Source organism: Acinetobacter sp. V91_7, assembly GCF_031799075.1.
GTDB lineage: Bacteria > Pseudomonadota > Gammaproteobacteria > Pseudomonadales > Moraxellaceae > Acinetobacter > Acinetobacter calcoaceticus.
In genome coordinates, this window is the sequence record NZ_JAVQNT010000031.1 from 115,344 (window position 1) to 173,014 (window position 57,671).

The 57,671-nt window shown below is 37.1% G+C and carries 46 protein-coding genes (2 of these 46 cut by a window edge); 10 read left to right on the forward strand and 36 right to left on the reverse strand.

Annotated elements, in window-relative coordinates:
* The 4 genes from RMB03_RS07055 to RMB03_RS07070 form a co-directional block, all read left to right on the forward strand.
* A protein-coding gene (locus tag RMB03_RS07055) for a baseplate J/gp47 family protein (protein WP_311074955.1) crosses the window boundary here: on the forward strand, nt 1-582 show its 3' portion. Its footprint begins 465 nt before the window's first position; 582 of the gene's 1,047 nt are visible here — the last part of the coding sequence; its start codon lies off the left edge, out of view; it ends in the stop codon at nt 580-582.
* Nucleotides 579-1,118 (forward strand): putative phage tail protein, encoded by a 540-nt coding sequence (locus RMB03_RS07060; RefSeq protein ID WP_311074956.1) that lies wholly within the window; start codon nt 579-581, stop codon nt 1,116-1,118. The genes RMB03_RS07055 and RMB03_RS07060 overlap by 4 nt, the downstream gene beginning before the upstream one ends.
* On the forward strand, nt 1,115-2,656 hold the full coding sequence (locus tag RMB03_RS07065; RefSeq protein ID WP_311074957.1) for a phage tail protein: 1,542 nt from the start codon (nt 1,115-1,117) through the stop codon (nt 2,654-2,656). The genes RMB03_RS07060 and RMB03_RS07065 overlap by 4 nt, the downstream gene beginning before the upstream one ends.
* 216 nt (nt 2,657-2,872) lie before the next feature.
* On the forward strand, nt 2,873-3,778 hold the full coding sequence (locus RMB03_RS07070) for an EamA family transporter (RefSeq protein ID WP_311074958.1): 906 nt from the start codon (nt 2,873-2,875) through the stop codon (nt 3,776-3,778).
* Between the two features lie 58 nt (nt 3,779-3,836).
* Here the strand turns inward: RMB03_RS07070 and RMB03_RS07075 are convergent, their stop codons facing one another.
* Nucleotides 3,837-4,772 (reverse strand): dihydrodipicolinate synthase family protein, encoded by a 936-nt coding sequence (locus RMB03_RS07075; RefSeq protein ID WP_004793151.1) that lies wholly within the window; start codon nt 4,770-4,772, stop codon nt 3,837-3,839.
* 542 nt (nt 4,773-5,314) lie between these two features.
* On the opposite strand from RMB03_RS07075, the gene RMB03_RS07080 reads away from it, so the two are divergent.
* Nucleotides 5,315-5,938, forward strand: coding sequence for a hypothetical protein (locus tag RMB03_RS07080; RefSeq protein ID WP_281832060.1), 624 nt, complete (start codon nt 5,315-5,317; stop codon nt 5,936-5,938).
* Nucleotides 5,939-6,010: 72 nt separating this feature from the next.
* Here RMB03_RS07080 and RMB03_RS07085 read toward each other — a convergent pair whose 3' ends face one another.
* The 3 genes from RMB03_RS07085 to RMB03_RS07095 form a co-directional block, all read right to left on the reverse strand.
* A complete protein-coding gene (locus RMB03_RS07085; protein ID WP_003651098.1) occupies nt 6,011-6,445 on the reverse strand; it encodes an I78 family peptidase inhibitor in 435 nt (144 codons plus the stop codon).
* Nucleotides 6,446-6,603: 158 nt separating this feature from the next.
* A complete protein-coding gene (gene soxR / locus RMB03_RS07090) occupies nt 6,604-7,071 on the reverse strand; it encodes a redox-sensitive transcriptional activator SoxR (protein ID WP_080592416.1) in 468 nt (155 codons plus the stop codon).
* Nucleotides 7,072-7,264: 193 nt separating this feature from the next.
* Nucleotides 7,265-7,558, reverse strand: coding sequence for a hypothetical protein (locus RMB03_RS07095; protein WP_005041621.1), 294 nt, complete (start codon nt 7,556-7,558; stop codon nt 7,265-7,267).
* Between the two features lie 458 nt (nt 7,559-8,016).
* Here RMB03_RS07095 and RMB03_RS07100 point away from each other — a divergent pair, with 458 nt between their 5' ends.
* Nucleotides 8,017-8,676 (forward strand): epoxyqueuosine reductase QueH, encoded by a 660-nt coding sequence (locus RMB03_RS07100; protein WP_003651086.1) that lies wholly within the window; start codon nt 8,017-8,019, stop codon nt 8,674-8,676.
* Between the two features lie 312 nt (nt 8,677-8,988).
* On the opposite strand, the gene RMB03_RS07105 is transcribed toward RMB03_RS07100, so the two are convergent.
* The 4 genes from RMB03_RS07105 to RMB03_RS07120 all read right to left on the reverse strand — a co-directional run bounded on the left by RMB03_RS07105 (nt 8,989) and on the right by RMB03_RS07120 (nt 12,608).
* Nucleotides 8,989-10,137 (reverse strand): DNA glycosylase AlkZ-like family protein, encoded by a 1,149-nt coding sequence (locus tag RMB03_RS07105; protein ID WP_311074965.1) that lies wholly within the window; start codon nt 10,135-10,137, stop codon nt 8,989-8,991.
* Nucleotides 10,138-10,259: 122 nt separating this feature from the next.
* The gene (locus RMB03_RS07110; protein ID WP_311074967.1) at nt 10,260-11,441 is read right to left on the reverse strand and encodes a cyanate transporter; all 1,182 of its coding nucleotides are present in this window, start codon (nt 11,439-11,441) and stop codon (nt 10,260-10,262) included.
* The gene (locus RMB03_RS07115) at nt 11,441-11,923 is read right to left on the reverse strand and encodes a nucleoside deaminase (protein WP_311074969.1); all 483 of its coding nucleotides are present in this window, start codon (nt 11,921-11,923) and stop codon (nt 11,441-11,443) included. The genes RMB03_RS07110 and RMB03_RS07115 overlap by 1 nt, the downstream gene beginning before the upstream one ends.
* Nucleotides 11,924-11,939: 16 nt before the next feature.
* Nucleotides 11,940-12,608 carry an ankyrin repeat domain-containing protein gene (locus RMB03_RS07120; RefSeq protein ID WP_311074971.1) on the reverse strand — a complete coding sequence of 223 codons (669 nt, stop codon included), beginning with the start codon at nt 12,606-12,608 and terminating at the stop codon, nt 11,940-11,942.
* Between the two features lie 147 nt (nt 12,609-12,755).
* Between RMB03_RS07120 and RMB03_RS07125 the strand changes: the two genes are divergently transcribed.
* Entirely contained in the window at nt 12,756-13,613 is an 858-nt protein-coding gene (locus tag RMB03_RS07125; protein WP_311074973.1) for a LysR family transcriptional regulator, read from the forward strand.
* Here the strand turns inward: RMB03_RS07125 and RMB03_RS07130 are convergent.
* The 28 genes from RMB03_RS07130 to RMB03_RS07265 all read right to left on the reverse strand — a co-directional run bounded on the left by RMB03_RS07130 (nt 13,610) and on the right by RMB03_RS07265 (nt 54,951).
* The gene (locus RMB03_RS07130) at nt 13,610-14,563 is read right to left on the reverse strand and encodes a M15 family metallopeptidase (protein WP_311074975.1); all 954 of its coding nucleotides are present in this window, start codon (nt 14,561-14,563) and stop codon (nt 13,610-13,612) included. The genes RMB03_RS07125 and RMB03_RS07130 overlap by 4 nt on opposite strands.
* Nucleotides 14,564-14,570: 7 nt before the next feature.
* Nucleotides 14,571-15,191, reverse strand: coding sequence for a hypothetical protein (locus RMB03_RS07135; protein ID WP_281832044.1), 621 nt, complete (start codon nt 15,189-15,191; stop codon nt 14,571-14,573).
* 12 nt (nt 15,192-15,203) lie between these two features.
* Nucleotides 15,204-16,010: a type IVB secretion system protein IcmH/DotU gene (gene icmH / locus RMB03_RS07140; protein WP_281832042.1), complete on the reverse strand. Its 807-nt coding sequence runs from the start codon at nt 16,008-16,010 to the stop codon at nt 15,204-15,206.
* Nucleotides 16,011-16,027: 17 nt separating this feature from the next.
* A complete protein-coding gene (gene tssK / locus RMB03_RS07145) occupies nt 16,028-17,392 on the reverse strand; it encodes a type VI secretion system baseplate subunit TssK (RefSeq protein WP_005041639.1) in 1,365 nt (454 codons plus the stop codon).
* A gap of 16 nt (nt 17,393-17,408) precedes the next feature.
* Nucleotides 17,409-18,503, reverse strand: a complete 1,095-nt coding sequence (gene tssA, locus RMB03_RS07150; RefSeq protein WP_311074981.1) for a type VI secretion system protein TssA — start codon at nt 18,501-18,503, stop codon at nt 17,409-17,411.
* A 21-nt stretch (nt 18,504-18,524) separates the two neighbouring features.
* Nucleotides 18,525-21,206, reverse strand: a complete 2,682-nt coding sequence (tssH, locus tag RMB03_RS07155; protein WP_311074982.1) for a type VI secretion system ATPase TssH — start codon at nt 21,204-21,206, stop codon at nt 18,525-18,527.
* Between the two features lie 148 nt (nt 21,207-21,354).
* Nucleotides 21,355-21,618 (reverse strand): PAAR domain-containing protein, encoded by a 264-nt coding sequence (locus RMB03_RS07160; protein WP_003651066.1) that lies wholly within the window; start codon nt 21,616-21,618, stop codon nt 21,355-21,357.
* Between the two features lie 16 nt (nt 21,619-21,634).
* Entirely contained in the window at nt 21,635-22,402 is a 768-nt protein-coding gene (locus RMB03_RS07165; RefSeq protein WP_005041646.1) for an OmpA family protein, read from the reverse strand.
* 2 nt (nt 22,403-22,404) lie between these two features.
* Nucleotides 22,405-23,364, reverse strand: coding sequence for a type VI secretion system-associated protein TagF (gene tagF / locus RMB03_RS07170; RefSeq protein ID WP_005047747.1), 960 nt, complete (start codon nt 23,362-23,364; stop codon nt 22,405-22,407).
* A gap of 37 nt (nt 23,365-23,401) precedes the next feature.
* Nucleotides 23,402-27,223 (reverse strand): type VI secretion system membrane subunit TssM, encoded by a 3,822-nt coding sequence (gene tssM / locus RMB03_RS07175; protein WP_311074986.1) that lies wholly within the window; start codon nt 27,221-27,223, stop codon nt 23,402-23,404.
* Nucleotides 27,224-27,253: 30 nt separating this feature from the next.
* Complete coding sequence (locus RMB03_RS07180; protein WP_311074989.1) at nt 27,254-28,663, reverse strand: hypothetical protein; 1,410 nt, start codon at nt 28,661-28,663, stop codon at nt 27,254-27,256.
* Nucleotides 28,660-29,658, reverse strand: a complete 999-nt coding sequence (gene tssG / locus RMB03_RS07185) for a type VI secretion system baseplate subunit TssG (RefSeq protein ID WP_311074991.1) — start codon at nt 29,656-29,658, stop codon at nt 28,660-28,662. The genes RMB03_RS07180 and tssG overlap by 4 nt, the downstream gene beginning before the upstream one ends.
* A complete protein-coding gene (tssF, locus tag RMB03_RS07190) occupies nt 29,622-31,433 on the reverse strand; it encodes a type VI secretion system baseplate subunit TssF (RefSeq protein ID WP_311074993.1) in 1,812 nt (603 codons plus the stop codon). Before tssF ends, tssG begins: the two co-directional genes overlap by 37 nt.
* A 16-nt stretch (nt 31,434-31,449) precedes the next feature.
* Nucleotides 31,450-31,926 (reverse strand): type VI secretion system baseplate subunit TssE, encoded by a 477-nt coding sequence (tssE, locus tag RMB03_RS07195; RefSeq protein WP_002048404.1) that lies wholly within the window; start codon nt 31,924-31,926, stop codon nt 31,450-31,452.
* 78 nt (nt 31,927-32,004) lie between these two features.
* Entirely contained in the window at nt 32,005-32,508 is a 504-nt protein-coding gene (locus RMB03_RS07200) for a type VI secretion system tube protein Hcp (RefSeq protein ID WP_003651052.1), read from the reverse strand.
* Nucleotides 32,509-32,557: 49 nt separating this feature from the next.
* A complete protein-coding gene (gene tssC / locus RMB03_RS07205) occupies nt 32,558-34,039 on the reverse strand; it encodes a type VI secretion system contractile sheath large subunit (protein WP_017389328.1) in 1,482 nt (493 codons plus the stop codon).
* Nucleotides 34,032-34,535, reverse strand: coding sequence for a type VI secretion system contractile sheath small subunit (tssB, locus tag RMB03_RS07210; RefSeq protein WP_003651049.1), 504 nt, complete (start codon nt 34,533-34,535; stop codon nt 34,032-34,034). The genes tssC and tssB overlap by 8 nt, the downstream gene beginning before the upstream one ends.
* Before the next feature lie 16 nt (nt 34,536-34,551).
* On the reverse strand, nt 34,552-35,241 hold the full coding sequence (locus RMB03_RS07215) for a hypothetical protein (protein WP_003651048.1): 690 nt from the start codon (nt 35,239-35,241) through the stop codon (nt 34,552-34,554).
* A gap of 691 nt (nt 35,242-35,932) precedes the next feature.
* On the reverse strand, nt 35,933-36,838 hold the full coding sequence (locus RMB03_RS07220) for a tetratricopeptide repeat protein (protein WP_311074999.1): 906 nt from the start codon (nt 36,836-36,838) through the stop codon (nt 35,933-35,935).
* Between the two features lie 16 nt (nt 36,839-36,854).
* Nucleotides 36,855-37,631 carry a putative type VI secretion system effector gene (locus RMB03_RS07225; RefSeq protein ID WP_311075001.1) on the reverse strand — a complete coding sequence of 259 codons (777 nt, stop codon included), beginning with the start codon at nt 37,629-37,631 and terminating at the stop codon, nt 36,855-36,857.
* Between the two features lie 51 nt (nt 37,632-37,682).
* Nucleotides 37,683-38,417, reverse strand: coding sequence for a putative type VI secretion system effector (locus RMB03_RS07230; protein WP_081407618.1), 735 nt, complete (start codon nt 38,415-38,417; stop codon nt 37,683-37,685).
* Nucleotides 38,418-38,427: 10 nt separating this feature from the next.
* Nucleotides 38,428-41,181: a T6SS effector BTH_I2691 family protein gene (locus RMB03_RS07235; RefSeq protein ID WP_311075003.1), complete on the reverse strand. Its 2,754-nt coding sequence runs from the start codon at nt 41,179-41,181 to the stop codon at nt 38,428-38,430.
* Nucleotides 41,174-42,094 carry a hypothetical protein gene (locus RMB03_RS07240; protein ID WP_311075005.1) on the reverse strand — a complete coding sequence of 307 codons (921 nt, stop codon included), beginning with the start codon at nt 42,092-42,094 and terminating at the stop codon, nt 41,174-41,176. Before RMB03_RS07240 ends, RMB03_RS07235 begins: the two co-directional genes overlap by 8 nt.
* Before the next feature lies 1 nt (nt 42,095).
* Nucleotides 42,096-44,723, reverse strand: coding sequence for a type VI secretion system Vgr family protein (locus RMB03_RS07245; RefSeq protein WP_311075007.1), 2,628 nt, complete (start codon nt 44,721-44,723; stop codon nt 42,096-42,098).
* Between the two features lie 345 nt (nt 44,724-45,068).
* Entirely contained in the window at nt 45,069-45,857 is a 789-nt protein-coding gene (locus RMB03_RS07250; RefSeq protein WP_132071257.1) for a hypothetical protein, read from the reverse strand.
* Entirely contained in the window at nt 45,858-50,771 is a 4,914-nt protein-coding gene (locus RMB03_RS07255) for an RHS repeat-associated core domain-containing protein (protein ID WP_311075010.1), read from the reverse strand. It lies immediately after the preceding gene.
* 12 nt (nt 50,772-50,783) lie between these two features.
* The gene (locus RMB03_RS07260) at nt 50,784-53,951 is read right to left on the reverse strand and encodes a type VI secretion system Vgr family protein (RefSeq protein WP_311075012.1); all 3,168 of its coding nucleotides are present in this window, start codon (nt 53,949-53,951) and stop codon (nt 50,784-50,786) included.
* 103 nt (nt 53,952-54,054) lie between these two features.
* Nucleotides 54,055-54,951 (reverse strand): LysR family transcriptional regulator, encoded by an 897-nt coding sequence (locus tag RMB03_RS07265; protein WP_311075014.1) that lies wholly within the window; start codon nt 54,949-54,951, stop codon nt 54,055-54,057.
* A 98-nt stretch (nt 54,952-55,049) separates the two neighbouring features.
* Here RMB03_RS07265 and RMB03_RS07270 point away from each other — a divergent pair, with 98 nt between their 5' ends.
* The 3 genes from RMB03_RS07270 to RMB03_RS07280 all read left to right on the forward strand — a co-directional run.
* On the forward strand, nt 55,050-56,390 hold the full coding sequence (locus RMB03_RS07270; protein WP_311075016.1) for an MFS transporter: 1,341 nt from the start codon (nt 55,050-55,052) through the stop codon (nt 56,388-56,390).
* Nucleotides 56,383-56,784, forward strand: coding sequence for a hypothetical protein (locus RMB03_RS07275; protein WP_311075018.1), 402 nt, complete (start codon nt 56,383-56,385; stop codon nt 56,782-56,784). Before RMB03_RS07270 ends, RMB03_RS07275 begins: the two co-directional genes overlap by 8 nt.
* A 95-nt stretch (nt 56,785-56,879) precedes the next feature.
* A protein-coding gene (locus RMB03_RS07280) for an ABC transporter permease (protein ID WP_056479072.1) crosses the window boundary here: on the forward strand, nt 56,880-57,671 show its 5' portion. 153 nt of this gene lie beyond the right edge of the window; only the first 792 of its 945 coding nucleotides appear in the window; it begins with the start codon at nt 56,880-56,882; its stop codon lies off the right edge, out of view.

The following is a 57,671-nucleotide window of genomic DNA, read 5'->3' on the forward strand; positions in this document are numbered from 1 at the left end:
GTGGCTGCACAAGTGGATGTTATTGAAATATCTGCTGGTGTTGATGTTGAAGACGTTGAAGCTTGGCGTCAGCGGATGATGGAGAAAGAAGCTTTAGGACTTATTCGAGATCGTGAAGCTGATCTTCGACGCATCGTAAAAGATGTGCCGGGTGTTGCCGATGTTTTTATTTTTCCTAAACGTCGTGGCCTTGGCTCTTTAGATGTCGCAATCACAGCAGCTGGTAATCCTCCGAACTCCCCAAGTACTGCACTGTTGGCTTTAGTTCAAACGACACTAGATGACTATTCAGGTTTCTGGGGTGATGTAAGAGCCTATGCACCAACCAAGGAATATTTGAATATCACTGCTGTATTTACTGGCTCTGTAAGCGAAACAGAAGTTGAAAAAGTCATTCGTGACTATGTTGGTTTACTAAAGCCGGGTGAAACTTATGTTGCTTCAACACTAGTTAGTCGAATCAAAGATTTGCAAGGTCTAACAGACATTCAGCTTACACCCGGAGTAAATCAAACACCTACTTTAAGTGTATTTACTACTGGTTGGCTCCGGATCGGCCTACTCACGGTGAACCCATCATGACTTTTGATCAAACAGTAGAGCTTTATGCTTCAGTACTTCGCCAATTACTGCCAGCTGGCGGTTATGACACATCACCTAAAGGCGTTATCGCAAAAGATATATACGCTCATGCAAAAGTACTTGCACAAGCTGATGTTGACGCAAAACGTATTTTAACTGCTTTGGAAGGTATTCCTGAAGAATTGCTAAATGAATATGAAGCAGCTCTAGGACTCCCGCTGAAATGTTCGGTCAATGCCACTAAAACAATTGAAGAGCGTCTTCAGATCATTAAGTGGGTTCAAGAGACAAAGAATGTTTTAAACCGTACCTATCTGGAGCAGGTTTTAGCGATGTTTGGTGTTGAGTTAATTGATCTAGTGCGCTACACGCCAATCCAATGTACAGCTCCGTGTACTTCGCCAGTTAATACAGAAAGCCTTCGCTATAAAGTCAAATTAATTCTAAAAGCCCCAGTGCAAGCAGATATGGCTTGCATCATTAATAACTATTTACCTGCTTACGTGCGTTATGACATTGTTGAGGAACAAGTATGAAACGAATTGATAGTGCAAATGCACGCCCAGACATGTTTGGTATCGGAAAAAGTGGCTTTCATGCCAATGATGATGTTCCCGGACAAGATGCAACTTATCTCACTCCAGAATTTCTCAATATGATTCAAGAAGAAATTGCAAATTTACTGGAACTTAGAGGTATTACTTTAGATCCAGAAAAACGTCGTCAACTCTTTGATGCTTTGGCAGGTAAAGATGATCTAGATGCTGCATTGGATTTTGTTCAGTCAATCATTGATAACGAGCGTAATGCTCGTATTAAAGCCGACCAAGATCACTTAGATGCGTTAAATCCACATCCGCAATATGTAATGAGAAAGGATTTTCGACTTCTATATAGAACGCTAACACCTGAAACAACCGTAAATCCAAAGATTTATACAGACGATCCTCAGAACTGGCAGGTTAAGCATACAGTTGAGAATATCAGCGCTCATATCATGCCGAATGGTGTGGTAAAGCAGACTGTGAAGGTGCGGACTGTTTACGGTGACTATAACGCACAAGTTTATTTGCCAATCGGCTTATCTAATATTTTAAATGTCTCTGCACTGTACCAAGGCCAAAGAGATAATAATGACGCTGAAGATGACTCAGCCATTCGCTTACTAGACATTTATAATGAGATAGTTCCATTAGAAGATGGACTTCAGGAATGCAGGACAGTCATTAGTTTTCGTTTTGACTATGTAAGTGCTAACACACCGGGACAAAGGGAACGTTTTGCATATTTAGAAATTACGGGTTTTGGAGCCTCAAACACTGATCTTGAGAACTTAAATAGCTATCCTTATCCTTATTATGCAAACCAAGACGATCTAGATGGTCAGGTTGTTTACATCGATCAGAACTTATCTAATGTAAGCTTACTTGATTTATTCATTCAGACCTACGGTGCTCCAACAGCAGCTACACGCGCCATTTTCGTTATTGCTTCAGGTGTCACACTTGTTGCGGTGACTTCTGGCAATTGGTTAGCTGGTTCAAGCCGTCAAATCATTAACTATGGTCATATATATGGTACTGGTGGTTCAGGTGGTTCAGGTGGTTACTATGATGCTGATGTAGCTATGGTTGGTGATGGTGGTACAGCTATCATTGCACAGAATGCAAGTAGCTTTATTGATGTACGTAACTATGGTTTGATTGCAGGCGGTGGTGGTGGCGGCGCAGCTGGTAAATCTGAGTATTCAATTGGTGCACAAGAATACTATGCTGTTGGTGCAGGTGGTGGCGGTATTCCATCAGGCACTGGTGGTAGCAACATCAACCAGACAGCACCTGCTGGCAAAACCCTTGTAAATCTTGCTGGAACAGCGGCAACCTTATCAGTTGTGGGCAATGGTGCTGACGGAACAGGTTTAGCAGCTGGTGACGGTGGTAATGTTAGTGAGAATGGTAAAGCTAGTGAATCAACCCTTGTAAATGGTGTTGCTGGTTTAGCTGGATTCATTTATCAAGGTAATGTCACAATCACGAATATTGGCGGTGGGCAGCTGAAAGGTAGAACACCTTAAAAGTGAAATTGTTTTGCATGATGTGCAACGAAATGATTAGGCAATTATCTCAAAAAAATGCTGAAATTATCTCGTCGCGCATCAACTACCCTGTTCTCTTGATGGGCAACTGTCAAAAAATTCCTATCCTCTGAGCTGAGTTATTGCCTGCAAGATAAAATTTTTATCTTGTAAAAATCATGCTGCATAAAACTTTTAAAGTTTGAGTCACTTCATATGAGTACGCCAACAGAAGCAAAATTTTCCCTGAATTATTATACGGGTTTCTTATCTGTACTATTTGCTGCTTTTCTATGGGGTACAGCAGGTACAGCGGCATCTTTTGCAAAAGGCATTAGTCCACTTGTAATTGCTACCATTTCTGTTGGCTTCGGTGGATTAATTCATACGTTTTTAAGCTTAAAAGCCATTAAAAAAAATTACCAAAAACTATTTAACTATAAATCCCAAGTTTTTATTGCAGTCATTGTCTCAATTCTTTGTCCATTTGCATTTTATTCATCTATCTCTTTGGCTGGTGTTTCTATTGGCACCGTGATTTCTATTGGTTGTGCGCCTTTGTTTTCAGTGCTTTTGGAATGGATTTTAGATAAACGAAAACTTTCTTTAAAATGGCTCATCAGTTTTATTCTCGGTTTTTTAGGAATTATTTTACTCTCTTATGCCGATGATCATGCGCAGCATCAAGTCGTACAATCTGATCGCATTTTAGGGGTATTTTTTGGCTTACTCTCTAGCCTGAGCTATGCAACATATTCTTGGATAATGAGAAACCTAATTCGCCAAGATGTCGACTCAAGAGCTGCCATGGGAGTGATTTTTGGTATCTCTGCAATGCTGTTACTACCTACATTATTCTTTACGGCACAAAACCTTTTTGAGTACCCAACTAACATCTGGGTTGCGATTTATATTCCGATTGTTCCTATGTTTTTAGGCTATTTATTTTTTAGCTTTGGTCTTAAACGAATTCCAGCAAGTCAGGCTATGACACTAGCTTTAGTTGAAATTCCAGTTGCAGCATTATTAGCAGTTGTTGTAGTGGGTGAAAGTTTAACAATGCATAGTTATTTAGGTTTAATTCTCATTTTCCTATGCGTTATTGTTCTGACCAAAAAGTAATTCATAGAAATAAAAAAAAGAGGCTCAATTGTTAGCCTCTTTTTTTATGGATACTTACTTAGATTTCAGCTGACCAATTACGGTACCACGTACGGAATAACTCATACTGAGTTTCAACATATTTACGTTGCGATTCGCTCAATGCATCAGTCTCATTAAAGTGTAAGGTATATTCTTTATCACCGTTAAGTACCATTAAGTATTTATAGTAAAGAACAAGATCCGTTCCTTCGTCAAAAGAAGATAAAACTTCTAATGCACTTGATAACTCTTGTGCTAAACGACGGGCTTTTGCATCACCTGCTGCAGCTTTCTTACTAAGGTCAACCAACAGTAAAACTTCTTTAGGTAAAGCATTACCAATCCCTGTAATCGCACCGGTTGCATTACAGTTGACGAAGCCATGGAAAACTTGAGTATCTACGCCAGCCATTAAGGTGACTGAATCATCTTGTGAAGTAATGAACTCAGCCGCGTAACGCATATCGGCAGCACCACCAAACTCTTTGAAGCCAATTAAATTTGGAAACTCACGGCGTAATTCAAAAAATAAATCTGCACGAGTTGCAAATCCATAATATGGGCTATTGTAAATCACCGAAGGTAAGCTTGGAGCTGCTTTTAAAATTGCAGAAAAGTGAGCTTTTTGTGCAGTTGGTGATGCACCGCGTGATAGTACACGTGGAATAACCATAAGCCCTTGTGCACCTACTTTTTCTGCATGAGCTGCATGAGAAACTGCTTCTTTTGAATTAACTGCACCCGTCCCAACAATTGTTGGAATGCCTGCAGCAACAAGTCGTGCTACCCCTTCTTGACGTTGAGCTTCGGTCAATAAAGGCCAATCCCCCATAGAACCACAATACACTACCGCACTCATGCCCGCTTCAATCAGCTCATGCCCTTTTTTCACAAGCGCGTCAAAATCTGGCTCACGGTTAGGAGTACATGGGGTCATTAGCGCCGGGATACATCCTGTGAAGATATTACTCATAATTATTCCTCAGTAATACAAATAAAACTTTAGGTAGTCGTACTTTCGAGTTAATCCATCTCAAAAGTTATGGAATGGGATTAATAGCTGTTTAATCATTCTTCATATATCGTATACGATATACAACAAAAAGAATAGTCTTTCCCTTCAAATTCTTTAACTGAGTAAAAATTCATATAAATCAGTTATTAATTTTATTAATAGAATTAAAAAATAAAATTTGGCTTATATTTTTAAAAAAATTGAACCTAAAAAATTTATGAAATTTAAAAATGAGCGCTGAGAATAGAAATTAAATCCGAGCTTACAAGCGCTCAATAAACAACCGCAGAACATTAGCCATTAGTCGCACCTCCCTATTTTTATTCATTTTTACTGGTAAAGTGCATTACATGGTTTGATACAACCTACTTAACTCAGATGCATAATTCACCTGTTCTTGCATCTGATGTTTTTCAGCCTCTAGTCCGCTAGAGGCTTTTTTTATTATTGATATAAAGCCTGATATATTAAATTGATAGAAATAATGAAAGAGAAGAAAAATGAATCACATATTAAAATTAAGCGTTTTAAGTTTTCCAGTTCTATTTTTGAGTGGCTGTATTGGCTGTTATAACCCAACAGGTTGTAACCGTGATGATTCACCTTATTTCTATACAACTCAAATAACTCAAGCCAAAGGCGTAACTGTTCCGGTTGGAACAAAACTGGTTTATAAATCTCAAAAGTCAAAACAGAAAAATGAACAAACTGCCCCACTTAAAGAAGAAAATATAACCTCGATAAAACTACCAAAAGATACTGCTATTCTTTGGGGTGGAATGCCCACAAATCATCTGCTTCAATTTGCTAATTCCGAAATGCAGGGATTTACCGCCTACCGAGCCCAAGAAGTTCCCGCCGTATATTCCAATCAATTTTTAAAGCTCTGGAAAGAGTGTGATAGTGATTTAGATATCTCGATTAAAAATAAAAATGACTGGAGTTTTAACCCTGCAAATATGAAAATTATTGGATGCGGAATTAATTATCAAGAAAGAGCTTCGTACAACACCAACAATTCAAGCCAAGATAAAGTTGATATTTTTCTAATCAACATTAACAAGGCTTTACAACAACTACCTCAACAAAAAGAATATCCCGTAATTCACTATTCCCAAAATTAAAGTCGCAAAAAAGCCCGCATTTCAGCAGGCTTTTTTATTTCAAAATTCAGTCTATTAGCTTTTAATTAAAAGTTAGCCACATGTTGCGTTCGTAATTTTTTTAGAAGCTGGATCAATGGTGACTGTAACTCGGTTTGTACGATAATCCATGGTCATAGGTTGACCTGGAGCAACTTTACGCACAATTTCTGATTGAGTCTTTTGTTTAATTTGATCATCAGTCAGGCCAGATTGCCCCACTAATTTTTGAGCTTCTTCTGCTACACAGTTGGCTTGATTGTCACGGAATAATTTCCATTCTTCTACGACTTGGCCATTTGGTAAATGACAATAGCCGACCTGACCATTTGCTTCATTTCTAATTTCTAATTTTCCACCTTGTTCAACACAATATTGGCTAGCTGGATTTGGTGAACCAATTTTTGGTGGAGTCGGATCTTTATGTTGTACAGACGAGCAAGCCGTTAATGAAACAAGTGCTAAGCCAAGAAAGAGAATTTTTTTCATAATTTTTTGCTTCTTACTAAAAAAACTAAAGATATCAAAAAATTTCATATTTCATGTCACTTCTTTACAATAAAAAACTCACTTGAATGTTCTAGCAAAATAAATTTAATTTATTGGAAATTAAGATATTCCCAATTAAAAGCTATTGTTGAAATATTCTATTCAGGTCTTTCTAAAATTCGTGGCCCCGATCCTTCTAGCCCTAAAATATCTTCAGGATTTCTTAATGGGCATTGCTCTAATGATAAACAGCCGCAGCCAATGCACCAGTCCATTTCATCTCTTAAGCGAGTTAATTTTTGAATTCGATCATCCAGATTTTCTCGCCAATGACTTGAGAGATCTTTCCATTGCTTAGCTGTTAATTTACTGCCTACAGGATATTGACTTAAAGCTTCTTTAATTTCATTTAAAGGGATACCCACCCTTTGAGCGACTTTAATAATCGCAATATATCTTAAAATAATTAAGGGATACCGACGTTGATTACCATTTGTTCTTATACTTTTTATAAGCCCTTTCGCTTCATAAAAATGTAGGGTCGAAACAGGAACACCACTCCTTTTTGCAACTTCACCCACAGTCAAAACTCGACTAGAGTCAGCTTTTTTATTTTCACTCATCATGATTGACCTTAACTTTACTTGAGGTTTATAAGAGTGCGCTTTTATTTTGTCAAATAAATAACAGAGATTTTCTTATACGCTATGAACCACTCTCCCCAAGGTATAGGTCTTATCTGTAAAAGTTGATGATAAAAATAGATGTGATTATTAATTCAATCTATAAAATAACTTGCTGTCATTTAAATGTAAGAAATTAGTTTTGTAGAGTACACGGACATCCACAAATCCAAAACATGTTGTAAACAAAAGGCATGGGTGCACCTAATGGATAGACTTTTATCTGCTCGATCTTATAAGTTTTTTTACGTGACTCAATGTGTAATATATTATCGTAACGGGCAACCACAACTCCCTTTTTATATAATTTTTTCCTTTCATTCTTTGCGTCAAATTTATATACCAAAAAGTAAACTTTTTCTCCTACACCGATCTTTGAATGATTAACCATAATGTAACCATTACAATACTTACATTGCCAATCTTCCATATCTAAAATTATCACACGCTTAAATTTAAAAAACACACTGAATTTTATAGTATAAATTTATTAGAGATATAAATGTAAAGAAATATTTTAATTGAAAAAATAAGTTTTATTTGTGACCTATATCACAGTAAAAAACAAAAAACTTCAAACTATATCTAATTACATCAAATACTTACAAACAGAAACCTAATATTTATTATTTTTAAATATATAAAATTCATCCATAATTTATTTAAATATATAGTATATTTATCAATAACTTTAAATATAACCACAAATCTTACCTTAATATAAAACCCACATTTATTTAACTATCAAAATTTAACTCAACCTAAAATATAACAATAGATTTTTTTAAAATATTAAATTAATTTCACAGTAAAATTGAAAATAATTCATTTCACATTATATAAAAAATAAATATATAATTAATAGCATTACAATTTAATTTTTTTATTATGTCAACTCAACGTTTAAAATTAGAACTCCCTTCTGGACACGATCAATTATTACTTCACTCTTGTTGCGCTCCTTGTTCAGGAGAAGTTATGGAAGCATTAATCGACTCAGAAATTAAATTTTCAATATTTTTTTATAATCCTAATATTCATCCAGTAAAAGAATATCTCATCCGTAAAGAAGAAAATATTCGTTTTGCAGAAAAGCATAATATTCCATTTATCGATGCAGACTATGACACTGACAATTGGTTTGCCCGAGCAAAAGGGATGGAAGATGAACCTGAACGTGGCATTCGTTGTACCATGTGTTTTGATATGAGATTTGAACGAACTGCCCTTTACGCACATGAACACGGCTTTAGTCTCATCAGTAGTTCGCTAGGAATTTCTCGTTGGAAAAATATGGCACAAATCAATGACTGCGGAATTCGCGCTGCTGCTCACTATCCTGAAATTCAGTACTGGGACTATAACTGGCGTAAAAATGGTGGCTCAAGCCGTATGATTGAAATCAGTAAACGAGAAGAATTTTATCAGCAAGAATATTGTGGCTGTGTATATTCTTTACGAGATACTAACCGCTGGCGTATGGGTAATGGGCGTGACCGTATTAAACTAGGCGTTAAGTTTTACAGTAATGCCATGGAAGAAGATTAATTTTTACTTCTCTTAAAAAATTAATTAATTTGTTCTTAGCTACATTTATTTTTTATAAAAAAAGTGCCACATCTGGAGAATGTGGCTAAAAGGTGTACTAAATAAGCTTTGATGTAGTTAGATTAATTGTGCTAGCTTAAAATAATATTAATTAAAATTAATTTTTAAAAATTTTAATAACATTTCTAGTTTCATATAACCAATTGATCATCATAAAAATTTGCATTTAAGTATTTGAATAATGATTAAATTTATGTAAATAACATAACTTAGGCTATTATTTAGCTTTAAATATAGTTCCCTGCTTACACCTTAGCGAATGAGCTTGATGACTTTGTCATTAATGATGGTGCATTGATTAAACTCTGCAAAGCGCTTGATCTCTTGCTCTAATTCGAAAAAGAAAACCTCTTTATCTTTGATTGTTTTTTCGAGATGTATACTAATGACTTCTAACTCTTTTACTGTCCGATGTGCTTTGCAATCTATGCGGCCCACTAGCTCATCTTGATAAAGGATAGGTAAGCAAAAATAACCAAATACCCGTTTGGCCGCTGGCACATAGCATTCGATCCGATAATCAAATTCAAATAAAGAGGTTAAGCGGTCACGATGAATCAGCGAGTTATCAAAAGGCGAAAGTATTTTTAATCCAAAATCAGTATTCACGTTTTGTTCTAATGCAGCTACATCGACATATAGAGTTTGCCCATCAACAAGTTTAATTGCTGACACTACACCTGCATCAATCTGCTCCTTCAGCACGACACGCATAGTTTCTTTTAAGTCTTTTCCCTTTAAATGAACCAATTGCTTCCAAGTGAATGCTCCATGTGCTCGAAGCGTTGTATTAAATAAATACTGCGCATATTCATGAAGCGTGGGCATACTTAAATCAATATTTTCAGGTAGGCAGCGTTCGGACAAATCATAGACTTTTTCCATTCCGTTACGCTCACAGATCATCAGGTCACCCTGCATATATAACTGCTCAAAAGCGCGGCGACCTGGACCTGTATTCCACCAATTTCCCAAACTCTTTTTATTATTCTTATCAATATCTCGTAGTCGAATTCTACCTTCTGCACGAACGCGGGCTAAGATTTCATTCATGAGATGTTGATCACCTCTATTGAAATAACGACTTTCCCCCTTCCTGACCGACATCATGGCAGGCAGTGCATAGCGATAATCTTTCATAGGAAGATAAGACGCCGCGTGATACCAGTATTCAAAAATCTGACGCTCTCGAACCAAATTATTTAAATGACTTAAATCATAATCAGGCACTCGACTCCACAATATATGGTGGTGAGCACGTTCAACAACCGATATAGTATCAATCTGCACATATCCCAAATGCTCAATAGCCTGTAAAGTGCCGTCCATGCCTTTTGCAAATCGGCTGGTTTTTCCTAAGCCTTGATTAAATAAAGTGAGCTGTTTTAAAGAAGAAGTCATAGAAATCAAATATTGTTGTATTCATTTAGAAGCAGAAAAATTTTCAGTTCTATCCTATCACTATTTGCTTGTGATTTAGAATCAGCAATTCTTGATAAAAGAATCTCAGTCAACTCAACATTTTACAGACTCACCTTAAAATAACTTTTAGGAGCTAATCTAATCACTAAAATAACAACCAATATCACATTGGCTAAATGAAAAAGCCATCCTGCTTTGTAAGCCCCCGTAAGATCATGCAAAATTGCAATAATCCATGGCGGGATTGCAGCAAGTAAAAAACCACCGCCTTGCATCAGTGCAGATAAAGCACCTGCATGAATGGGTTCATCAAAATGGTCTAATGCAACTATAAGCGTTAATGCAAAGCATCCTCCTAAGCCAACGCCTAAACAAATTGCCCAAAGCATAGCGGCGAACTCAGGCATAAAAGCTATTCCTGAAAAACCAACCATTTGCATTGCTAACGTAAACCATAGCCATGGACGTCGGTCTTTATATTTCCTAGCTAAAACAGGCAAAATGAGTGCTGAAGCTGCTTGGTTCAAGGCCAGAAAAGCAAGTAATTTCCCACTTTGCGCTGCGCTCCAACCCTGATCTTGAAAAGAAGGCGCTAACCAAGCTACGACTGATGAGTAGCCACCATTTACAAGCCCAAAGCAAGCCATTAATAACCAAGTTCGAGGTTGCTTTAATAACTTTCTTACAGGTGCGCGATGAATGGATGAGCTAGCTTTTGTAGGTAAAAAAGCTAGCGCCAATATAAATGCAAACAAAGCTGAAACTGCAAAAAAAGCCAGTCCAATAGACCATAAACCCGTTATATTTGAAACTACAGGCGCTAACCATGCTCCTAAGGCACCACCGCCCATAAGCATGGCTGAGTAAAGCCCCATCATCGGACCAATATGTTGGCTAAATTCTCGTTTAATCATGCCGGGAAATGCCGCTTGTATCATCGCGACTCCGAATCCAATCACTATGGCGCTAAGAATTAATCCTTCGGCAGTAGGAAAGAAAAATCGGACAGCGCATCCCGCACAAATGGTCAGCAATGCACCAAGAATAGCGCTTCGTTCGCCGACAAAGTTTTGCAATATTGGCCCAACAAATGCAAAGATTCCCATCAGCATCATCGGTAGCAAAGTGAGCAGTGCTACGCCTTGTAGGCTTAAGCCAGTGGCTGTTCGAATATTGACAATCAATGGTCCAATACTTGTGATAAATGGTCTTAAATTAAGGCCCACCCAAGCCACTGTCACGATGAGTATGGGACGAGTCAAAACAACGCCAGACTGCTTCATTATTCTGAGCCTGAATGATTGGCTTGATAATTCTTCCAATACGCATAAAGATCAGTGCGGTTTTCAACTCTGATCGGTATATATTGAATTTCCATTGATTGCTCAGCAAACGGCTTGGCAAGCTCAATATATATTTCGGCTGTAGACAGAACAAATGGTGTTCCATCTTCATTAGAATATGCATAGCTCACCGACTTTATACCGGCTAAACGCATTGCTGCCATACACATTGGGCATGGGTGTCCACTTGCATACACAGAGCAGCCTTCTAGGTTGGCAGATCCTAAAACTTGACTGGCTGCACGAATCGCCAGTAATTCAGCATGTGCGGTTGGGTCATTCGTTGTCAGAATCTGATTTACGCCTGAAGCAATAACTTCTCCATTCTTTACAACCACAGCGCCAAATGGTCTGCCACCTTTTTCAATATTGTTATAGGCAAGCTCAATCGCTTCACGTAAAAACTCTTCACCTTTTTCCATCACATACTCTCACTTTCTATTTTGCACCAGCTGCAAGAAGTCTTTTTTCAATTTCGCGGTATCCTCGTGAACGCGCATGTTGTAAAGGTGTAATACTGTCTTTATCTGCCAAGTTCGGATCAGCACCTGCTTTTAATAAAAGCTCTACAATGTGTTGATATTTGGGTTCTCCATTTCCCAAAATGATGGCCTCAAGCAATGCCGTCCACCCCAAATTATTGACATGATTAACATCTACACCGGCCGCAATTAATGTACGAACTGTTTCGACATGGCCTCGTTCCGCTGCTGGAATGAGCGCAGTTCCACCGTAACGGTTAATACTTTTTAAATCGGCACCATGGATAAGTGTCGTTCTTAGAATTTTTAAATATCCCTGTGCACCAGCGTATAAATACGGACTGTCTTGAATATTGTCTTTTGCATTTACATCAGCGCCAGCATCTATCAGCATATGAGCAGCATGTACATTATTTGCTCTTGTTGCGACCATCAAAGCAGTTGAACCTGTTTCATCTCGCTCATCAATTAAGGTCTTTTGAGATAAAATCTGTTTGATAGATTGAGTATCATTATTTATCACTGCCTGATGTAAAGGATAATCACCCATTGCATTCGTCATATTTGTAAAACCCAAAGCCCCTAATGCGACAATCAGCTTCATCCATAACAGTGACTTACGCATGGTGACCTCCCAATAGAAATTTATGGCAAAACATTTTGCAATTAGAATAAGCTTCACCAAAAGTATTTGGAAATTAAATTATTTAATCGATAGTATTAAGATTATGAATACTTATTTCATCGGCTTTTAAGCGGGCAGTACCTAATAATGTTTGATCCTCGCCTTTTACGTGCTTTCGTCACTATTTTTGAAACTGGCAGTTTTACCGCAGCTGCCGATCGATTACACCTAACTCAATCAACAATTAGTCAGCAGTTAGCACGACTTGAAGAATCCGTCGGTCATGCGCTGATAGATCGAACAGCACGACCTTTCAAATTGACGGTGTCTGGAGAATATCTGATTGGTTATGCGCAAAGGATTTTGACCCTTCAACAAGAAGCTGAGGCACTACTTAAAGATCCGGCAGGAAGTATTCCTATCCGTATTGGTTTACCAGAAGATATGATGAGTCCAGCAATGGCTGAAGTTTTTGGTATATTTGCCAAAAAGCATCGTTCCATTCGTTTAGACGTAACCTCTGGCTTGAGTCGCAACTTAACAGAACGTTATCGGAATGGTGAATTCGATATTATTATTGTCAAAGAACCTGCAGCCAGTGCTGATCACCACGCTACATTCCCAGAAGAAATGGCATGGTTTGAAAGTGAGAATTCAACAACTATATGGCCGGATCCCATTAGTTTGGTGACCTTTCCTCAAGGCGGACTTTATCGGGATGAGATGTTCGCAACCTTAGAGCGTGAACGGCGACGTTGGTATATTGCCTTTACGGGTAGTAGCCTAGAAAGCGTGTTAGTCAGTGTTGAAACCGGCTTAGGATTATCTTTATTGCCTGTGGCTACCACCCATGGACGCCGAGTATGTCGATATGATTCATTAGGGGCAGTTCCCCCTATGGTCGTTTCAATTTATACATGGGAAAAAGCTGGGATAATTTCCCAGCTTGTAGACAAGATGACAACTGTTTTACAAGAACGTTTTCAATCATCAATAAGTGTTTAACTTATATCATTCAAACTTTCAGCAATCAGTTTTTCAGCCATTTCCGGTGTTTTTCTTAAGCCCGGCATACGGAATTCAGTATGTCCATAATCTTGGATAGATTTCCAACGTCCGCCCCACGTGAGACCAACCGATTCAGCAACTTGTCCATATAAACGATAACCTTGCATAGCCCACGGGTCTCTTTCAGAAATAACCACTTTTCCATTTCGTTTAAAGGCTACATCTGCCGCCAAACCAAATTGATGGTAACTCTGATACCCTTTTGCTCTGGTCGTATTCGGATTACCTGCCAGCATATTCTGACGAGTAGGACTACGATAACCTTCTAATAAAACCAACTCATAACCATACTGTTCTTTCATGATTTTAAAAACCATGAGTAAACGCTGCTTATAACGTGGGTTCATTTTGCTCCACTTACGATCTACTAAACTGGTATCTAAAATAGCTCGTCCATCGAAACTCGTATTATCAATAGGTGAAGAATTAATAGCGCCACTACTTTGAGAGGAATATTGTTGCTCTAATTGGGTGGCCTCTACAATCGCAGCTTCAATTAGGCTTTCATCCACTTCTGGTGGTGGTGATAGGATTTCACCATTCAAAAGTGCATAAATTTGAGGATCTGTTTTTTTCAGATATTCAGCCTCAATTCGAGTTGAACTAATAGGTCGAGTAAAAGCAAACACTAAAATACTGGCAAACAAGAAAAAGCCTGCAATGACAATCCACCACTGCTGTAAATGCCAATGGGATTGTAGCTTTTCAGGCGCAGCTGCCTGATTCATTGTTTGAGCAAATTGTCTAACTTGATTAAGCTGCTTACGGCCTTGTGGCAGTAATGACAAAACAAAATCTTTGCTTCTACTCCTTAGCTCATAGGACATTAAAAACGCTAAACCAATTGCCAAGCATGTAAAGCAAAAGAAAATGAGAAAAATCATCATCAGTTCATTAATTCACGGCAAATGGACTTCGTGTAATTTTAATATCTACCGATGCTTTAGGTGGTTCAACCTCAGCTTCTGGTTCGGCTGGAGCTTTATTCTCAACAACAGGTTTAGTCTGCGCTACTTGTTGCGGCTTACTCACTGGCTTTTGTTGAGCAGGCTGAACTTTCGGTTGGGTCGCTTTAGGTATCGCCCCTGTTTGTAGTTGAGGCACAACCTGAACTTTCTTTTCACCAGTGAGCTGTTCATCAAATGGAGAAACTCGCTGTTCATTAGTAGTAGCGGACTTATGCGGAACAGGTTTAAAGATACTACTTAATTCATTATCTTTAGGTTGTTCAAAGCCATCACGGCTCATTGAATCTGTTTCATTGTCTTGACTTACAGCAACCTGATTTTGTTCATCAGAAGAATGAACCGTTTCTTGATTTAAAGTCTGTTCTTCTGTTGATTTACTCTCAATTGCTGCTGATTCTGACGAATGCGGTTGAGACAAGAACAGGAATAGCGAGATGCTTACAAACACCCCGGCAATAACACCAATGACAATATAAAGTATTGGTGATTTCGGCTTTTTTTTATTCGACTGTAAAACTCGAATAGAAGTTGGTTTTTCCTGAGCCATTTCGTACCATCATCAAGGTAAATAAATTGTAATATGTGCTTGCTCTTGAGGAGCAGAAATCACATTTTGATAATTAGATAATGCTTTATCATTTTGATTGTTCAGCATAAATCTTAGTCCAGCAAAGGTAAGTAATGCAAAAATCAATAAAAAGATCAAAATCCAGAAGAACGGTACTTCACGATGAATAATATTTCGGATCTGATCGGGAATTGCCGAGAACGGCGAAAATGCGAGCTTTTTCCCTTTCAAATAATCAATTTCGTCACCCACTCGTGATACTAAATGGTTGAGACTTTCCGTTGACTCAATTCGGTACTTGCCCTGAAAACCTAACAAAAGGCAGTAATGAAATACTTCTAAAGCAGCTAGACGTTCTTTTCCACGGCTACGTAATTGCTCCAATATTTCAAAGAAGCGATAACCAGCTAATTGAGAACCAAACAAGCTCAATTGCAATGGACTAATTAACCAAGCATTTTGCAAATTAAAATAATTCGCGTCTTGTTGCGTTACAATCGTTTCATCAATCAAAGCACAAAATGCATATTTAGCATCATGAATATCATCAGCTGAAAATTGCAACTTTTTGGCTTGTTGCTCAAATTGATTAAGTAAATTTAAGATTTTTTCACGAAACCGCTGTGCATCTGCCGGCACATACTGATTTCGAATCAAAAAAACCAAATAAAACCCATCATGCAATAAATCAATAAGATTGATTGCCTGTAGTTTTGCTTGAGACTGGCTATTATTGCTCCCGCCTGTTCCAATTTGCCCATCATCAAATAAAGAAGGAGCACCTGTGGATTGTGACATTTTTCTCTCCTTTATCGTTAAGCGTTCATGACCGCAATCAGTTCAATACTGATATCTTGGAAACCAGCCGGAACATAAATACAAATCGTCTCTGAATCTAACATGCGTTGATATAGCTCATGATGCGGTTCAATTTCAAAATAGCTCACACCAGAGCGTACAGGGATAGCAGTTGGAACTTGAATTAAGTGATGCAATGGAATTGCAGGCAATGCAGCGACCACACGTTGCTCTACATCTAAAGTGCTACCGATTTTGAATCGTAAAGGTACGATCTGAATCAACTCATGTGTCTGCATTGCACTACTTGATACTGCAATATAAAGTCGAGTGTCTCGAGTAATCTTATCGGTCTCAAGGCTTCCCACCCAATATGAAGGGCGGATTTCTTTAAGTGCAATACTGATGTAACGACTCGAAATAATCGTATCGAGTAAATCACGCAAAATCGTATCTAACTGCGAAAAACTTTCTTGTAAATTATGGTGTTTATAGGCAGGTAATTGATCGACATCATAGGCCGTCGAGAAAGTTAATAATGAACCTGCTAAACGCAATAATTCAAAGAACAAACGCTCTGGATGGATTTGTGGATATTGCACAAAATGATTAAGACCAGCATGAGCTGTATTTAATGCATTCACTAACCAGAATGAAACAATATCACCTGAACGAAATTCAATTAACTTCTGTTCATTTTCTCGGTTATTGGTTTGAATCGTCTTAATTTTTGCCTTAATAACGTTCAGTGTTCTTTTTAAATTTGAAATGAGTGTTTCAGAGGCATCCACATGCAAAATTGGTGGAATAAATTTTCGATCAATTTCAAAAGCACCTGAGCTTTGACGCTTAATTTTTCCAATAGGCAGATATAAGAAACCATCTAAATTATGGTCAGGATTACTATGTACATCTAATAGTTTAAAAACAGCGCGACGGCGTAACAAACTAATATCTGCTTCGGTTGCATTAGTAAATAGGTCATGCGTCTCGACAAGATGAGATTGATATCTACCCTTTTGCGCTTGGTTCTGATCAATGAGATTTTGCTTATTTGCTTGTAAGAGTGGCAATGCTAAATAGATTAGCATCTCACCACGTAAATTAAGATCATCCAATAAAATTGGCTCAGGCAATAAATCATATGCAGGTGCCTGATAAATTTCTCCGTCTTGCCAGATCATCTCTACAGACTCTAGAGCAAGAATATGTGTGCTCAATTGAGCCTCATCAAAATTTAATTTCTGAATACCATATGAAAAAGGTACAACCGCTCGAACCGTATGATTCAACCGTTGTTCATGGTAGGTATCTTGAATTTGGAAATGTTGAGGTCTTAAAAATAAACCTTCGCCCCACAGGACTTTTTCAGCTTTAAACATATGTCTTTACCAATCTTTATTCGTATTCATTTTTAGGCTGCACACCTAACATTTCCTGAACCATTTGCAATGGATGCTCATCTTTAATAACTTGTGCTAGCCATTCATGTAACGGCATTTGACTCCATTTAATGGTTTTTTGAAGCATATAACTCACAGGACTATGAGGCTCGTTTGCCTGAAAGTAATCCGCAATTTCTTGCAGCACTTTCATTGCTTGTTCACGATTAGCCAAGTGTGTTTGAGCTTGAGGCTGAAAAGCAGGCTGATCTGAAACAACTTGTACAGGCACTTGATTTTCCATAGATGAACTCGTGATAACAGCAGCCTGTTCTTGGATTGGCGCAAGCCCAGTACCAAAAGCTTCTGCTTTATAAATCTTGCGTAATGTGCTGTGAATGGTTTCAAATGCTGAATCGATTGCACCAAAACTCGGCGAGTCTAGTCCCATTAAATGGTCAAGGGTTTGCTTTAAAACATCCCATTCAGTTAAGACTGAACTAAAATCTTGATAATTAGAATATTGAAAAGTTTTAGACGTATTAAAAATAGCTTGATCGAATTGTTCTAACTCTGATGGCCCCGACTGACTATCGTAATCTTCAGTTTGTTTACGGCGAATATTCTCGTGATAAAGAAAATTATCATAATCAAGCAAATTATAATAAGGAGCCGTGTTGGTTAAAGAGACTTTCTTTAACAACATCGGAAGTTGATTAATTAAACCCTGTAATAAACCAATACGTTGATCTAAGTCATCATCTTCAATAACAGGGTGAATTTCCTGCCAGTATTGATTCAACATGGTATGACTTAAAGTTAAACCTTTAGCCATACCATCAAAACCATAAAGATGACTCCAAGCTTCTAAGAGCCAAGTTAATAGACGAATATCTTTTGTATTCTCTTTTAGCAAAACACTCGTTTTATTTGATACAAAATCCCAGTCGGCTTGTTTTCGCTCAGCAACCCAATCGCCTTGATCTAGCAATAGATCATCTTGTGTTTTCGCCTTTTTGATTTCATGAAATTCATTAGAAAATGAAAAGTCATCACCACAAGGTAAGCTATCGCTAATGGGTTCAAGGAGTTCAGAAATATCAATATTCATCTAATTTTAGCTCTATTCAATTTAAACTTCTGACTTCAACTTTTTACTGGTCCTTTTTTTAGCAGCTTTTGCAACAGGATCTAGTAAATATTGAATTTCGTCATCTTTAGCATCAATCATGATAATTTTTGGCAACTTTTGCTCTGCTAAAGCCACTAAAATTTCTGTAGCCAATGCAGGTAACACCGTAGAATTTAAAATATTATCAACATTACGTGCACCACTATCAACTTCTGTACAGCGACTTAAAAGCAGCTCTACCAAATCTTCAGAATACTGGACTTGTGTACCGTATTGTTTTTCAATTCTTGCTGTAATCTTGCCTAACTTATGTTTAATAATTCGTACGAGTAGATCGTCATGCAATGGGAAATATGGCACAACTCTCATTCGACCTAAAAATGCAGGCTTGAATTGCTTATATAAACTTGGTTTTAAATGGTCAATCAACTCTTCAGCTGTAGGCCATTCTTCTACAGGTGTATTTAAGCAAGCTTGCATAATGGCACTTGAGCCAGCATTTGAAGTCAACAAAATAGTGGTGTTTTTAAAATCAATAACTCGTCCTTCACCATCTTCTAAAGTACCTTTATCAAATACTTGATAGAACAGTTCCTGAACATCACTGTGTGCTTTTTCAATTTCATCAAGCAACACAACACTGTAAGGGTTACGGCGAACAGCTTCTGTTAAAACACCGCCTTGACCATATCCCACATATCCAGGAGGTGCACCTTTAAGCGAAGATACAGTATGGGCTTCCTGATATTCAGACATATTAATGGTGATTAAATGCTGCTCACCACCATATAATTCATTTGCCAAAGTTAGTGCAGTTTCAGTTTTACCTACACCACTTGGGCCCACCAAAAGAAATACACCTTGTGGCTTATTCGGATCTTCAAGTCTTGCTTTTGATGTTTTAATGCCTTGAACTAATTGTGTGAGTGCATAATCTTGACCCATTACACGCTCGCCCAATTTATCTTCAAGCGTTAATATCTGTTTAATTTCATCATTAACCATTTTTCCAACAGGAATTCCGGTCCAATCAGAAATAATTTCATTAATGATTTGAGAGTTTACTCTTTCAAATACTAATGGTTGCTGACCTTGAATATCAGCAAGATCCTTACGCAGTAGATTAATCTGATCATAAGCTTCAGATTCATTCGTATGATTCTGTGCTTCTAATTCCTGAATTTTATGAACAAGTTCTAATTCTTTTTTCCACTGCTCTTCGGTTTCATGAATCTCTTTTTGCAAAGATTCTAAATTAGCTTTTAAAGTTTCCAATCGTTCATGATGAATTGGAATCTGACGATGCTCATTTTCTAAAATTTGCTGTTCAAGCTTTAAGTTATGCTCTTGAGCCTTTAACTGATCAAGCTTTACAGGTTGGGCATTTTGGGTCAACGCAACTCGTGCTGCTGCCGTATCAAGCACACTCACTGCTTTATCCGGAAGTTGACGACCACTAATATATCGATGTGAAGAGTGAACCGCTGTAACGATCGCCTCATCATCAATTTGTAATTTAAAATGCTGCTGCATCACAGGAATCATTGCTCGTAACATATCGACCGCAACTTCTTCGGTTGGTTCTTCTACTTTTACCACCTGAAAACGTCGGCTCAATGCAGCATCTTTTTCAAAATATTGTTTGTATTCAGCCCATGTTGTTGCAGCAATCGTGCGCAACTCACCACGTGCAAGTGCCGGTTTTAAAAGATTCGCAGCATCATTTTGTCCTGCTTGCCCACCCGCACCAATTAAGGTATGCGCTTCATCAATAAATAAGATAATAGGATGAGCAGAAGCTTGAACTTCCTGAATAACCTGTTTTAAACGATTTTCAAACTCGCCTTTAACACTTGCGCCAGCCTGTAACAGCCCCATATCCAGCACATGTAAATGGACATTTTTTAGGGCATTAGGCACTAAACCTTGAGCAATTTTTAAAGCTAAACCTTCGACCACCGCTGTTTTACCAACCCCTGGTTCCCCAGTTAAGATCGGGTTATTTTGGCGTCTACGCATTAAAATATCGAGCATTAATCGAATTTCATATTCACGCCCAATAACTGGATCTATACCGCCTTGTTTCGCTTTTTCAGTGAGATTAATCGTATATTGATCAAGTGCTGGTGTTTTAGCAGTTTTGGTATTCGCTACAGTCGTTTCTGTTGCTTCAGCTTCACCAGAAGGTGTTTTTGTTTCATCTTGTTGTTCAACACTCTTCTCACAAATTTCAAGAAACTTATGTTTCATTGAATCAATTGGTAAGAGATCAAATAAACTCGAAGCACGAGTCGCAATTTGATATAAATCAGATGCAGTTAATAACGCAACTAATAAATGACCACTACGAATAACTGGTTGTTGCTCAGCCGAAGCCAATAACCATGCTTGTTCAAACAAACGAACAATAGATTTAGCAAAAATAGGAGTTCGATTATTACCTTTCGGTAATTGAGATATTGTTTCTTTTAAATCATCAGCTAAAGCTTCAGGTGAAATTTTATATTTCTTTAATAAAATGTTTAAATCATTCTCTAGAGATTGATTAAGTAGTTCTAAAAATAAATGTTCAATTTCAATTTCGTAATTTTGTTGAATAACACAAGCATTAGCCGATTTTTCTAAAGCAGTACGCGCAACTGTAGAAAGTTTTGTAATTAAAATTTTTAAATTACTCATCATTACTCTCAATATTTTTAAATAATTTAATGCTTAAAATCATAATGTCTGTATATTAACAAAATTCAGCTTTATCAGACAAACTACTCATCATTTCAAGCGTTAATATGTTCTAGTAGATATTTATATCTATATAAAAATATCTCTACCCTTATCCTTGATTAACTAAACTCTGTTTTGGTAATAATTTACAACCGCATGATAATGAATCATTTACGCGCGCTCCAGATTTTCCCATAACAAGCATATTCGGATCACCCGATACAATCGTAGAAACCGTTTTGTGTAACGGACAAGTTGCCTTGTCTCCTACACATGCAATTGCAATTCCATCAATTAAAAACGTACTATTACCAGAAATGACTTGCCCTCCACCTGTGGTTGGGCATCCAATCGTAATGTAAGGGCTAGCCATGTTCTTCTCCTTATATTTATAGAACGGTAAACTCAATTCGACGGTTTTTCTTTCTTCCTTCAGGAGAAGTATTATCTGCGACTGGTTTAGAAGAACCTAAACCTTCCGCAGATAAATGGTCTGCCGGAATACTCTTACTAATTAAGTAGTTTTTCACTGCCAATGCTCGATCTTGGCTAAGTTTTAAGTTTTTAGTTGCATCACCTGAACTATCTGTATGTCCTACGATTTTGACTTTTTTACCGCCTACTTTATTTAAAGCAACAGCCATCTCATCTAGAATTTTTTGACCGGCATCAGTTAACACTGCACTGCCAGATTCAAACTCAATAATTCGATTTTTAAGTGCATCATCAATAATTTTCTGTTCAGCCTGATTGACTGATAACTGTGAATACAGTTGATATGGTGGCTGAACTAACCCTTGAAAAGACTGAATGGTCGGCTGAATATCTGCTGGATTCAACATTTTTCCACTCAACTCAAATCGAGTACCGTTTACGCTTAACTTACCTTGCGAGACTTTTTTAAGATCAGGTGTAATGACTCGTGTAACAGAATCACTCCATCCATTTGGAGCAGCTACCGGTCTAACTTGTATTTTATCTACAACCTGATCTGCGCCATAAACAGACTGCATTTTTAATAAGATAGCCTGTTTACTCGCCTCGTTAGGAACTACACCTTCTACAACAATGGGCTGAGCCAAAGCATAATTAGCAACGGCATAGATAAAACAGCCTTTTATGAGCTGTGAAAGTTTAGTTTGATATCGTTGATTCATTATTATTCACCCAAAAAAGTCTGTCTAAATAGTTTTAAGCCTTGATTTAAACTTAATTGGCGTTGGCATAATGACTGTTCTAGCGTAGCTAAACCAGCATTCTGTTCCAAATAAGTATCAATCCACTGAGCCTCTATTAAAGAAACCCAATGTTTACTATCCATATTCTGAGTAAAAATATCGCTAAGGGCTAAAATATCAGCACCCTGAAAACCGAAGAATAATACGGGCTGCTCTCGATGTAACAAGCCTATCAACACCTCAGTATTATGCTCCTTTAAAAAGCGACAAATAATACTGACCCAAAAAGCAGCTATTTCATAACTATAAGCAGGATTATTAATAGGCAAAATCAGGACTTTATTTAACCGACTAGTTCCATTTTGTAAAATTGGCTGTAGTAATAATCCCAGCCCAATCATACTTTGCGCTAATTCATAAATACTTAACTTCATTAACTGAGCAAATGAGTGCATTGTATGATTTTCATAAAAGCCTACACATTCTCGTTCAGTTAAAACCTGAATTTGATTTTGTAAGTGACCTAATTTTCCAAGTAACAAATCTGAATCTTTAATGCCTTTTAAAGCACGATTGTTTTGAAATAAGTCAACAAGCACATGTTTATAGCTATATGGTGCATATAACAAATTATCATACGGCAAATCAATTTCTAATAAATGGCTCAGCACCATTGGAAAAGATCGACCTGAACTATCTTCACTTGCGAGTAAGTTCGCAACCAAAAACATATTTTCTTTCGGATTTGCAATAAAGAAATCCAGTGAAGGCAACGTGCTATAAGCTTCTTTAAAGCTGCCCGATTGCATCGCATATTCCAATGCTTCAGTAATCCACTGATCAAGCAACTGTATTAAGGCATTCTGACCTTTTGTTTTTAAAAAGTCGCCTCGTGCAGGACTTTTGCCATAATACAAAGGAGTTGTTTTTAATGTTTGCATTATTGTTCCTCCTTACGCATAGAGGTTATTTTCCATATCATGGTTTAACTCCCGCAGAAGGCTGAGCGAGTGCTCCAACAGGATTTTCAGTTCTTGCTGGAGCGGCAGCTTGAGCTGGCGCTTGCTGAGCAGACACCACTCGTGCGGCTTTATCGGCAGTGACTTTATCAACGAGTTGCATACCTGCATAACCACGGCTTGAACCAATGCTGCCTGAATTACTGCTGATTAGACGGAAATTCATTTTTACAACTAATGATGGGTCGGTCTTACTGCGCCAAAGCATTTCGAATCCGCCATTTTGTTCTTTACGTTGAGCACTATCAATTAAACGGTTAATACCATACTCACCTGGCTCATCAAAAATCGTATGCGTTTGACCTTGTAAATCCACAGCAGTAATACGAGCACCCGGAATGCTTCCTTGGTTTGGCCAAATAAAGTTAACCCACTGCTGAACACCGTTTTCATAAGTCATACGCTGACCATCGATATCCACGGTATAGGAAAGCAATTGTGGATTTGGAATTGGGTAGAACTGGAAGTTCGATTGGTTGGTTGCTAGTGCTGCTGGAGCTTGAGCATTCAACTCACCTGTTGCCATACCATTCGCTGGAGTAACATATCTTTGGAAATTCATAACGAATTGAGGATTTAAACTAATTCCTAAATCTTTCCATGTTTTAGACGTTAACGTATAACCACGACGGATCACAAATGGATCAAGGCTTTCTTTTACAAAGCGTGAAATACTACCATTTTCACCTAAAATTTGACCAATTTCACTGCTTGTCGCTTGCAAAGAAGCTGATGAGTTAAATGGATATTTCTTAGCAAGATTTGCTGTAAATGGTTGATAAGCTTGCATTACCCACAATTTATTAATTTCATCTTGCGTCGGTGTAATTAAACTCTCGAAAGCCTGCGTAAGTGGACTAACCACCAATTTTTGTAATAATCGCTGATCAATTTCATTGAAACCAACCGCCATTTTTTCATCTACAATTTTTTGCGTCTGGTTAAATACAGAAGTTTGCTCATTCAGGGTTTGCTTGACTAATGTCATCGCATTAGGCCCAACTTCACCTGCATTCTTAAGCTCGTTAAACTTGCTACGAACTAGAGCTAAATTTGTCATATATTCATCAAGCAATGATTTACCTTGTTGATCATCGCGTTTGCGAACCAACTGATAGAACATTTGATATTCTTGAGAAATAGCACCCTGAGCATTAGTCGCCACTTGATTAGCAGCCTTATCATCATGATTTAAAACTTTACGTTTAAACCACGCAACAAATCCTTTTTGTGGAGCTGCGAGCTCTGCTTGCACAACTGGATTATCCCAGTTTGTTTCGATTGCCACTCTTTCAATTAAGGTACGAATCGGAGAGTTCTGCGGCTCACCTAAAACATCAATATTTTTTACTTGCTGAGCAAATTGGCCCGCTTTAGCATAATGAATACCACTTAAGAATTTTCTCCATTCCGCAATATATTCTTGTTTATAGAGTGCTGTCAGTTGCTTTCTAATTTGTTCAGGGCTGCCTGAGAAAGTTAAATCATCAGATTGACGGCTATTTAACACCCAGTCTTTACTATCTGTTGGCTTATCTGCGGCTTCTTCAATCGCCTTTTCTACATAGTCATTCCATGCTTTTTGAGTAAATACGCCTGGCAATGCATAACTGCCTAATACAACATTTTTATTAGCGTCACCCACAATTTGACTTACCGTCAATGCAGGGAAACGTACCGCAGCACGCATTTTTATTTCGTTATAAACCCGATCACGCGCAGGCATTCCTCTTACAACTGAAAGCAACACTTGACGTGTTTGATCAACAATTTGCGAATCCGCATCTAAAATTGGGAATTGTTTGTCATTTGCTAAAGTCATTGCATATGACAAGATCTGTTCAGCTTCCTGAATCATATCTGCACGTGGCATTTGGCCCTTATTGGCATCTAACCAAGAACGCCAGAAACGCGTAACCTGATCACTTAAATGACTTGCATCCATATACTGTGGATTACTCATCATTAAATATGCTTTTAATGCATTGTAAGCATCTTGAGGATTTGTGTCTGAAGGTTCTAAATATTGTTGAGACTGAGCAGTTTGTTTAATCTCAACATTCGTATGATTGGCTTTTAATGTTGCTTCATTATTTTTTACGCGTTGCAAATATTGAGCAATATTTTGCTGTGTCGGTGTTAAGACAATTTGCTTAACGCCTTTTAAATATTCCGCTTTTAATTTTTCACGAAGTTCGTTGCCCTGATATAAACCAAAACTAAACTTAAGTGGTCTATTTTCATCAAACTCATCTAACTGCTGTAGACGTCTTTGAAGAATAAGTAAAGCTTCTAACTGGGTTGATAATTGCTGGCCTGAAGATTTTTCTAATTGAACAACCTTATTTAAATCTGCTTGAACTTCACCAATCAATTGCTGGTTATTGCGATATGACCAAACCCAGACACCAAGAATAATTGAAACACCTGCTAAAGCGCCAATAAATGCAATGTAACGCTGACGTTTTCTGCCAGCATTTACATGCTGTTTAACAAGATCTTTATCTTTTAAAATAACATCTGAAAATAGACCATTTAAGAAATAACCATGGTTAGGGGTAATTTTTGAATGATCTTTTAAATCACTTTGAGCAATTTGAGTAAGCTGGAATTCTTGTGCAATTTGCTCCGTCATTGGACTTTCAATTACACCTTCCTGCAAAGCACTAGTGAAGTAGAACCCACGGAAAACAGGTTGAAATTGATATGGATTATCTTCAAAAAGTGTCGCAATAAAGCTCTTTAAAGCTGGTTTTAATGTTTTAAATTCTAATGGGAAAGTCATTACACTTGGAGAGATGTTTTGCGAATGGCGGCGACTTAAATGAGTCGAACTTACGCCTTTTAACCCGTCGTAAAGAATATTGTAATGTTTCTCGAATAAATCTACGGCATTGTGCGAAGAACTCTGCTCATATGGAAGAGTCGCACCCCAAGCTTGGTTATATTCCTGAGCTTCATAAAATTCAAAAAACTCGGTAAAACCTGCAATCAAATCCATCTTCGAAAAGACTAAATAGACAGGAACAACGACTTCTAAACGTTCAGTTAAATCTTGAATACGGGCACGTAAATTTTTAGCAAGCTTTAACGAATTTTCAGGACTTTGACTAATCAGCTCAGCAATACTGACAATTAAAATCAAACCATTGACCGGAGCTTTAGAACGGTTCTTTTTTAAAATATTTAAGAAACCTAGCCACTCAGAATGATCTTCGCTATAAACAGAATAACGGCCAGCTGTATCGAGTAAAATACCTTCTGTAGAGAAAAACCAGTCACAATTTCGAGTACCGCTTAACCCAGCCGATACCATTTTTTGATGCGTTTCTTCAAAAGGAAACTTTAAACCAGAATTATAGATAGCTGAACTTTTACCTGCAGCGGGGTTACCAATAACCATATACCAAGGAAGCTCATAGAGTGCAGCATTCCCTTTTTTATCACCCAACTTAGATTTACGAATCAGTTGAATTGATTCTTTCATTTGTTGATTAACAAGCTGAAGCTCTTCTTTATCTTTATTTTTTCCGTACTCAGCTTGATTATCTTTTTCAATCGCTTCAGCTAACTCTTCACCTTGAGCCGCATGTTTTCTTCGTTGAATAAGCCAATAGATACCATAAACAATAAGACCCAAAGCATAGGCAGTCGCTAAAGCCCAGAATATATGACGGGGAATTGAAGTATATGAAGACATCAATGCCACGAACAATGACAAGGCGATAATTGCTTTAGGATTCGTGATGTACTGCCACAAGTAGCCTAAAATTGTATGCATTCTATTCTCGTTCTAAGTCCAAAGTTTAAATTAGTTATTCAACACCATCACATCATCTTCTGAATTTTCGATGACATGTTGCACAAATGTATGTGCTGACACCGTATTTTCACCAAAGACAAAAGGAATGATATGTTCAGGGAAATGCATACTCAGCATAAAGCCATAAATATCAGCTAAATGTTGGGTATGCCCTAATGAAGATTTCACATAAATATAGTGATGCGGTTCTACAGGTGTTCTAAGAAAGTGTTGCTGCAATTTCTTCGAAACTTTTATATCCGTCTGATCTGACAATATCAGCACATAAGGTTCCTCACCCTCATGCTGAGGTAGATCATTAAATTCAAAATTATTAAAAAGCTTCGCTGTATCTTGTTGGCCCACAACCACTTTCAGTGCTTTAGTAGGTTCTAATTCTTGAATTTTTACTAAAGGATCTGCGAGTAAACAACTTGCTGCAAATTCAGCAGGAATATAATCTTTAATCATCCAAGATTTTTCATCGACTAGATCTTGATCAATCTCCGAATCAGCGACGACTAAAAAGAACATCTCATGCTCTCTTTTATGAATACCTTTTAATAGGCGTATCAACTCTTGGTAAGCTAATTGCTCTCCAAAAAAATGATATTCAATATGAGCCTTTTGCGGAGCAATACCAATCTCAGCAAAGAACTCTAAAATTAATTCATTACTTTGATCATCATTCCAGATATGTAGTAAATCCTCCGAAAGAAGGATGTGTAGATTTAAACGATTTAAACGGTAAACTTCGACTACAGGCATTTCAACATCATCATATTCAGACTCGGGATCAACCCATGCCGGATGCATATGATATTCACGAGATTGTTGCGACTCATAAAATAAAGTCGAACGTTTTAAATGCTCTGCAAGAAGATATAAATTTTCTATATTTTGTTCTAATTGTTGTTGTATTAATGACATCATACGAACTTGTCGTGGAGATGAGTAATCACTCTCCTCATGATTGTCTTCATCCAAGTCTTTAATACGATAAGATAATAGAGGCAATCCATAAGAATTTAACAGTTGATCATCTAACTCTGGGCTTTTGAAGTTTTGTAGTTGCTCAATAATTGATTCATTCTCACCTAATGCATGTACGGCAAAAGCAGAGTAAATATTAAAATCTAACTGTTCGAGTGGTGCTTCACTTACAGTAGTTTGTTTTTGATTAGCATCATCTTTATTTTGATTTATAGATTGTTCTTTTTTATCTTTGTAAGTTTTATAGGCACTGTAAATTAACCAAGGCGATAAGATCACCAAGGTAATAATTGCTGGCAACAATAAGAAATAAAGGAAAAAGTCACCTTTATCAGGGTTATATTGAACGTCACGCCAGTAGAAAATAATAATTCCACTAACCACTGAAAAAATAGCAATAAATGAGAGTAATATTTTTTTAATCATATTCTCTCTCCAATAAGGCTATAGCAGGTTTCATGACTATGTACGTTTGGTTGTCGTGATATGAGAAAAGAACCCTGCCCTAAACCATTCTGGTTATTCTTAGTTAGACAAATAGGTTGTATTTCTGACTCATCTAATACGAGTCGAAGATCTATCGATAAAGTTGGACTACACCAAGTTTCTACAATTTTTTTTAGTTTTAAACTCAACTCTTGATTTGGGAGGAAATTTAAATATTGCTGACGCTTTAGTGGTCCAATCTGAATTTCAATTTTTCCATCAATTTGCTGAATGGTTTCCCCACAAAACGTATTAATACCAAGTAAGCTCGGCTGACTTCCACCTAAAGTCGTTAATTGATCACTCGCCAACTTAAAAGATTCTTGTATAAACTCTTTAATCGTAATTTCATGCTTAAAAATACAGGACAGCATCGTTTTTAATGCATGAACTGTATTATTCTGGCCCTGCATTAATCCAGAAAACTCTGCAAAATAGTCATCAAGCTCTGTTTGCTGATGTTGGGAGCGCACATAACCATTCAATGCATGCAGAATATCTAAATAATCGTTTTTATATTCAGTCTCATATCGAATCGGTAAATTATATGTAATGCTGGACTCTACATATTGAGCAGTAAGCTTATGGTTAAATAAACTCAGAAACTCTTTAGTTTCAGCTCTTTGCTGCCGTGGGGCCTGTTTAATCTTATTGGTATATGTATAAGGTAAAGCACCTTGTATGCCAGTAAGACCAACAATTAAATTCGTGATATAAACCCTTTCATCCGATAATTCTAAATTTTCAATTTCAGTAGCAGGGAAATTTAAATTAAAGGATGTCTCAAACTTGAAATGATCACTCCAAGATGAACCAACCGCACGACTTGAATCGTGCCTTAATAGACGTGTTGCTTGAATAAATTCAAAAGACTTTGGCTTGTTAAACAGCTCAGCTGTTATAGAAGAGTCTTGCCACCAACGTTCTGACTGCATTGGTATAACTCCTGCTGAGATGAATAATCCTTAACAACCAAATCAACAAAACTATTAATTTGAACCTTTAAATTAAAAACACGACTTAACAATTGGCTAAAAATGTATAGGCTATGCCCTCTGAATACAGATGAATCAATTTGCAACTCAGCCTTCACGCCCCTTACAAACATTGGGAATGGTTTACCATCTACCAGTTTGTGTGTAAGTGAAAATTCAAGATGTTTAATTGATTCAATAATTAGATAATTTTCTTTCGATAACGGTAAGTTATATAAAGCAAGTAACTCTTTAATATGAGATACGGCATCACCTTTCATTAAAGCTAAACTATTTAATGAAAGGTGTGAAATGACACGCCACTGCTCAGTCTGGCTTTGTCCAAATTGATAAGGTTTAGTCGGTCTTTTTAAAACAATGGCACGTCTGGCCAGACTACTATCATTTAAGTTCAATATATTATTAGACTGCCCCAATGCTTCATGTGGCAAGTCACGATTTGAACATAACAATTTTGTACTAATAAAATCTGAACGTGTTGAAGAAGGATTTAAATTTTTAGAAATAATTGAATATCCCATTTCAACAAAATTTGGTTGTAGTTTTTGATAGTTTACCGAATAGAAAAAGCGGGCCTTGTCCGCATGGTAGTGGCTCATCGCAAAAAAAGGCAGCACAGGAACATAGCTTTCTTCGTGACTAGTTTTTTCACGCACCATATTCATTTCAGTAATTGAATAGACTTGATAAAACTCAGGATGATGCGCATCTGTAATTAATGGATATTCTAATTGCTTGTGTACGATTTTTTGAGGTTCAGCATATTTTTCAAATAAATTAATGACTGGTGTGGTAAATAATTTAAAATTAGCAACATTCAACTCAGAATAATTTCGAACTACGGCTTGATCATTTAAATTTAATTTAAAATGTATAAGCAGTTCAAAATCACTCTCTTCTAGAGATAGAAGCTTTAAAAAACTTAAATCAAGTTTTAGATAATTAAATTTTTCAGGAAAACAAAAATACTCCATCAGCAACCGATAAGCATGGTGAGTATGTTGATCGAGTGGCAATAGACTTTCTTGCTCTGAAAAACCAGTTAACTCAAATGGATTTTTATCCAACGCTACAACTTTCTGCCCTATTCTGATGGCAAAAGTTGTTTCCTTCTTAAAAATACTGTCTAGTACTTGAAGCGGAAAATTAGAAATTGCATCTAAATAAATAGGAAGCTTTTCATTTATTAAACATAAATGAGCATGATTAAAAATTTCGAATTTAAAATTTAAAGTCGCATTTTGGCTCAAATGCATATGTGCACTTGGTGTACTTTTAAACTCTAGCGCTTGCAAACTTATCGGGAGTAATTTGATTTCTTGCGTGGTATTAAACTCACACTGAACACCTTTAAAACTACGCGACTTTAAGACGGTGTGTGCAGGAACAATATGCGCTTCTGTGAGCTGCTTTATTTTATTTAAATCTTCGAAACTTACCACCGAACAAGCAGGAAAGTGACGTAAGTATTGAGGAAACATTACCTCAAATAAAGAACGTGTAAATACGTCATAACTATCAGCAAGTTTTTTATCAATGCGAGCAGCAATTAATGAAAACGCCTGTATTAGACGCTCAATATGCGGATCATCAATCTGCTCTTGATTTAACGATAAACGCTGAGCAATTTTCGGATATTTTTGGGCAAATTCTCGAGATTGCTGACCAAATTCTTGTAGTTGTTTTTCGTAAAACGGTAAAAGCTCTTCTATCACAACACACCCACTACGCTTAGGTTCTCGCCGAAATTACATATTGTTGCGTTGTCGGTTTTAGCAATGCATCAAAAACGACAGGTTCATACAGTGGATGAATATTTAGATAAGCCTGAATGCTTAAACACAATGCCCCCATATTATGCCCATCCAACAACATCTCTACCCGTATTTGTCTTAATCTGGGCTCATGAGCTGCAATTGATTGTTCAATTGATTGGCAAATCTTGTCTCGATCTAGCGGATTGGCTGTAGAAAGCCCCACAAAATCAATAATCCCGAACTGAAGTATAGATTTTTTAACTAGCGGATAATCATCGACCACGTGGTCCAATTTAGCGACCCGACTATTTAGCAAGTCTTCTAAATCTTTCGCTACCGATTCTCTTAATTGCTGAATAGAAAGACCTTTTGCATAATCTTCACTTTCAGGAATTAAACGATCAAACAGAGTTGAACGAAATCCGTATGGATAAAGCCGATCTAAATTCATTCGAGTTCACAACAAGCATGCTTAAAGACAGCAGAGGCTAACTTTATGTCAGCCTCCACCAAATATTCACTTAAATAATTATGCTGCGTAAGAAGCAGTATTATTAGAAAGTGACCATTTCTTAGTAACAGCACCTTTAGCAGTACCGTTAATATCTTGTTGATTATATGTCCACTCAACAGCTGCGTATTTCAAACCAAACGCTTCAGTTGGAACACCTTCTTCGTTAACTGTTGGAGTTACACTAGAAACTAGAACGTGCTTCAATTTAATTTGTAAGTACTTGATGCGTTTGTCACCATTCGCACGATAAAAATCAATTTGTACTTCATCAAATGTATAACCTGCTGAACATGCTTCCCATAATTTCGGGCTAGTTGCATCTAGGTCTTTAATAAAAAGCATATCTGAATGTTCAACACGTTCAGCAGTATGACCACCAACACTACTTGAAGTAGCAGATTTAGGTTGACGAATGTTGTGAGACCAAGAGTTAACTTCTAACCAGCCTTTGTGCTCAGAATCACGAGACTCGCCATCAACTTTATACTTACCGCGAAACTCAACGTATATATCTTTCATTTAGAACTTTCCTATTTTTAATTTAAAGTTATTCTTTCGCTGACCTTTATTAATTTGAGGACTGAGGTAACTCAGTGACAAGTCGTAAAGAAACTGACAACTCATCCAGCTGGAAATGTGGTCGTAAGAAAACCACAGATTTGTAGTGACCTGGTTGAGCAGGATCTTCTACAACTTTTACAGACGCTTCACGTAGAGGGTATTGAGCTTTCGCTTCTTGGGAAGCACCGTCGTCAAGCAATACATACTGTGACAACCACTCATTTAAAAATGCTTCAACATTTCCAGCAGAAGCAAAGCTACCCACTTTATCTCGCATCATTGCTTTTAAATAATGAGCAATACGTGAAACGGCCATGATGTACTGAATTTGACTTGATAAAGCAGAGTTTGCATTTGCTGTATCATTGTCATATTTTTTAGGTTTTTGAGTTGATTGCGCGCCAAAGAAAGCAGCGTAATCGGTATTTTTACAATGTACTAAAGGAATAAAGCCCAAATCGCTTAGTTCTTTTTCGCGGCGGTCAGTAATCGCAATTTCTGTTGGGCACTTGAATACCACTTCGCCATCTTGTGTTTTAAACGTATGAACTGGCAAGCCTTCTACTAAACCACCACCCTCAACACCACGAATTGCAGCACACCAACCATGCATATCAAATGCATTTGTTAAACGCGTACCGAAAGCATAAGCAGCATTCATCCACAAATATTCGTTGTGGTTTGCACCTGAAACATCTTCAGCAAAGTTAAACCCTTCTGTAGCTGTTCCTTCTTTTGGATGGTAAGGAAGACGACCAAGCACATGCGGCAATGTTAATGCGACATAACGAGAGTCTTCACTGTCACGGAATGAACGCCATTGAACATATTCAGCCGTTTCGAAGATTTTTGAAACATCTCTAGGGCGATCAATATCGGTAAATGACTCAAGACCCAAAATGCTTGGGCTAGCCGCTGAAACAAATGGTGCGTGAGCTGCTGCTGCTACATGAGAGATTTGCTCAAGCAAATACATATCAGAAGGCGTACGGTCAAACTCAAAATCACCAATGAGTGCTGAATATGGCGCACCACCAAAAGACCCATACTCTTCTTCATAGATTTTTTTGAATAAAGTGCTTTGATCAAAGTCTGTAGCACCTTGAAAATCTTTTACCAACTCTTTTTTAGTCGTATTTAACATACGAATTTTAATGAGCGGATTAGATGGTGTTTCTTGACAGAAGTAGTAAAGACCACGCCAAGTTGACTCAATCTTTTGAAATTGCTCATTGTGCATGATCTGACTTAATTGATTTGAAATCAGTGCATCAATTTCGGCAATACGCTTATCAATTGATAAAGTCATATTTTCAGAAACTGTAATTGTTCCTGCCATTACTTCTTTAGCAAGTTCACCAATTAAGCTTTTTGCACGCGAATGTTCTTCTTCATTTCGGGCAATACGGCTTTCTTCAACAATCGAGTCTAAAAGATTAACTTGTTCATTTTCAACAAGTGACATTGCTGCAGATTGAGTATTATTCATGATCAGCCTCCGCACTTAATTTACGGATCTGATCAGTACTCTTAAGCACTTCATCAAGTAAGTCTTCTAGACGCTCACTGTTCGAAATCTTATTTCTCAAATCAGTTAAACGCTCGCGTGCTTCAACCAGTTTCTTTAATGGGTCAACCTGTTGAACAACATTTTCTGGGCGAAAATCTTCCATTGACTTAAATGTTAAATCAACTGCAATTCGCCCACCCTCTTCAGTCAGCGTATTATCTACCTGAAAAGCTGCTCTTGGAGACAATGACTCCATAACTTCATCAATATTATCTAAATCGACATTGATGAATTTTTTATCTTTTAATTTTGTACGTTCAAGCTCAGATGCTGCCGAAAAATCACCCATCACACCAACAACAAATGGTAGTTCCTTCGCTTCTTTTGCATCACCAATTTCAACATCATATGTAAGCTGAACACGTGGAGGTCGAATTCGCTGAAGCTTCTTTTGTACGCTTTCTCTCTTAGCCATAAGATTCTATTCCTGATTATTTAATTAAAGGGTCAAAAGGCGAACTTTTTGATTTATTAACATTGGCTACAGGGGCAGTTTTTTGTTTAACCGCAGTTGCTTTTGCTGGAGTTGCTACTCGCTTAGTTGCTGTTCTGGAAGTAGTAACTCTGTTACGTGTTACAGTTTGTTTTTTATAACTTCTTCGTTCGTTATCAACTGAACCACCTTCTGTAGCAGCCTTAACATTTGAAGTATCTGGCGCAGGCATTGAAGTATGAATATTTTCAATTAACTGTTTAGCAGGTGGGTACGTTACATCATTGCTTAAATACCGCATTTCCTGACTTCGCATTTGCTGCAATGAGTTATTTGCAATGCTTACACCAGATAAAAATAAAACATCTGTTATTAATGAACCGCGTATATTTTGACTTTGCAATTGACTTGCCAAATTCAACGCTTTAACTGGTTGATTGGTCTGATAAAACCGCATGGCTGCTTTAGCTAATAAATCATTTTTTTGAGTCGTATTATCACTATCACAAACTTGCTTAAAAATATTCAATAGCTCAGGATCATTTTGGCCTTCTGCTAACGGATTCTTTTTAATACAACTTTTTTTAAGTTTTACAGGCTCTAGTTCTGCTGCTTGAGCACCTGATAGACCGATAATGTTTCCAGTCAGAAAAAGTATCAAAATACTTCGTTTCAACACAACTTTCATTCCTCTGTTTTCTTATTTATTCAAGGCTTTACTGAAAAGTTAATATTGAGAAAACATTAAAAAATCAGACTATAAACCTTATATTCAAAAAATTTATGCGCAGTTTATCATATAAACAAACATATTTTATATAAAAATCATATCAACTTAAACTAAAAGTAAATAGTTAAGATGGTTATAAAATATAGCTTAATAAAGTTATTCTTATAAAAATATAATATTGTTATTTTTTGTAATTAAAAATAAGTAATTGATTTTAATCAAATAAATAAAAATAAAAACTGAATGAAAAATTTATTTAAATATCATTCATTTAGTTTTTTTGAAACATTTGCTTAACAATATTTAAGTTTATATTAACTACAAGGTGCTTCTATTTGGTTACGAACAAACCATCAAAACTTAAAGTAAAAAATTAGATACAAAAACCACAAAAATTGTCAAGACTAATCTGTCTATTTGGTATATTTTTTATTTAACTTTGTGAGAGCAAGTAGAATCAATAAAACTCATAGATTTATGAGTAACTATTTTTACTTTAAGGTCAAGTTCTCGGGTGGCTCAAAACTACACTCACTATCAAGAAAATAAACTATTTGGCGTTATAGTTTTAAAGAATATTGCGAGTTTTTAAGTTTAGATAAAGGGAAAAAGGCCTTTCACTCAAAAGAATTTTTATTTAAGTATAAATTTATATTTTAGACTTCCAATAATTAGCTTTCTCAGGATTATATTTCAAGCTACTGCTTTCTGCGTAAATATCATATAACAACGCCTTGGCTGATGAATTTCCATTGCGTACAGCCATTTCTGCATATCGTATTGACTCATCTAAATTTTGTTTCATACCTGCACCATTATAATATTTAAGAGCAGTATTATATTGCGCTAACGCATGTCCATGATCAGCCGCACGCTTAAACCAGACAAGTGCTTGAAGCGGATCTTGCTCTACACCCTCACCTCGCTCATAAGCCAAGCCCACATTGTTTTGTGATTCAAGATCTCCCTGTTCAGCAGCTTTTAATAACCATTTAAAAGATGTTTTGATGTCCTTCTCAACTCCATCACCTACATATAATTGAGCAGCAACTACCGTCTGGGACTGTATGAGTCCTAATTCAGCAGATCGAATAAAATATGTAAAAGCTTTTACTCTATCCTGTTTTACATTTAAACCTTTGTAATATGCCAACCCAACATTGTGAATTGCGGAAGGATTTCCCTTTTTAGCTCCTTCTTCAAACCACATTAAAGCTTTTTTATCATCTTTTTTAACAACTTCATTGCCATTTCGATAAATCAGACCTAATTGAAGCATGGCATTTGAGGAGCCTAGTTGTGCAGATTTCTCAAATAGTTCCAATGCTTTCTTTTGATCAAATTTTTCACCTTCGCCTGTAGCATACATAGATGCCAATACAAAAATAGCCTCTGCATCATTTGCTTTTGCAGCCTTTTCCAGATCATGTTTAGACTTATATTCAGACACATCTTTATAATCTTTAGTCAATGTTCCGTGAGTGTATTCTTCTTTGTCTTGACTGCATGCAGATGTGAATAATATTAAGGTAATGACAAACAATCTAAGCTTCATAAAACAACCTTTTACTTCAAAAATTTTTCTTATCAAAATAATCTTCTGGATAAGGGTCTTTACCTTTTAAATTTTTTCTATATTTCATTACACTAATCTGAACACCATCATCAGTTAAAAAATCATTATAAAAATCCTGCTCTTTAGGATTTTCAAAACCTAATTTTTCAAATATCTGCTCTGATAATGTTCCAAAATTTTCATATGATTTTCGATAAGCAAAATAATTAATAAAAGCCATTTGCGCTATACAGAGAAACAGTCCCATAAATAGCCACTTTATTAAATCAAAAAAAGATTTCCAAGAATAATCAAAATCAAATAGATAAAAGAGTAAAAGCATTATTGATATTCCTCCCCAGCAAATAAGGGTGAAATAATAGGTCTGCATCGCAATCGCTTTATAACCCATTTTTACTGAACGACCCATTTCATAGATCATATACAATAGGCCTGATTTAGGGTCGACAATTGCATAGACCTGATAACGTCCATCTACAGGTTTTTCGCTAATTACAGCAATCAATTCGTCATTTTCTTCAAAACGTGCCGCCGTAAATTGTCCTATTACTGGATATCCATCTATTTCACCAATAAAAGTTATACCATCTTTAGCCTTAGCCGCCATCACTAATATAGGTGCGCTGGTAAGTAGAGAACTACTCTCAGCGAGAACTCCTGCAAAAGTAGTCCCAGCTGCAATCCCACCAATATTCTGATTTACAGGAATTTTAGACTTTGCTTTTTCTAAAGAATGGATTGGACCTTTAACTAGCTTAAGGTGTAATTTCAAAATCTTTACCTTTAAATAACCTTTTAGCCTTTAGTTATTACCCCCATTTTTTTATTTTTGCTCTATATAGCTTTCTGGATATGGATCACTTTCAATAACTTTTCTATATTCATATACAGATTCTAGCAACAAATGATCTTTTTCACTCAAATAACGACTTGGCAATAAAAAAACCTCTTGCGGATCTTTAAAGCCATACAAACTAAAAATTTGTTCTGACTTTTCTGAAAAATGTTTTAATGAGTTGGATGCATTTTTAATAATAAAAAATAAAATAAAATAAAATAAAATAGCCACTCCTAAAAAAATTAATATATCAACCTGATTAAAACCTCTTGCCCAAAAATAAATTAAAGATCCTAAAAAAATTGTTATTGCGTACCAAACATTTCTACCTTTAGCTATAGAAGTCTGATGAGCTTTAACAGAAGCTCCCATCCCAACCTGCATATGAAGTAAGCCTGTTTTAGGACTCAATACTGAATAAAGTTCATACAAATTTTTTTCAAGACGTCTTACGACACAAATGACATATTCATTATGTTCAAATAACGCACGATGAAATTGACCGATACAAACTTTCCCACCTATTTCCATAACAACTGATTTGACATGTAAACGACTACGTGAAGCGAGAAATACAGTTTGTGCAGACAATGAAACATTTTCTGCCACACCACTCAAAATCGCTGAAGATGCAATTTGAGCATCACCAGACTTTCCAAATGCACTTAAAGAGTCATCATAAATCTCTAATCTTTGAATGCGACCTTCAAATTTTAACATCTCATACATTTTAAACGCTCACTATCGCTTTCATAAACTCTTCATATTCTTCATCTGCAGTTTGGAATTTTTTTTCATTTCTAGATGTAGATTTAAATATTGACTCTTTTTTAGGGTCAGATGCTAATTTAAAAGCTGTTTTTTGACACCAATCTTCCATTGCATCATCCAAAACATATTTTTTAAGTAAAATTTCTGCGCTAATTAAGCCTAATGTTATAAGATTCAATCCAGCAATTACTCGAGCACTCATTAAAAATGCGACTAGAGCATTCGCTGTGAATTTAGTTAAAACTCTTTTAATTACTGCATTTTTGCTATGTTGTAAAATAGCACTAGCTAATACACCTGCCTGTCCAATTGACAAGCCTAAGTTGATCAAAATTCTAGTAAATAACATTGTTTGGATAGCAACTGAGTTTGTCTCTTTTAAGGTTTTTGAATCTACATATAAACCAGTTATTCCACCTAAAGTTCCAAGACTTCCAGCAGTCAATCTAAATGCTGCTGCCGAGGCCGCTGCACCTGTGGCAGTTCTACGGCTCCAACTCTCACCTAACATATCAAATGCAACAGCAGATACCGAGAACATCGAACCTACTAATTGTACGGATAGCTCTGGCTTATCTTTAATATCAGATTTCCAAGCATCATATTGGAAATAAAAATTCAGTAACTCAAAAACACCTACGATAGCAAGTATTCGGTTTTTGGTAATATCAGGTTGTCCTTTAACGGCTAAGGATACCGAGTTTTTAATTTCTACCGCCCTAGTATTACGATAAGTATAAGTCATACCACTTTGCGGTAAAGACGAAATTGCAGCAGCTCTAAACTCTAGGTTATACATCAATCTCATCAATGGGATTTGTTGAGCCAAATTCCCTGATCTTAAATATAACAATTGAGCTGTATGACGTTGAGCACCTTCACGCGCCATTATAGTAATTGTACTAATATTTATTGTTCTTAAACGTATATCACCAAACTCTTTTAGAGCCGTATTCAGCATCAAAGATATCCAGTAGAACAGTTTATCTGGCCATTTAAAATCATTTGCCGAGATAAATTTTTTCCCCTCAATACTACCCAACCAACTATCAAAGGCAGCATCGGCTGCGGTAAACATACTAAAACTCTGTTTACTATAATCCAGTAAGTCTTTTGCTGAACTTGGACTTTCAAATATCTTGGCATACTCATCCATCAAGACTTTGTTATTAAAACAATAGGCTCTCAAGAATAGGTTTTTATCCAAAACTTTTTTTTCACATATCCATTTATTCAGTAAATCTTTCCCTTTTTGCAATAAATTCATGCCATACATTAAGTCCATAATAACCGCATGAAAAATAAAGCCATTGCTTTCTTTCGGTGTTTTACCCTGTTTCAATTCCTCACTCTGGTCAAAATAGAACAGACCTTTTAAAAGATTAGAAGAAACCAGCCAGTTATAATGATCATCTACATAGCGAACTGCTGCACTATAACTTTCTTCAGATTTCTTATCGACATCCTTACGGAACTTTTCCAAGCCATTCATATCTAACTGTGCTTGATATTTTTTCCATGCATGAGTGCCATCCACAGTCGCTTGTTTAACAGCCTCCGCTCTCTGTTTTTCAAGTTCGGCTGCAGCTTTTGCAGGCGCATTTTTTTCGAAATTTTTAAGATTCTCAAGTCCCTTTTTATCACCCATGCGTTCAGCTCTTTGAATCGCCGCTTGAAGATAAGGATCTGTAATTCTCTTCCTTTGCTGTTCATTTGAATCAATAATTTTGAACTTTGCCTGAATGGAGTTTGCAACTAAGTTTTGCTTCATGTTATCAATCAAAGTCATAGTTTGAAGCTTATGTTCGTTGCTAAAGCCGTCTTTATTTTCTTTTAAGAAGCTATCAACCCCTTTAAAGCTTAATATATTACGATCTTCATTTAATTTAGAAGTAATTCCAATCGGATCATAGAGCGCAACACCAATATGCTCTTTGGGTTTCTCACTAAATTTCTTGTTTATTGCTCCCCAACGAGCAGAACCATATGATTCCAAAGGTAATGCAACAGCACTTAACTGGGCACTAGAAAGACAATGTTGCTGGACAGCTCCTTTTGTTACATCAATTCTTTGCCAGTAGCCTGAAGTCGCATACTGATCAGCATTTTTTTCAAATTGTTCTCTCATTTTTTTGGTGAGTGGAGCGTGAGCGTGAAGTAAATAGACCGTCTGGGCATCATCATTATTTACCGAAGGAATAGTAATTAAAGAAGCGTTAGCACTATGCCCAGCTTTATTGCATGCAAAATCTTGAGCAATAATTGGAGCTTTACTCCCTATAGGAAACTCCTGATGAAAGCCCTTTTTATTAGTAATATACGCAACCCACTCTTTTTTCCCTGATTTTCTTTTTATAAGTAAGTAAATATATCCTGAATCAATCATTCGAACCGTATATTTATATTCCTTAAGTGGAACATTAGTAACATTACCCCCTAATTGTGCTGGTAATGGCTTTACTCCTAAACGAGCTACAGAATATTTAAGAGGTAATATATTTATACCTGTAGGGCGACAAAAGTTAGTACATTCCTTTTTAGACATCTGAGTGACTGGTATTTTATTATTCTGAGTCGTCGATGCAGCAGCCTGCTGACTAATTTTGCTTGGGTTTGGACTAACACCTAACTTTTGAACTACTTTCTGCTCTTGTTGTGCTGGCGTCCCAAATTTTTTCATTTGTTTCGCAAAAGTCGGTTTATCATTAGCCATGGTAGCTCTCTTTACACTCTCTTATAACTTGTGAATATTGATTTTCTTCTAAATAGTCCATTGCTTTGGTAAATGAGTTGACCTCACTTCTATCAACCCAATAATGATCAAGTATGTCTGAAATCAAATGACTTTTTATAAAATTTCTATGCAAAATAACGGAATACATTCCATAAGCAATAAGATCCGTTACATGTAAAATTCCATAATATGTTATTGCTTGTTGAAGTGAACCTAATATCTCATCCTGACGAATCAATAACTTCTCGTCATATATAAGAGATTGTTTAATCACCGTATTTGATAACTCAATTAAATCTAGTTTTGCTGACTCAGCATTTGTAAAAGTAAGAGGAAAAAGCGCCCTTTTTTCCTGAATTTTCACTTCATACAAACCGTTAAAAAAAACAAAATGCCAATTCTCTAAAAATGATTCAATTCGTTCGCTTTTCTTATCAATTATTGCGGGCAAGTAAACCAACACTCGTGGATCATACCAACGAAAAATAAATTTATTCTTTGTATCTTTTGCAATAACAAGTTTTTTAAAAGTTTGAACTGCAATTTTTAGATCATCAATTTTGCTAAATCCATGAATAAAATAACCATCCTCATTCTGATCCAAATTCATTAATAATATATGAGTAATAAAGTCTAATGAATTTGCTAGATCTTCTTTCACTTTTATTTTTATAAAGAAAAGAGCTGGACGACTATTTTTTTTAGTGCTAGCTGCAATCTCTATTGGTTCCAATTCATAATCTTTTAACTTTTCGATAAACTCATCAAAAAATCCACTAAATAAAGTCTCATCACATAAAAAACTAATATGACCACTTTGTTCGAATAGGTTTAATATTAAATCACTTAACTTTTTAGAATTTAATTCATCTTTAGAAAATAAAAGCTTCATCTTAGTCTAATATCACTTTTGCTGATCCATTTTTCGCCGCATCTGACTGCTTCGCAGAACAGTCTGGCAAATCAAGCGCAGGTGGATTTATTGATGATCCCCCCATAAACAAATGCTGTCCTGCTTTCACCTCAAGCTTACCGCCCGTAACAGGGAAAATACCTGAACCATTCAACTTAACTTGAGATCCATTTGCAGTCAGATTAATTTCAGTTGGGCTAGTAATAAAAACTGTGTCTTCGGTTGAAGTAATTTGTACGCCCTTTCGAGCAATGACATCTAAGCCATCACCTTGAGCCTGAATTTCTACTTTGCCTTGCCCCGCAAAAAGTCGAGCCCCCTCCTGAGCGGCAAATAGACTTATTTTTTGACTCGCATGACTTACTATATTTTTTTGCGTACTAATATTAATGCTATCTCCAGCACTTTGAGTGAGCTGTCCATTTGCACTAAGGTGTATATCTTCATTACTACTTACAGCAATACTTTTTGGAGATGCCAGCAGCATCACTGCTGATTGAAACTCAGCAGCCTTTTTAGGATCTTCTTGTTTGAGAACTTCTAAGAAAGTCTGAATATTCTCAAGCATATCTAACGGGTCAGTTTGCTGATTTTTAGCAACTTCACTGAGTGCCTTGGCATTATTTAGGCTGCCTTCTATTTGTTGTTTAGCCTCATTTGCATCAAGGTGTACGCCTTGAGCTTGATCCTGTTTGTGGGTACTAATGAGTAAGCCACTTCCCGCTCTGACTGCACCCCACTGATCAGTTCTGAGTTCGAAACCTTCACCACGGCCATCACTTTCCGCCTTGTCTTTTGGATGGCTTAAGTTACCCAAGTTGAGTTGGCTTGCCACATGGCTACTTTGTAGCTGGGCACTGATTTGCCCTGTGGTGTCATCAAAGCGTAGTTGGTTAAAGCCTTTACCATCAACTTCTTCTGAACGAATGCCGCTGAGCTTTTTGGTATCGGGTAGCTGACCTTTCTGATCGAATTTCGTTGGATGCCGTTCAGCTTCATGAATACGGCCCACCACAAACGGACGGTCAATATTGCCGTCAAAGAAGTCGATCACCACGATCTCACCCACACGTGGTAAGAAGCGTGCACCGTAACCAACGCCAGCCCATGGGGTGAGCACATCCACCCAAGCCGAGTCAGTGTCATTATCGTTACTTCCTGCTCCACCGTCATGACTATGGTCGTCACCACGGGTAAATAAGAAACGGACTTTAATCCGCCCCCACTGGTCGACATGAATACTTTCGCCCTCTAATCCCACCACTCTAGCACGCTGTGGATAAGCTACTGGTCGGTGCTCTAACGGATGATACTCAGGAACAGTTTTAATATTTCTACGCGACAAAATGAGTTCATTACCTTGACGCTCAGTCTTGTCATTTAGCCCTGATTGATTGTTTTGCCATTGGCTTTGACTAAAAAGTTGATTGATTTGTTGTTGCAAATCTTTAGGCAAATTATTTTGCAAATAGAAGCTTTTGCCAATAATAAGAAACTCTTTGTCTGACCCGCTATGCGTATCTATTTCTGGATGTTCATTGAGTTCAAACCAATAACCAACCTGCGCATCACGTACTGCGGTTTGTGCACGGAAGTATTTCGATTGAGATGCATAATAATCGGATAGATTTTGGTTGAGTTTTTCTAGCTGCTGGTGACTCGATGCGGTGGCTTGATCTTCACCGTTTAAATCTTGCATCCAAGCAGGACTCATGTGCCATGCCTGCTCTAGACTTAAACTTGCATTATCCTGATTAGCACTATGACTATGCTTTGACTGAACACTCCCCATGCCTTCTTCTTGACTTAAGGCATCAGCCTGCCAGCGTTGCACATGCACGGCTGTAGATTGCAAGTTTCGAGTTGGCACGAGGCTCGTCATACTATCTTGTTGTTCAACTGCGCTACTACGGTGATAACGGATATTTCTTCGGTCTAATGCTAAATATGATTCATTATTATCAATTAAACGTAATTTTTGCGGTTGAATCTCATCTGAGCTACTAGTGACAAACAACTGAGCTTCATCAATTAACCAGTTAATGCCTTCACTACGCCAAAGTCGGGTTAAAAAATCATAATCCGTTTCATTACTTTGCATAACAAAAGGTCGAACATCGTAGTTTTCAGTTAAACTTTTTAAATCTAAAGTTAAGCTAGACGCAAACAATGGGCTTTTGTTCTGCCATTCTGTAAATAGAATTTCAGTGATATCCCGTACACTTTTATTCATAAATACACGGCTATTTCGGCGTTTATGCCATAGCGCGGTCGGCTCTTGTAATCTCAGTTTATACAATGTTAATGAACCATCACTCTGCCCCTGACTGGCTTCGGTAATAATTCCTGTAGTTCTGAATAATTGCCCCTGATCAGTTACCTGATCGACTGCAACCTGATAACCAATAAATTGTTTTAATGAAATATGCGCATTAGTAGAGAGACAAAATAGATCGGCAGCCAGACCTTCATTTAACTGATGCTGCCCTTCAATACTTTGTAAAAAGACTTGAGTATTCAACGATGGATTAGAAAACTGAACATGAAGTACGCGTTTTTGCGAACTAATACCCAAATCTTCTAGAATTCTATGTATATGAGATAACATCTTTTTATGAAAATTTTGTCAGGATTGGCATTATTTTATAAAATACAGAAACATCTGTCTATTTTGTAAAGAGAAACTTAACGATATGAATACAAGAGTGGATGAAGATGATGAACGTATAAAGATATAAAGTGAATTAAAAACTTACACTATTAATTCACTTTTAAAAGTTGTTAAAATTTTAGTATTCCAAGAAATTCATTAACAGCATTTACAAATTGCGATGATAAACCGTTTCTTTACCATCAAAGTCAATTTCTTTAATTAAAAGCCCACCAAGGTCATAAAAAATTGATAACTTGCAGTATTTTTTAATTAAGCTTTTAAAATTAATATCATAAGTAGTTACTTAATCTCATACTCTAGCATCCCATTAGTTACACATAGATTTCCAGATGGGAAATTACCCTTCCATCCACAAGGAAAATAATTACACTTATATGCTTCCAATAACAAATCTATTAATATATTTTCGAAATCAACATAACAAGCCATTAATATTAAATAAATATCGCTTTCGACATCATCCAAAAAATAGTAAAAAACCTTATCTTGATTATTTAATTTATTTTCCAAGACAATATTTAACTTATTAATTTTATCGTCAAGATAGTCAATATTAATTGAATTTGAAAAAATAAAATTATAAATTTCTTTTTCTATAAATTTTCTAATATCATTCCAACTTTCATATGGATTTTTTACATTTTGGTCATGGGCAGTTTTTACTGCTAATTCAAAATCTATTTCATAAAAAATTTCACTTGGCTTTTTATTTAAATTTGAGCTTAAAAAATTATTTTTGAAAAAACTATATATTTCTTCAAATTTATCTGTAGGTATTATTTCATTTTTTAAATTAACGATTTTAGTATTTTTCAAAGATCTAATCTCGTCAATTTTTTCTTTTGAAAATATTGACTGTTCTTCAGCAAGTTCAATTAAAGGATCTATGCGCTCCCAAACTAAATTATCATTCTTCAACTCAATTTCAAATAATAGAACTTCCAAGGCATTTTTTCTTAGAGAAAAGTCACTATTTTCACTAATAAACTTCTTTAATATCTCAGCAGCCTCAACTTTTTTACCGAATTTAATGAGCTTCTTAGCATATTCAACTTTGCTTAGGTTCATTTAGTATCTCCTTGATGATTTGATATATCGGTCCCAATCACCATCTTTAAGTCCAGTAGGTTTACCACATCTTGTTTTATACAGTGATAATTTTTTATGCCTTAATGCTGAATCCAAGTTTCGTTGTAGATCTTGGACAGCCCTTTTTCTATCACCTTGGTTAACATACTTTTTCTCAATATGATCCAATTCTTTTTTAACAGCCCTTGTATAAACTGCATGTCCACCCAAATGCTCACTGATATAAACATTTGATGTCTCAGGAAGCATTATCCCATTTGAGGCACTATTCATTTTAAAGTCTATATCTTTAAGTAATTTATGATTTTCAAGAGTTTCAGGAATTACATGGTGCGCTTGCTTTCCTGGCCAACCACATTGCCCTGTTACATTTTTACCAAGCTCTTGCGAGTTTTTTTTCTTCCTTAAACCTGTAGGATCAACCCACCCCACTGGATTCGGAGCATATTCATAAACATTATTACCACCCAACAACCCTATCGGGTCTTTACTTACAAACCTACCTACATACGGCGAATAATATCGATAGCGATTGTAATGTAATCCTGTCTCTTCATCAAAATACTGACCTTGGAAACGGATATTATTTGAAATAATCTCACTATTTTCGAAGAAATTGGATTTTGCTCTCTCCGCTTTACACTCACCCCATGCTTTATATTCGGCTTTCCAAATAATTAAACCAGTATGGTCGGTCATTTCCTGTGGCGTGCCTAAATGGTCGCAGTGATAGAACCATACATCATCAAATTCTTTACCCTGTTTTTCAGTTTTCCAAAGCGGGTCACGGTGTATGTTATAAGGTCTATCTGACCAATCTGGAGTTTGGTGTAATTCTATTGGACTTAAATAAACAGCCTGTAGCATTGGTACGAAACTGTCTTTTTCATAGATGTAATGCTTGGTCAGTTCCTCTGTGGACTCATAAGCAAGCGTATCGCCATCCCATCCATAAATAATATTATGTTCTTGACCTGTATGGTGATGTTTACTTCGCTTTTGAATACGACGACCTAAAGTATCATAGCGATATTCTGCCGTGTATTGACTATTACGGCTCTTCACCATACGGCCATAGACATCCCACTCAAGGTTTAAATCACCTTGGCTCGTTTTTTGTCTTACGAGTTGTCCATAAGCGTCATATTGGTACTGTTGATCTAGATATTCTTTAACCACGTTATTGACCAAACGGTTATAACCATAGTCTTTTTCTTTCGCACTTTGTGAATGGCTTTGAGCCTTCTGACTATGATACGAATCTATAATGTTACTGGCAGGGTCAAAGTTAAAAGTTTCTTTTCCAAGTTTACTGCTCGCTTCAAGTAAACGCCCTACAGGATCGTACTTATAGGCAATATTGCCACGGCGTGTATCTCGAATTGCCGTTAGCTCACCTGTTTTGTCATATTGATAAAGACGTTGTACCAATTGACTGGTCTGCTCTAATGCATTGTTGTGTGGCTTATATTGGTTTTGATAGCCATTTTCATGTTCACTCAACATCATTTGGCTTTTCAAACGACCTGCCAAGTCATATTGCTGTTCTTGACTCATTCCGTTGGCATAGTGACGTGCAATTTCACGATGTAAATCATCACGCTCAAAGCTAACAAGGTCTTGACCATTCACGATCAAACTTTGTACATGACCGCTACCATATACCAACCAGTCAATAATCTGTCCGTCTGGACGAGACGTTTTGATTCGATCATTAATTTCGTCATATTGGTGTTTCCACACCGCGGTTTTATTGATTTTATAGTCTTGTTGGTGTTCCCGTACTAAATTGCCAACCGCATCATAAAACCATTGTAAATTGCTTTGAGCATTTTTAGCTTGAATGATTCGCCCCATATAATCATAGGCAAACTCTTCAGTCTGTTGTTCTTCAAGTTCTAAACCATAGTGGCCATAGCCTGCAGTACGCTGTTCTAAACGCCCCATACTGTCAAAAATAAATTGTTGGATTCGGTCTTTTGGTGCAGCTCGGTCTTTGAGGTCTTGTCCATAAGCAGATGCGACTTCAATACTGGTTGCAAGTTGGCCCGAGTTTTCATTGTAGTGGTAAACCGTTTCCTTACCATCAAAGTCAATTTCTTTAATTAAACGCCCACCAAGGCCATAAAAAAATTGATAACTTGCACCATTTTCATTAATTAGTAGGGTTAGACGTCCCAATCGATCCCATTTATATTTTAATTTGTGATTTAAAGCATCTGTACGAGACAGAATTAAACCAACCTCATCATATTCATAGCGAGTGATGTTCTGTTTAGGATCTACATGTGCCAGTAACCGCCCTTCAGCATCATGAATGAAGTGTTCTTCGGTTCCATCAGCATGTTTGATCTTTTCAAGTTGACCAAAAGCATTCAGAGGTAAACCCTTTATAATTGGTTCTCGATTTTCTAAGGTAAGTTCAGTATAAAAATACTCAACTTTTTGTTTTAATGCATTTTCAATACTTATTACACGACCACGCTCATCATATTGCCACTTGGTCTCTTTACCTGAACAATCTGTATAACTGATTAAATTCCCTTGATCATCATATTTGAGTGACTTACTTCCACCTTTAGCATCTGTAATGGAAGTTACTAAGCCCATGGCATTGTAAGCATAAGCCGTTTCATGCTTAAGTGGATCAATTTCTTTGATCAGATTACCAGAACCATCATATTGCTTAAACCAACGTCCCTGTTCGGCATCAACCATACCAGTGAGTTGATTTTTTTCATCATATTCAAAATAACTCGTCGCCCCATCATCTTGAGTTGTTGTCAAGACATTACCGCACTCATCGTAAGTATAAGAAGTTTTTGAACCGTCTTTAGCAATATGGAGTGTTATGTTTTTTGCATGATCTCGAAAGAACCACTCCTCAAAATTATCAGGATAAACAATTCGGTAAGTATAACCGTCAATATCATAGTAATGTTCGGTGCTATTCCCTTCAACATCTAACACAGTCGTTTTTCGGATATTTTTATCCCACTCCAGCTTTGAGGCACTGCTGGCGTTGTCTGCCCATTCTTCAATCGCTTTTGAAGTAGGTAAAATACCATCCCATTTTAGATTCATACCACGATTAGTAAGATCTGTATAACGTGTAATTAAATGATAGTTGTATTGATAAGAATAAGAAGCAGCAAATTCATTTGTTGCCTGAACCAAGTCACCTTGTTGATCATAGTTATAACTTGCCAATACGCGATCTAATTGGCCATTTTTGATTGTCCAAATATCGGAAACCAAACCTTGTGGGGTTAATTGCAAAGCTAAATGAGCCAGCAAATTATCGTCCTGTTTAAATAAAATATCCGATAAAATTATTTTATTATCCATAGAAACATGGTCATAACGTAAAGCTACTTTAAAACCATTTTTACGTTCTATATAGGATAGACGATAGTCCTCACCGTATTTTTCATAATAGCGTTTCTCATCTTCACCGTAGGCAATTAAATGAAGCTGATCGGATAAAACTGTATAAGTATATTGTTCGATAGGATCGTAAATACTTTGACCCGTCTTTAGGGCAGGCAGATCGATTGCTCGGCCATCTAAACCAATATATTCAAGCCCATTTAAATAGTCTTTATGGTCTTTTTTCTTTGGACTATATTTAAATTTACGAGAAATTTTTGTAGTAAATAGAGTAACCCAACGTGCACCAAAGATAGAGTCATCCATTTGATACAAGTTTGAAGCATAGGTACGGCTAATACTGTCCTCAATTACACCACCAATTTGAGCATCAACATGAGTAAAGAACTCTGTACCCATTGCAAAGCTAATTGAACCACCTGTCCCCCCCATACAGTTTTTACACTGATTGGCATTACTCCCTGCCTCAGCTTGTTTATTTGTTTTATCAGTCGGATTTGATGGATGGCTTGCACTGGCTTTCGTCGTTTCTTTTGCCTTAATCTGAGCTTTCTTTTGCCGATGTTTTGCTGCTACCATTCCCATGATGCTGAATAGCCAACCAATAGTCCATAAAGTATTAGGGTCACTTAAACCATTTACTTTTCCTTGAGCAACTTGACCTATAGATCTTATTTTTGCACCTAAAGCTAAAACTTTAGCTCGTGCTTCATCAGAGACTACTAAGTTGGCTAGGTTGACATACCCTTTACCTACAGTCTTTGCAACATTTTCAGTAGCATATTTGGCATTGTTTACTATACGGGTTCCGTCAAGTTCAAATATTCCTTTTATTACTCCTAAAGACTGCTGGCCCGCTCGCTTAAGGTTTGGAAGTCCATTTAAAGAACCGCTGACTAATTTCTTAAAGCCGTCATCAATAGTTTTTGTTAATAAGACAATCCAATTGCCAACTTCTTTTAGAACCTGACTAAGTAAACTTTGCCCTTTTTTAGCAAAGTTTTCTAAAGTCCCTGCTACATTTTCAGCAATAATGGTAGTTAAAAATACACTTGCGCTGTCTTTAAATCCTGTACTTAAAGCTTTTTTTACTTCTTGAGAAGTTAATGTTTTTTTACCTAATTTCTTTGCTTGCGCTTTGATAATTTTTTCTGATTCATTCTTTACATAAAATAATGCTGGTCGTGCTGCACCACGCACGGAAGGTCCAACTGGCCCCATTGGCACCAATCCAATGACATCAATTCCCAAATTTAACCAATCAAAAATCTCAACTTTATCAAGACCACCTTTATTGAGCATGCTTATGATATCAATAATGATATCGCCAACAGCAAAGGCACTTCCTAAAACCGGTACACTTCTACAAATTGTCTCTAGTCGATCAACTGTAACAACACCATTTGTATATTCCCTAAACCATTTATCAACTGCTGCTTTCTTTGCAGTTAAATCTTTGGGGCTGAAAGTATTTAAAGGAGCAACGACTGAATTTTGTGACATGTTCTTCTCAAATTATACAAACGTTTCAAATGGTGATTGGATTTTTGTTATTCCTGTTTTGTCAGAGCTTACTTGAGTCAACATTCTGAGCGGATTATTCTGCTGACTTGAAGACATAAAGCTATTTTGACTAACAAATGATTGACTTAACTTAGATCCATCACTCCCCCCTAAAACCTGTTCCATCGCCATTGGTAGTAATGCTTTAGCCCCTTGATCTTTAATTTTTTTAAATGATTCAATCTTCTGCTGCACAGATTTCACATTGTCAGCAAGTTGGGTCAACTTTTTAAAGTCATTTTTCAATGTTTCGGTCAACCCTTTACTACCAGATGCAATACCAATACCTCCTTCTACATCATTTTGATTTGGCCACTCTGCCTTACGTTTAAAATCACTTGCCTCATCCCAAGGATTACGCGGGTCTGGATCAAATAAAACCTTCACCGAACCTGTTGCCAAACCTGCAACACGAGCGAAACCTTTATCGTCTAGCTTTCCATTAACGACTTTGCCCAAATTATCAGTTACGGTATAACCCGCCCCTTTAACAAATGCACCATGAGAATAGTCATGTAAAAGCTCGAGCACCCCCTGCCCACGTTTAGGCGGAGGCGGTAGTGAAGAACTGAAATTCGCACTTCCTCCCCCCATAAACAAATGCTGCCCAGCCTTCACCTCAAACTTACCGCCAGTGACAGGGAAAATTCCCGAGCCATTAATCTTGAGTTGAGATCCACCCGCCGTGATAACAATTTCTTTAGAAGCACTAATTTCAATTTTGTCTTCTGTTGAAATAATCTGAACAGCTTTACGGGCAATTAAATCTGCTCCGTCACCCTGAGCCTGTATTTCGACTTTACCTTTGCCTGCATACAGTCTTGCCCCTTCTTGCGCTGCAAAAAGGCTGATCTTGTTTTGGGCATGTGCGATCAGGTTCTTTTGAGTAGACAGATTAATGCTGTCTCCAGCAGTTTGGTTTAACTGAGCATCTGCGCTTAAGTGAATGTCTTCATTACTGGCTAGAGCAATACTGTTAGGTGCAGTTAATATCATCAAGGCTTGCTTAAAAGCAGCAGCTTTGTCTTGATCTTTTTCTTCAATTTGTTCTATGAACGTTTTTAAGTTCTCAAGCACTTCCAATGGATCAGTTTGCTGGTTTTTAGCAACTTCACTGAGTGCCTTGGCATTGTTGAGGCCGCCTTCGATTTGTTGTTTGGCCTCGTTTGCGTCTAGGTGTACGCCTTGAGCTTGGTCCTGCTTGTGGGTACTAACGAGTAAGCCACTACCTGCTCGAACTGCGCCCCATTGGTCTGTTCGTAGCTCAAAGCCTTCACCACGACCATCACTTTCGGCTTTATCTTTTGGATGGCTTAGGTTACCCAAGTTGAGTTGGCTGGCCGCATGGCTACTTTGTAGCTGGGCACTGATTTGACCTGTGGTGTCATCAAAACGTAGCTGGTTAAAGCCTTTACCGTCGACTTCTTCTGAGCGGATACCACTGAGCTTTTTAGTGTCAGGTAATTGACCTTTCTGGTCAAACTGGGTTGGGTGCCGTTCAGCTTCGTGAATGCGTCCGACCACAAACGGGCGGTCAATGTTTCCATCAAAGAAGTCGATGACAACGATCTCGCCCACGCGTGGCAAGAAACGGGCACCATAACCCGCGCCTGCCCACGGAGTCAGCACATCGACCCAAGCCGAGTCGGTATCATTGTCGTTACTTCCTGCTCCACCATCATGGCTGTGGTCGTCAGCTCGGGTAAAGAGGAAACGGACTTTAATACGTCCCCATTGATCAACATGGATGCTTTCGCCCTCTAACCCAACCACTCTAGCGCGCTGTGGGTAAGCTGCTGGTCGGTGTTCTAGCGGGCTATATTCAGGGACAGCTTTAATGTTGCGTCGAACGACATTCAGCTCAGCAAAGTGGCGCTGCTCAAGGTTTTGGCTGTCGAGTTGGGTAGCTTTGAGCTTGTCTTTTGGTAATAGTCGCTCAAGTTGCTGTTGTAGTTCTTTCGGTAAATTATTCTGGTTATAGTAGTGCTTACTTAAAATTAAGAACTCTTTGTCAGCACTGTCATGTTGGTCGAGTTCTGGATGGTCATTGAGTTCAAACCAGTAACCGACCTGTGCATCATGGACATTGCCTGAAACGGTAAACTGTTTAGAACTCAGGTGATGGTAAGCATTAATATGCTGATTTAGCTGTTCAATCTGACTATTGCCTGAAGCGGTGGCTTGGTCTTCGCCCTTTAGGTCCTGCATCCAAGCGGGGCTGACGTGCCATGCATCTTCAAGGTTTAAGCTGGCATTGTCATAGTGTTCACTATGTTGCTGGGTGCCTTGTACGCTGCCGCTACCTTCTTCTTGTTGTAAGGCATCGGCTTGCCAGCGTTGCACATGAACCGATGTCGGCTGTAAACGGCGCTCTGCCTTAACTTGGGTAATGGTATCGAATTGTTCGGTGGCACTGCTGCGCTGGTAACGTAGGCTACGGCGCTCAAGCGCCTGATAATGTTGGTTATCGTCAATTAAACGTAACACTTGTGGCTGGATGGCAGCATTCGGGTCGGCGACTAAAAGCTGAGATTCATCAACCAGCCAGTTTATACCTTCACTACGCCACAGACGAGTTAAAAAGTCATAATCGCTTTCGTTTGACTGCATCACAAATGGACGCACATCGTAGTCTTTACTTAAACTGGCTGTATCGAGCGTTAAGCTTGAGGCAAATAACGGACTTTTCCCCTGCCATTCTTTAAATAGAATTTCGCTAATATCCCGCACACTTTTATTCATAAACACGCGGCTATTACGGCGTTTATGCCAAAGTGCAGTTGGGTCTTTTAAAGTTAAGTTATAAATGGTGAGTGAGCCGTCACTTTGACCTTGGCTCGCTTCGGTAATAATGCCCGTGGTTCTAAAAAACTGGCCCATGTCAGTGACCTGATCGACAGCAACCTGACAGCCAATAAATTGTTTTAATGCAATATGTGCGTTCGTCGACAGACACAGTAACTCAGAAACGCTACCTTGGTTGAGCGTATGTTCGCCTTCAATGCGTTGCAAGAAGACTTGATTGTTTAATGATGGGTTGGAAAATTGCACATGAAGTACACGATTCTGTGCAACCAAACCTAAACTATCTAAAATTTGAAATATTTTATTGGACATCATTATTATAAAACTGAGTCATAATCAGCGCTATTTTATAAAAAACAGACAGAATTGTCTATTTATATAAAATAGCTTATCGTTCATAACTTACATATTTTTTAGTTTATCTAAAAGAAAGACGGGCTACTAAAAAATCTATAAATGCCCGAGTTTTGGCCGGTAAATTAGAAGTACTAGGGTAAAGTAATTGAATATTTTGTAACGGTAACGAGAAATCAGGAAATAACCGAATTAAGCGTTTTTGTTGAATATCTTCATCAACTAACCATGCTGGACAAATCGCAATACCTAAGGATGAAAGAACCATTTGATGAATTGCTGTTACCGAATTTGATTCATACTGACTTCGAATAAAAGGTAATGAATATTGCTCGCCTAAACTATTTTGCAAAATATATTGTGAATCTTGCCAATTTAATAAGGTGTGACCAATCCACGGAACATCTGCCAAATCGGATATATTTTCTACAGGATGGTTTTGTATAAATTGCGGAGTAGCCACAAGATAAATTGGATATTCTCCGATTTTTCGAGTTTTTAGAGATGAATTCTTTAAGTTTCCTAGCCGTATAACAAGATCTAATTTTTCAGTGACTAAATCATCAAGCGATGAATTAAACGAATATTGTAGTCGTAAATGTGGGTAAAGCCGACAAAACTCAGGAAGTAAAGGCAGAATAAAGCGTTGACCAAATTCATTGGTTGATGAAAAACGTAAAGTGCCTGTAATGCTTGTGCCTAAATGTTGGCTTCGCTCAAAAGCCTCATCAATCTGAAGCTGGATTTGTTTAAAATCTTGATAAAAATGCTGACCTATTTCAGTTAATGCAATATTACGGGTGTTTCGAATTAAGAGACTTGTATTTAACTGCTTTTCTAATTGTTTTATATCAATGCTGACCATTGATCGGCTCAGTCCCAAAATTTCGGCAGCCTTAGTGAAAGATCCAGAATCGACAACTTGTAAAAAACTGGTAATTTGCTTGAGATTTTTTTGCACAATTCAGCCGATTGTTTGAAATTATTAAACAATGATTTTACTTCGGCTGCATCGACAATAAAAGAGCTGAATCTTACCCTGCCTGCACGGAGGTAGGTATGTCTTATCGATATAAAATAGCAACGGTGTTTTTACTTGGGTTCTTTATTGATTGCATTAACATTTTTATGTCAGCAATTGCTTTACCTAATATTGCATCATCATTTTCAGTCAGCCAATCCATGGTCGCTTGGGTAACAAATGCGTATATTCTCGGCCTGATTTTAATCATGCCCATGAGTTTATGGTTAGCCACCAAGTTAGGAAACCAAAAGTTATTATGTTATTCAATGCTGTTATTTTCTATAAGCATTTGCTTTATTGGCTTTAGTGAATCGATTTATAGCTTAATTTTTTGGCGTTTTATTCAAGGTATCGCTGGAGGTTTATTAATTCCAGTCGGCCAAGCTCTCGTATATGCCTTATTCCCCAATCAAGAGCGCCAACGCATTTCTACAATGATTATGGCAATTGCCTTAATTGCGCCCGCATTTTCACCCGCCCTTGGTGGTGTAATTATTGATTCATTGAATTGGCGATGGGTATTCTTATCTAACCTCCCATTTTCTTTACTTGCATCATTTCTAGCGTGGCTATGGGTAAAAAAAACAGAGAATATGTCGAGTGAAAAACCAGACATAAAAGGCTTGGTTATTTTTAATATAAGCCTGTTATGTTTGTTACTCTCATTTTCATTCTATGGGGATTATCACAATCTCACGTTGGCTGTAAGCAGTTTACTAATTTCGGTGGGAATGCTTATTTTTTACATTCAACATTCGAAAAAAATCGATCATCCTATTCTTAATCTTCAGTTATTAAAAAATAAAAATTTACGCAATGCATTTATTGTCTATTACGCTGTTCCCGGTATTTTTACAGGTGTTAATTTACTCAATATTTTTAATTTACAGGTTAACCTTGGCTTTAATGCAAAACAAACTGGCTCATTCATGTTGCTCTATGCAGCAGGTGCGCTAGTAGCAATGATCAGCGGTGGCCTGCTCTATCAAAAAATAGAAAAAAAATATTTACTTATTATTGGCATTACCCTTCATAGCCTTGGAATCTTTTTCTTATTTTTTATTTCAAACACTAGCTCCATAAGCTTTTTAGTATTCGCCTATTTAGTGATGGGTATGGGAGGTGGCTTAAGCGCCAATATTGCCCAAATCAGTTCGTTAATTGATTTCAAGGGTCAAGATTTACTACAAGGCAGTGTACTCTGGAACATCAATCGACAAGTTTCATTTAGTGTCGGTACTGTTGTTCTCATTTCGATATATAACTTGATGTCTGGCTCAAGCGATCTGCTTCGCTATCAACATACTTTTTTAATTGCAGCTTTACTCTGCTTACTCTCACTCATTCCCATTTTAAAGGAGAAAACCCATGTCTAATCAAATGGATCAGGCCATTCAAAGCGTGATTGACCTACACGTTTTGATCGAAAATGTATTTACAGGCCAAAATGCAGAGCAAAGTCTTAACCCACTTTTAGATAGTTTCGATCAAAATTTTAAGATGGTCATGGTTCAAGGCCACAGCATTGGTTTCGCCGAAGTGCATAGTTTATTTAGCCAAAATATCGGGAACAAACCTTCTTTAAAAATCGACATTATTAAGAGTACAGCTTTATACGAATTTGAAAATTATTGTTGGGTGCAATATCAGGAACATCAGCAAACGAGTGAAACCGAGACAGTACGGACTTCTACAGCCTGCATTAAAGTAGAAGGCGAAAAATGTTATTGGACTTATTTGCATGAAACTTTAGTTCCCTCATCTTATTAACTCATCTAGAGCACCTTAAAGATGGCACTTATTTTGCTTAACAATATTACGTTTTATGAAAATCGTAATACTGATCAAAATGGGGAGCTCTCGATATGGGTTATGTTGCAAAGGAATTTACGCGAAAGAACAAGCTGATTCTCAGTATTTGTTCTTTCGTTATTCCAATATGTCTTTGGTGCGCAATCAGTTACTTACCTTTTGTTTGGCATCCTCAAGTACAAATCACGAGTTCGGGAAGTGTTTCTTACTTACAAGTAGGAAGTCGTGTTGATAAAAATGTGTTCTATCTCGAGGCACAAAATGCAGTCAATCGAAATTCTGCACCACCACAAGGTATTTTGGTCAATCCGATTTATTTACCCGCTCCTCATGAAGTCGCTCAAGCTTTGGTGACTGCATTTACTACGCCACCCGAACAACCTGATTCGCCGTGGTTTCATCAAAGTTTATGGCACAGTATTAAACTGGTATTTTCAGCTTTTTTCATATCTTCATTAATCGGGATTCCACTAGGTATTTTGTGTGGTTTTTCTAAGCGCATTTCACTGTTAACAGAGCCTTTTGTCGAGTTTTTCCGTTACTTACCTGCTCCTGCCTTTGGTGCACTTGCAGTGGCAATTTTAGGGATTAATGATGCACCTAAAATTGCAATTATTGTGATTGGTACGCTTTTTCAGCAAATTCTAATTATTGCCAATACCACCCGAATGGTAGATCGAAGCTTAATTGAAGCTGGCTATACCCTTGGCACCAATAAGCTCAAAAGTTTATTTCACGTGGTGATTCCTGCTGCCTTACCTGATATTTATCGAGACTTACGTGTGCTATTGGGCTGGGCTTGGACCTATTTAATTGTTTCAGAGTTGATTGGTACAACCTCTGGT

Bases quoted from the DNA above. Each gene is read 5' to 3' on its own strand.
- RMB03_RS07240 (WP_311075005.1), bottom strand. From the start codon at position 42,094: ATGAAGCTTTTATTTTCTAAAGATGAATTAAATTCTAAAAAGTTAAGT.
- RMB03_RS07130 (WP_311074975.1), bottom strand. From the start codon at position 14,563: ATGATGATTTTTCTCATTTTCTTTTGCTTTACATGCTTGGCAATTGGT.
- tagF (WP_005047747.1), bottom strand. From the start codon at position 23,364: ATGCAAACATTAAAAACAACTCCTTTGTATTATGGCAAAAGTCCTGCA.
- RMB03_RS07260 (WP_311075012.1), bottom strand. From the start codon at position 53,951: ATGATGTCCAATAAAATATTTCAAATTTTAGATAGTTTAGGTTTGGTT.
- tssA (WP_311074981.1), bottom strand. From the start codon at position 18,503: ATGAATATTGATATTTCTGAACTCCTTGAACCCATTAGCGATAGCTTA.
- RMB03_RS07235 (WP_311075003.1), bottom strand. From the start codon at position 41,181: ATGGCTAATGATAAACCGACTTTTGCGAAACAAATGAAAAAATTTGGG.
- RMB03_RS07275 (WP_311075018.1), top strand. From the start codon at position 56,383: ATGTCTAATCAAATGGATCAGGCCATTCAAAGCGTGATTGACCTACAC.
- RMB03_RS07125 (WP_311074973.1), top strand. From the start codon at position 12,756: ATGTTTGATCCTCGCCTTTTACGTGCTTTCGTCACTATTTTTGAAACT.
- tssG (WP_311074991.1), bottom strand. From the start codon at position 29,658: ATGCAGTCAGAACGTTGGTGGCAAGACTCTTCTATAACAGCTGAGCTG.
- RMB03_RS07160 (WP_003651066.1), bottom strand. From the start codon at position 21,618: ATGGCTAGCCCTTACATTACGATTGGATGCCCAACCACAGGTGGAGGG.
- tssB (WP_003651049.1), bottom strand. From the start codon at position 34,535: ATGGCTAAGAGAGAAAGCGTACAAAAGAAGCTTCAGCGAATTCGACCT.
- RMB03_RS07070 (WP_311074958.1), top strand. From the start codon at position 2,873: ATGAGTACGCCAACAGAAGCAAAATTTTCCCTGAATTATTATACGGGT.
- RMB03_RS07105 (WP_311074965.1), bottom strand. From the start codon at position 10,137: ATGACTTCTTCTTTAAAACAGCTCACTTTATTTAATCAAGGCTTAGGA.
- icmH (WP_281832042.1), bottom strand. From the start codon at position 16,010: ATGTCACAATCCACAGGTGCTCCTTCTTTATTTGATGATGGGCAAATT.
- tssE (WP_002048404.1), bottom strand. From the start codon at position 31,926: ATGAATTTAGATCGGCTTTATCCATACGGATTTCGTTCAACTCTGTTT.
- tssK (WP_005041639.1), bottom strand. From the start codon at position 17,392: ATGTTTAAAGCTGAAAAAGTCCTGTGGGGCGAAGGTTTATTTTTAAGA.
- RMB03_RS07165 (WP_005041646.1), bottom strand. From the start codon at position 22,402: ATGAATCAACGATATCAAACTAAACTTTCACAGCTCATAAAAGGCTGT.
- RMB03_RS07135 (WP_281832044.1), bottom strand. From the start codon at position 15,191: ATGGCTCAGGAAAAACCAACTTCTATTCGAGTTTTACAGTCGAATAAA.
- RMB03_RS07255 (WP_311075010.1), bottom strand. From the start codon at position 50,771: ATGTCACAAAATTCAGTCGTTGCTCCTTTAAATACTTTCAGCCCCAAA.
- RMB03_RS07215 (WP_003651048.1), bottom strand. From the start codon at position 35,241: ATGAAAGTTGTGTTGAAACGAAGTATTTTGATACTTTTTCTGACTGGA.
- RMB03_RS07115 (WP_311074969.1), bottom strand. From the start codon at position 11,923: ATGGAAAAAGGTGAAGAGTTTTTACGTGAAGCGATTGAGCTTGCCTAT.
- RMB03_RS07065 (WP_311074957.1), top strand. From the start codon at position 1,115: ATGAAACGAATTGATAGTGCAAATGCACGCCCAGACATGTTTGGTATC.
- tssH (WP_311074982.1), bottom strand. From the start codon at position 21,206: ATGATGAGTAATTTAAAAATTTTAATTACAAAACTTTCTACAGTTGCG.
- RMB03_RS07245 (WP_311075007.1), bottom strand. From the start codon at position 44,723: ATGTTATCTCATATACATAGAATTCTAGAAGATTTGGGTATTAGTTCG.
- tssC (WP_017389328.1), bottom strand. From the start codon at position 34,039: ATGAATAATACTCAATCTGCAGCAATGTCACTTGTTGAAAATGAACAA.
- RMB03_RS07075 (WP_004793151.1), bottom strand. From the start codon at position 4,772: ATGAGTAATATCTTCACAGGATGTATCCCGGCGCTAATGACCCCATGT.
- RMB03_RS07095 (WP_005041621.1), bottom strand. From the start codon at position 7,558: ATGGAAGATTGGCAATGTAAGTATTGTAATGGTTACATTATGGTTAAT.
- RMB03_RS07200 (WP_003651052.1), bottom strand. From the start codon at position 32,508: ATGAAAGATATATACGTTGAGTTTCGCGGTAAGTATAAAGTTGATGGC.
- RMB03_RS07180 (WP_311074989.1), bottom strand. From the start codon at position 28,663: ATGATTAAAAAAATATTACTCTCATTTATTGCTATTTTTTCAGTGGTT.
- RMB03_RS07080 (WP_281832060.1), top strand. From the start codon at position 5,315: ATGAATCACATATTAAAATTAAGCGTTTTAAGTTTTCCAGTTCTATTT.
- RMB03_RS07250 (WP_132071257.1), bottom strand. From the start codon at position 45,857: ATGAACCTAAGCAAAGTTGAATATGCTAAGAAGCTCATTAAATTCGGT.
- RMB03_RS07220 (WP_311074999.1), bottom strand. From the start codon at position 36,838: ATGAAGCTTAGATTGTTTGTCATTACCTTAATATTATTCACATCTGCA.
- RMB03_RS07230 (WP_081407618.1), bottom strand. From the start codon at position 38,417: ATGTTAAAATTTGAAGGTCGCATTCAAAGATTAGAGATTTATGATGAC.
- RMB03_RS07060 (WP_311074956.1), top strand. From the start codon at position 579: ATGACTTTTGATCAAACAGTAGAGCTTTATGCTTCAGTACTTCGCCAA.
- RMB03_RS07270 (WP_311075016.1), top strand. From the start codon at position 55,050: ATGTCTTATCGATATAAAATAGCAACGGTGTTTTTACTTGGGTTCTTT.
- RMB03_RS07120 (WP_311074971.1), bottom strand. From the start codon at position 12,608: ATGCGTAAGTCACTGTTATGGATGAAGCTGATTGTCGCATTAGGGGCT.
- RMB03_RS07085 (WP_003651098.1), bottom strand. From the start codon at position 6,445: ATGAAAAAAATTCTCTTTCTTGGCTTAGCACTTGTTTCATTAACGGCT.
- tssM (WP_311074986.1), bottom strand. From the start codon at position 27,223: ATGCATACAATTTTAGGCTACTTGTGGCAGTACATCACGAATCCTAAA.
- RMB03_RS07100 (WP_003651086.1), top strand. From the start codon at position 8,017: ATGTCAACTCAACGTTTAAAATTAGAACTCCCTTCTGGACACGATCAA.
- soxR (WP_080592416.1), bottom strand. From the start codon at position 7,071: ATGATGAGTGAAAATAAAAAAGCTGACTCTAGTCGAGTTTTGACTGTG.
- RMB03_RS07110 (WP_311074967.1), bottom strand. From the start codon at position 11,441: ATGAAGCAGTCTGGCGTTGTTTTGACTCGTCCCATACTCATCGTGACA.